We start from the raw sequence: 54,984 nt of genomic DNA on the forward strand, positions 1-54,984 counted from the left end.
GGCTGCCCGACGAACCGTACATCGGACTTCTCGTTCAGGTGGGGGAGAACGAACTCTTCAGCCGTGGCGCAACATCCTCTCGCGCAATGGAGTTCGGCGCGTCGGTGTTGCGACGATTCCCGATCGACTGGGCCGAGGTGGGAGTCGACGACGAGAAACTCGAGGGACTCGCCGAGTTCATGCTGCGCGTGCTGATGTCGTTTCTGCAGTACCCCTCGGACCCACCGCGTACGCCGGAGCAGTTGCGTGTCTATCTTCGACGCTGGCTCGGGCCTGCACTCGATGTCGCGGGCACAGCCGATGCGTGATGTCACACGGCGAATCGTCCGGCGAATGCCCTCAGTGGGAGATCGTTGCTCGTGATGATGCCGGGCCTCGCCTCGACGACCGAGCGGATCGAGTTGAGCGCCGGCAGGCCGGTCACGGTCATGCCGATGGAGGCGAAGTTCTCGGGCTTCGACAAATCCATTCCCGGCTTGGGGAAGATCATGTGTTTGCTGTAGATACTCGGATCGCCGGTGATCTGAGTGATGTAGCAGGCCTTGATATCCCACGCGGGATCGGTGTGCGGTGTCATCTGCCACTCGAGGTGGGTCTCGATCCGCGGGACGCCGTCGACCATGCCCTGGTACTTGATGTAGTTGGCGCCCAACGATCCCTTCGGTAGGAAGTACCAGCCGAGATCGACGTCTTTGGTGCACGCGCCGAGTTCGTAGGAGTACTTCACCTCGTCGAGCTCGAGCCCGAATGCGTCGGCCATGAGGTAGACGGAGTCGGCAAAGACTGCGGTGTACTTGTGCAATGACTCCGGAATCGTCGGATCATTAACCGGCAGACCGTATCCGACGGCCTTCCAGGTGTCGACGGAGTGATGGCACGAGACGTCGACCGATTCGGTGACGGTGACGTTCTCGATCGCGGCGACGTCGGCGCTGTGGACGATGCCGAGGATCTGACACAGTCCCGGGTTCATGCCCGTGCCATAGAACGTCGACCCTCCGCGTTGACAGGCAGCCTCGATGAGCTCGCTGACCTTGCGTCCGGAAGGGTGCTGCCAGTTGGTGTCCCGGTGATATCCGGTGATCCAGTCGGCGGTGGTCACGACGTTGATGCCTGCTTCGAGCACCTTCTCGTAGAGGTCTTCGTCCGGGAATACGCCGTGGAATGTCACGACGTCTGGCCGTGCTGCGATGATCTCCTCGACGGAACCGGTGGCCGTGATGCCGATCGCGTCGGTGCCCACGATCTCGCCGACGTCGCGTCCGATTTTGTCGGCGGTGTAGCAGTGCAGACCGACGAGTTCGAGGTCTGGGTGGGAGGTGATTCGTCCGATCATCTCGGTGCCAAGATTGCCTGTGGCAACCTGGAATACTCGAATCTTGCGGGAACTGTTCATGGGCTGGACCTTTCGTGTGGACATGTTCGCGACGCTGGTGCGCTCAGGCTGTTGCGGCGGTGGCCGACGGGTGTAGTGGCACGATCGCGCCGCTTTCGGGGCGAGTCGGGTCTCGTCCGTAGGTCGAGTCGCCCTCGGGATAGAACTGCACTGCCCAGTTGCGTAATGCGGTGAAGCCCTTGAACTCTCGCTGCGAGAGCGCAGGCGGATCCGAATAGCGCTGGTGCGACCAGATTTCGACGTCCCTGTCGAACTGGTCGATGACCAGGTCGCTCATCACCTTGCCGTACTTGGTCAACTCGGTGGCGTCTTCTTCTCCCGGCTTCTTGCCGATCCACACGGTGAACCGCACATCGCACGTCGATTCGTCGACCGGGGTGACCGCAGGCATCGTGCGGTTCTCGACCATCCCCCAGGACTTGGTGACGGAGCACCCGAGTCCCGCGTTCACGGAATAGACGCCGCTGGAGGCTGATTCGAGGGTGGCTCCCTGTTCGAACGCGATGGTGAAATCGACGTAGGAGACCGGTCCGTGGAAATCGTGCCGGGTGAACTCCGGCATAAACGGCGTCTCGTGGACGAACTTGAAATGGGCGAAGTCGACGCCGTTCTCCATGATGTACTGCGGATGGAGCTCGAGCCGCTCGTGGAACAGTGTCCCGCCGGGGATGGGTGCGTAGTAGTTGTCAGCGTCCGATGCGTCGTCGCCGAATGCGGTGAACACGTCCGGCACTTCGAAATACGGTGGGCGAGAGGCGGTGTCGAACCAGATCCACACGGCATGGTTGCGCTCGACGGCAGGGTAGCTGCGAATTCGCCTGCCTCTGTTCGGCCTCTTCTCGTACGGGATGCAGACGTTGCGACCCTGCTCGTTCCACTGCCACCCATGGAATGGGCAGACGAGGTTCTCGCCCTCGACGCGACCGCCGTACCCGAGATGTGCGCCGAGGTGCTCGCAATAGGCGTCGAACACCGAGATCTTTCCCGACGCCGAGCGCCACGCGACCATGTCGCGGGAGAAGTAGGTCATGCGGTGGACGTCGCCGACGGCGATCTCGTGCGACCAGGCGACCTGGTACCAGCCAGTCGGTTCCATCGACAGCGGGGTCTGTGCCATAGGAAGAACCGTAGAACCCTCTGTGAAAGAGTGCAAGAGGGTTCTGTGAAAGTCGGCGCGAATGGCTAGACTTTGTCGTCATGAGTGAGGCGACGACCACCCCCCGGCGCGCGAACAAGCGTGGTCAGGCCACGCGGGACAGCATGATCCGTGCAGCAATCACCGCGTTGGCGACGGGTGATCCGACGGCGGTCTCGGGTAATCGGATCGCGCGGGAGATCGGTGCGACGTGGGGTGTGGTCAAGTACCAGTTCGGCGATATCGACGGTCTGTGGGCAGCGGTTCTGCGTCACACCGCGGACCAGCGCGGCGATCTCCCGGCCAGCGTCAAACCCGACGGGACGCTGCGAGAGAGGGTGTCCGCTCTGATCGACGCGATGTTCTACGGACTCACGACGCCGGAGGCGCGGGCCATTGAGACGCTCCGCGCGGCGCTTCCGCGCGAACACGTCGAATTGGAACGCGAATTTCCCCTCACCGCAGCCGAATTGGCTTCGTGGAAGCCGAACTGGGACGCGGCGTTCGAGCGTGCATTTGCCGACCTCGACCTCGATCCAGGGAAGGTCCGGCAGATGGCCGCGCTGATCCCGGGTGCGATGCGCGGACTCATCTCGGAGCACACGTTGGGTACCTACGGCAACCTTGATGACGCTCGTGCGGGAATGTCGGGCGCTATCGTCGCCTATCTGTCAGAGTGACGCGGTGACATCGCCAGGTCCGCGTATGTGTGCTGCCCGCATCCGCATACTCGCCGCGTCGACCATCGTCGTCGCGATACTCGTGGGTGCGATCGTCGGAGGACCTGCGGTCGCGGCGCCACCGACACACGGTTCGACGGCTCCCGCACCGGGCCCGGCGACCGGACTCGGTCCGGTCGGAACGTCGCTGATGCACGGTGACCTGTGGTCGTCGGACTCGACGCCGTTCGCCGGACCGGGAAAGTCCGCGCGTCTCGCGGCGTCGTCGATTCCCGGCGGTGCCTGCGCCGCGACGTTCGTGGGACGCGATGGGATGCCGGTGTCGCTGTGTACCCAGTTCGTCGGCATAGCGCCGCTGCAGGTCGCGGTGGCGACGGTGACGCTCTTCGATCCGACGACCGCGGTGCCGATCGCACGCAAGCAGTTGACCAAGGGTGGGCTGCTCGGAGGTGTGTACGGGTATCTCGACGATCGCGATCGCGTGGTCGTCGCCGACGGGTCCGGCGCGATTCTGCGTGTGGCACATCGGCATTCGACGCAGGGGTGGCAGCTCTATATCGATGACCGCGTTGACCTGAAAGGTCATGTCCCCGCAGGCGACGCCGTCACCGCACTCGCTCCCGACTTCGCGGGCCGCGTGTGGTTCGTGACAACGCACGGCGTCGTCGGCAGGGTCGACGCCGCGCGGCGTGTGCGGTCGACGCATCTGCCCGCGGGTGAAGATCTCGGTAATGGACTCTCGGTGCGGGCGTCGGGTGTGTCGGTCATCTCGACGCACGCACTCTACGAGATGCGCGCAGGCGTCGACGGGACACCGGAGGTGGTGTGGCGTCGCGCCTATGACCGAGGCGCCGCACGTCGTCCCGGCCAGTTGACCTGGGGATCGGGCACCACGCCCACCTACTTCGGCCCCGGGGGCGACGGATGGGTTGCCATCGTCGACAACGCCTCCCGACCACAGTTGATCGTCTACGACAGCAACACCGGCTCGACGGTGTGCCGCATGCCCGCGTTCGGCAGCTCAGGACAGGGCACCGAGAACTCGCCGATGGCCTGGGGCAACTCGCTCATCATCCCCAGCACCTACGGCTACCAGTACCCGCCCATGGCCGTCAGCGGTCCGAGCGTGCCTGCCAACGCGCCCTTCGTCGGCGGATCGACACGCATCGACGTGTCCGCGGGGCAGTGCCACCGGGTGTGGGAGAACGGCGACCGCCTCGCATCGCTGCCCCGACTCTCGCGCGCCGACGGACTCATCCACGGCCTCGGTTACGGGCCCTATCGACCAGGATCGATCCAGCAGGTCGGGCCTATCGACTACATCGCCACCGATTTCGCGACGGGCGCCCGCGTACGCACGTTGCACGTCGGCGACGGACCGGTCGACGAGCCGCTCGAACTGACCGGCACCATCGCGCCCGACGGCTCGCTCTGGCAGGCGACGGTGAGTCGGATGCTGAAGATCGCGAGGCGTTGAGAAGTCGGCCGCCGGTCGTCGAGTCCCGGATGCTCAAGATCGGGCGCCGGTGACGGTGCGACAATCGTCACCATGACCGACCCTGATGAGTCCGATCGCATCCCGACGCAGGCCGAACTCGACGCCGAGGACCTGGCGGCGATCGAGCGTCGGTCGAAGGACAAGGACGAGGCGGTGCTCTATCCGTCGCGACCGACCGATCCGGGTCCGGCGCCGCGCGCGCTGACCGTCCACGCGCGCGTCGCGTTCTGGGGAGCAGCAGCCGCTGGACTGGTCGCGTTCGTCTACGGCTTCGTCAATGTCGGGACGATCAGAGGACTGCTGAGGGACCGTCTGCGCGAGGGACTCGCAACCGATCCGCGGAACGCGGCACCGGCCGACCGCATCGACCCGATGGCGAACTTCTTTCCGCCGTTCATGCTGATCATGATCGTCGTCTTCCTCGCGATCGAGTACGCGCTGCTGGTCGCCGCGGCCACGCATCACAGTCGCAACTGCCGCAACTTCTACCTCGCCGCGGTCGTCGTCAACCTGCTCTGTATCCCGATCGGGATAGATCTGCTGTTCCGCTACCCGGACGTGTGGTCGGCTCTGCCGGTCATCGGGTGGATTCAGTTCGCGCTTCTCGTGATCTCAGCGCTGTGCACGATGCAGAAGTCGGTGAACCGGTGGCTCCCGCAGTCGACGCGGATGCGCCCGACACGGATGGTGAAGGGTCGCTGATACTGCGCGGCTCCATGCGCCGACCTCGAGTGGTGTGCACCGCCTGCGGACGCGGGGGTCGGCGCAGGCGGCACACGGGCGCAGCACTGTGACGTGCTTCCACTCTCGAGTCGAGTGATGCGGAGTCGAAGTTTTGCGGAGTCGGGTGTGCGAAGAGGCGGGTTACGCGAAGAACAGCGAACCGAACGTGATGGTCGTGCTCGCCGCGAGAAGCGTGAGTATGACGATCCCCGACCTGGCGGACGCGATCAGCGGGATCGGTTCGTCGATTCCAGTCGCTGTGGCAGCGGCCGGGACATGGTCTGAATCAGCGGTCGTCGTGATCTGCGACATGAGTCTCTCCTCACTCGAATGTCGTCACGAACGAGGCGCCGCGATGAACTGACGTCGACGTTACGGACCGCCGTGACGCGTTGACCAGGGCCGCGGCAGTACTGACACCGCACGGCAACCCATGGTCACGAGAAGGTAACGGCGGCCGTGTCGAGTACGGCGGCGACGGTGACTTTCGCCTATTACGTAAATGGATGGTTAGCTAAGAAGATGACGCGCCTATCTCGACGATCCACCTACCACTCGTCGGTGTTGGCCGCCGACGATTTGTCGATGGAGGTGGTCATGCAGTTCGCGCCGGTTCGCCGTCTGTCGGACGGTGCGCTCGCTGCTGTCGAATTGCAGGTTCGAGGTCTGGCCGGAAGCGCGATGGGTACCGCAGAGGCACTGCGTCGAGCCGCACGCCTGATGGAACAGAAGGCGCCGCTCGACAAGCAGAAGATGGTGTTCGCCGACTCGCCGCAGGCGGTGGAAATCGCCGAGATCCTCCCGGTGCTCGTCGCAGTCGACATGGACTCCATCCCGCAGCACGAACTCGATGCGTTGCCGACACCGGCAGCCCTGCAGCGTCTGGTTTTCTCGGTATCGCCGGCGCAGTTGCTCAGCCGTCCGCACGAGGCGCTCGGCGCGGTGAAGGCAGCACGTAGCCGTGGCCGCGTGATCTGCGTCGACGGCATAGGTGTCGACCCGCACGCGATCTCGATGCTCCCACTCATCGAGCCCGACGTGATCATCACCGGACCCGAGTTGCTCTCGGTTGCCACGGAACCCGACATGGCCGAGGTCGCGCATGCGCTCGCCGCGCACGTCGAACGCAGCAACGCTGTTGTCGTCGCAGAAGGTGTCCACGACGAGCAGTCGCGATCGGCAGCGATGACCATCGGAGCGACATTCGGCACCGGACGGCTCTACCCGGCCGTCGCCAACCCGTCGGAGCTTCCGGCCGACGAGGTGGTGCCCTTTCCGGAGGCACCGGTGTGGTCGAGCCCAGCGCCGTCGGCCGACACCCCGTATGCACTCGCGTCGGTCATGCAGGAGCCGCGCCGCGGAACCAAACGACTTCTTGTCGAGATGAGCAAAGCGCTCGAAGCTCAGGCGGCATCTGCCGGCCAGGCGATGATCGTCGTCGGCACCTTCCAGCACGCGCAACACTTCACGGACACCACGTCACAGCGGTGGCGCGAGCTCGCAGACGTCACGGGCTTCGCCGGTGTCTACGGTGTCGGACTGTCGCACATGGTCGAGGGCAACGTCAGACACGCGCCGCTCGACGCCGCCGACGATCTCGTCAACGAGTGGACAGTCGCGATACTCGGACCTCACTTCGCCGCGCTGCTCTCGGCACGCGATCAGCACGACGATGGCCCCGACCTCGAGCGCACCTTCGACTTCGTGCAGTCGTTCGACAGGCTCACCGTGACGCAGGCGGTCCACAGCGTGCTGGCCCGTTTCAGCTGACCTTCGGCGAGTTGTGTGGGACCCAGAGGTGCACAATTGCACCCCCAGGTCCCACACAACCAGGTCCCACACAAGGCGAAACCTTTACGTCCTATGACAGGGACGCGACCTCTTTGGTGAACTCAGCCTCGTCGATGCGCGCGCTCCGACCGTCCGCGATCACCACGTCCCCGTCGACCATCACGACGTCGACTATCGAGCGTGACCCGGTGGTCAGCAGTGATGCGCCGGGGTCGCGGACCGGCAACGTCGCGTAGTCGCGGTCGAACCGGACAAGCGTGAGGTCGGCGGGCGTGCCGACGCTCACGCCGCCGATGACCTCGGGTAGACCGAGCGCCACATTCGCTCCGCCACAAGCGATGTCGAGCATCGTCTCGAAACCCATGAGGTCGGCGCGCTTGTGTGCCGCGCGTTGTAGATACGCTCCGATGCGGAACGTCTCGAGCATGTCCTGTGTGTCATTGCTCGCCGCTCCGTCGACACCGAGTCCGACGCCGACGCCGCGGTCGAGCATCGCGGGGATCGGCGCGATACCGCTACCGAGCCGCATATTCGACAACGGGTTGTGCGACACCGCAACTCCGCGTTCGGCGAGGATCGACTGTCCGACGTCGTCGAGTTCGACGCAGTGCACCGCGAGCAGCCTGTTCCACAAGAAGTCGTTGGAGTCGAGGTACTCGACCGCGCCGAGTCCCGCATGCTCGAGACACATCACATCGTCGGTCGGTGTTTCGAGCAGATGAATCATCACCGACATGTCGCGTTCCTGAGCGAACTCGCGCAGTGTGACCATCCCCGACTCGGTGACCGATCGCGGGTTCGGAATGGCAAGTGCCACAGTGATCGTCGACTCTGCAGTCTGCTCGCGCAGGTGCTCGACATGGTCGAGCACCTCGTCGAGCGGCTGCATCAGTCGTGGCTCGAATCCCCACTTGCGGGTGGCGTCTGGCCGATCGGCGACACCGCGGCCGAGAACCGCACGAATCCCGGTGTCGCGCAACGCCTGGATCACTGCGCCGTGGACCTCGGTGGACGGGTGCGGCCACATGTGCTCGACGACGGTCGTGGTGCCCGACCGAAGCATCTCCAGACTTGCCGCAACTGCCGCCGTGTACGCACGCTCGGGTGTGATGGCGACCGACTCCTCGCCGACCGCGAGTAGCCACTCCAGTAGCGGCGTGCACTCGGCGATACCGCGCATCAGCGACTGCTGCAGGTGGGTGTGCGTGTTGACGAAACCCGGAATCAGGTAGCCGCCGGTCGAAATCGATTCAGCGGCAGCAGTTGTCGACGACGCGTGAGGCGAGATCGATTCGACGACCCCGCCGACCACGCGAACATCCTGATGCTCGAGCCAGATGCCGCCCGTATACACGGCGACATCGGAGAACACCGAGCTGGAGAGCACCGAGCTCGACTGTTCTCCCGAGGTCACGTCGTCGCTCATTTGGCGAAGTTCGCCGCGATGCGCTGTGCGATGTAGTCGCCGCCGGTGATCGCCGGGTACTTGCCTGCGGCGCTCTCGATCAGGGCGTCGGTGTTGGCCTGCGCGAAGTAGGCGATGGTGTAGCGCGGGCCGGTGTACTCGCCACGACGCGGTGCGCGCACGCGATGGAAGTTCGACGGGAGCTTGTCGTCGGACCAGCGCATCAACATGTCGCCGATATTGCAGGTGATCGCCTCGTCGGACGGCTCGACGGGAGTCCACGCCTGCGTGGAGGCCTCGGCACCCGGAAGCACCTGCAGGCCGCCCTGGCCCGCACGCTGGAACAGCAGCGTCAAGGCGTCGAAATCGGTGTGAGCGCCTGCGCGCCAGACGTTCGGCTCGTCGAGCATGGCGTCGGGGAAGGCGTAGTAGTGCAGCAGGCGAAGTGTGCTCTGGTAGGTCTCGGTGCTGGGATCGTGTGCGCGAGTGAAGAACTCACGGTCGAAGCCGAGCTTCTCCGCGAAGCAGCCGAGGATGTCCATCGCGAGTTTCCAGCACTTGTGCTCGAAGTCGAGCAGCGTTGCCTGGAATCCGGCGAGTTCCTCTTCGGTCGGCCACAGTCCTTCCATGCGGGGGAGGGTGAGCTGGTAGGACTCCTTCTGATCAGGCGTGCCCACAGACGGGCGGACCTGGCTGGAGAACTCCCACCCGGCATTCTGGCCCTTCTTGAGGGGGAACTGCTCCTTGACCTCGCGGGGTAGCTCGAAGAACTTCGCCGACATCTCGAAGGCGTGGTTGACCTCGGCCATGTCGATGCCGTGGTCGACGACCTGGAAGAAGCCGATATCGGTTGCGGCGGACCAGAGTTCGTCGGCGATCTGTGCACGACGCTGCTCGAAGTCGGCAAGGCTGATGCGGCGGACCTCACGGTCGGTGGTCTCGGTGCCCACACCGCCCATCTGCGCTTCGCGATTGAGTTCTGTCATCGCGTACGAGTCGGCGGAGGCGGTAGCCGGAGTGGTGGTGTTGCTCATGGGTGTGTTCTCTCTTCACGAATGAGGTCACGTGCGCTTTTCGACGCGGTACCCGAGAGAAGGGCGGCTGCGGACGCGAACATCGGGACTCTTCCCCGTTGCTACACGTGACCTCGTGCCAGCAAGAATACGACAGCCGCGCAGAGGGCGCCACTCGAGAACGTGGCGGTCTCGCGATGTCGTGCCGCGTCAGGCGATCGGTAGTCGGAGGATCTGGTCGGGTCCGGCGTCGATCGACACCGGAATCGGGCGCATCCCGCCGCGGTAGTTGGTCGATCCGCCGGAGACGACAAGGCGTAGTCGGTGTCCCGGATCGAAACGGTGGACGAAGGCGGGGATGGTGATGGTCATCGGTACGCGGGGGTCCGATATCCGTACGGGCGCAACAAGATTACCCACGGTCGTCGACGAACCGTCGGCGCCGACGTCGACGATTCGAGCGAAAAGGACAAGTTGGTCGGCCAGTGGCGCGCCGACGTCGAGGGGCGCGGACACACGCAGGCGCAGCGTCGGCGTTCCGACGACGTCGAGCGCCGACCGCAGGGGCGCGGTGTCCCACTGGGCGTACGTGCCCGCGACGTCGCGTTCGGGAAGGCTGATGAGTCCGAGTGCGTCGGGCACGTCGTGCGTGGTGGGCAACCCCGCGGGTGGGGTGCGCAAGCGTGCGGTACCCGGGCGGGGTGGCGTGGCCAACGGCACCAATCCGGTGGCGCCGGAGAGGGCATACTGCACCCGGCTGCCGACGTCGACGCTGCCTGCCGTCGCATAGGCGGGTGTCGCAATGCCGCGGTAGTCGATCCAGTCGCGGTAGTAGGCGAACCTCGGGCCGGTTCCCGGGCCGCTGCCCTTCAGGTAGTGGTCGAGCCATCCCACTGCGCGCTGGGTGACGTATTGGGTGTCGGGGTTCGGTGTCGTGGAGGAGTAGTCGCCGGTGGCGGGCGTGCCCGAGTGTCCGCCGGAGAACCAGATCATCGCCGTCGGAACACCTTTGGCGGAAAGGCCGCGGTAGGTTGCCAACGCCTCCTGGATGTTGAACAGGGTGTCCTTCTGGCCCTGCACCAGCAGAGTCGGAATGGTGACGCGGTCGAGGAACGATGCGACCGATCCACGCCGAAATCCGTCGAGGACCGAGCGGTCGACTGTTCCGCTCGTCGCCGACCCGACGAGTGCGGAGCACACTGCGGCAGGGAAGTCGGGGCAGCCCGTCAGGCGCTGCGGTTCAACCGATGCGTGCTGCACACCGGACATCAGTCCCGCAGCAGCCAGAGACGCGCTCCAGTTGATCTTGACCGCACCCTGCGTCGGGGTGCTGACACCGACGGACTGTCCGGTGTTGTTGGGGGACAACGAGTATGAGAGATCGTTCCAGGTCACCATCGGGACGATCGCGTCGATTCGGGGATCGACCGATGCTGCCGCGAACTGGATGTGGCCGCCGTAGGAGCCGCCGATCATGCCGACACGCGGATCGTCGGATCTCCGGGTGCCGCTGTGGTCGACGCCGTCATGCACGACGGCGTCGAGTCGAGGTGCCGGCTTCGTATGTGCGGCGTCGCGGAAGGCGATGCCTGTCGCGCCACCCAGGTAGCTCACGAGGCGCGACGCTGCTGCGCCGTCGGGAATCGGACTGTCGAAAGTGATGCGACAACTCGATCCACCGAAGCCCAAGCCGGAATAGGCGAGCACGACGTAACCGCGCGAGGCGTACATCCGTGCCAGCGGTGCCTGACTGTCTTTGCTGCCACCGAAGCCGTTGGTCGTCAGCGCAGCCGGTGCGAGGTTACTCGGCGAAACACCCTGCGGAACATAGAGATCGCCGACGACGTCGCAGCGCGGGCCCGAGTCGTGAGCGGCGTCGAAGTGCAGTGTGGTGACAGTGAAGGCGTCGGACGCATGTGCCTGCGGCGCCACGGCGATCCCGACTGCCGCAAGCAGCAGTGCGAGTGTGCTGACGACGAGCGTGCGCATGAATCCCCCGATGCTTCGGACAACCCTGCGAGCATGACAGTCGGGAGCCCGCGTGCGGACCGGTTTGGCCGATCCCGAATCCATGTGCGGGGCCACGGGTGCTCCGGCACCCGATCTGATTCTGGATCTTCTCCAAATAATGGACTAATTCCAGAAACGTGGCTATGGTGGAGTCATGCAGGATCGACAGGCGCTCGTGCAGCAACTCCGTGAGGCAGGCATGCGGGTCACCGCTCCGCGCCTCGCGGTGCTCGAGGTCCTGGCGGCGCGCCCACATTCGACGGCGGACGTCGTCGCGCGTGGTGTGCGCGAGCAACTCGGCGCGGTGTCTACGCAGACCATCTACGACGTCTTGCGCTCGTGCACCGATAACGGACTGCTTCGAAGCATCGAACCTGCTGGATCTGCGGTGCGCTACGAGACGCGCACAGCAGACAATCACCACCATCTCGTCTGCCGCACGTGTGGCGAGATCGTCGACATCGACTGCGTCGTCGGACAGGCCCCCTGTCTGATTCCCGACGATGACCACGGCTACTCGATCGACGAAGCCGAGGTGACGTTCTGGGGTCAGTGCCCGAGTTGTCGAGCGGCGGCGTCGAACGTGAAACCCGCGTAATACCAACATTTTTCACACCAGCGTGTTCTCGACCGCTGCGGCCGGCCCGCCGCAGCGGAAGCAGCGAGCGAGACGACTACGTCGTCGCTCGTGAACCGACCTCAGAAGCGAACAGCCCCGTCAATGAAGGAGATTCGCACATGACACCACGTACCACCACGAACACCGGAATTCCGGTCGTAAGCGACGACGAGTCGTTGACGGCGGGAACGCAGGGACCGATCCTGCTCCACGACCACTACCTGATCGAGAAGCTCGCCCAGTTCAACCGAGAGCGCGTGCCAGAGCGAATCGTGCACGCCAAGGGTGGCGGGGCGTTCGGCGAACTGGTGATCACTGGCGACGTATCGCGCTACACCAAGGCAAAGCTGTTCCAGCCTGGCGCGAAAACCGAATCGCTCGTGCGCTTTTCGACGGTCGCGGGCGAGCAGGGCAGCCCCGATACCTGGCGCGACCCGCGCGGATTCGCGATCAAGTTCTACACCGAGGACGGCAACTACGACCTGGTGGGCAACAACACGCCGGTCTTCTTCATCAAGGATCCGATCAAGTTCCCCGACTTCATCCGTTCGCAGAAGCGACTGCCCGGTTCGGGGCTGCGCGATCACAACATGCAGTGGGACTTCTGGACGTTGCGGCCCGAAACCGCGCACCAGGTCACCTGGTTGATGGGCGATCGCGGCATTCCGAAGTCGTGGCGGCATATGGACGGATTCGGCTCGCACACCTATCAGTGGGTCAATGCCGACGGCGAACGCTTCTGGGTCAAGTACCACTTCAAGACCGACCAGGGCATCGAGTTCCTCACGCAGGCGGAGGCCGACACGTTGGCAGGCAGTGATCCCGACTATCACCGCCAGGATCTGTACGAGGCGATCGAGAACGGCGAGTTCCCGAGCTGGACGCTCAAGGTCCAGATCATGCCGGTCGACGAGGCGGAGGAGTACCGCTTCAATCCGTTCGATCTGACGAAGGTGTGGTCGCAGCAGGACTATCCGCTCATCGAAGTGGGCACCTGGACACTGAACCGCAATCCGCAGAACTTCTTCTCCGAGATCGAGCTGGCATCGTTCGAGCCGTCGAATGTCGTTCCCGGAGTGGGCTTCTCACCCGACAAGATGTTGCTCGGCCGGGTCTTTGCCTATGCGGACGCACATCGTTACCGCATCGGAACGAATTACGCTCAGTTGCCGGTCAATTCGGCGAAACGCGCAGAGGTCAACACCTACTCCAAGGAGGGTGCGATGGCATACAACTTCTCCGCTCCCGACGTTCCGGTGTACGCGCCCAACTCATTTGGTGGACCACACGCCGATCCGAGTGCTGCGGGCGACGAGGGGCTCTGGTCCTTCGACGGCGCCGCGGTGCGTGCTGGCTACATCGAGCACGCCGAGGACAGCGATTGGGCACAGGCCGGCACGATGGTGCGCGACGTACTCGACGATGCAGCACGCGAACGCCTCGTCGACAACATCGTCGGACACGTACTCGGTGGTGTCAGTGAGCCGGTTCTCTCGCGAGTCTTCGAGTACTGGCGCAACGTCGACGAGGATCTGGGCAAGAAGGTCGAATCGGGCGTCCGCGCAGGCCTGCAGAACTGAAATCTTGCTGAACATCCGCGATCTCGGAACACCACGGTCGCGAGAGCTGTTGTAAGACAAAGAAGTAGCACATCATAGGCAGTACCCAGTCACGCAGTAACTGAGTCTCAGAGGAGTACACATGGCTATCGAACCCGCTTACACCATTTCGTCCACGGCGACCGGCGGCGGCCGCGACGGCGAGGTCGTTTCCGCAAGCGGACAGATCGATCTGGACCTGCGCCCACCGAAGGAACTCGGCGGCAGCGGAGAAGGCAGCAACCCCGAGGAGCTCTTCTCGGCGGGCTACGCAGCCTGCTTCCTCGGTGCTCTGCGCGCGACCTCCAAGAACGCCGGATCGCCTGTTCCCGACGAGTCGACGGTTACCGTCACCATCGGCATCGGCAAGGACCCGGCCGACGGTGGGTTCGGACTCGTCGCCGACATCGAGACCTATATCCCGGGCGTCGACGAGGCCAAGGCGAAGGAACTCGCCGAGGGCGCACACGCCTTCTGCCCCTACTCGAAGGCCACGAAGGGCAACATCGCCCACAACCTGACGGTTCGCGTCTGAGTAACTGACGCGACCGTTGCGAGCCCGGCGCCACAGCCCGGCGTCGGGCACAACCGCAAGCCCGCCTACCGGCGGCAGCATTCAAGTCCGCCTATCGGCGGCAGCGAGAGAGTAAGGAGTCACACAATGACGAACACTCCGATCACGAGCACCCTGACCGATGAGCAGAAGACCATCACCGGCAACGCTCTGCAGCAGACCCTGGTCGATCTGATCGATCTGTCCCTGGTCGCCAAGCAGGCTCACTGGAACGTCGTCGGACGGAACTTCCGTTCGGTCCACCTCGAGCTCGACGAGCTGGTCACGGTGAGCCGCGAGTTCACCGATCAGGCCGCTGAGCGTGCGACCGCGATCGGCGTCTCGCCCGACGGTCGGGCCGAGACCGTCGCGAAGACTGCAGGCACGACCGGATTCGGCGACGGATGGACGTCCGACACCGAGGTCATCACGTCGATCGTCGAGAACCTCAAGGCTGTGATCGCCGGTCTGCGTACGCGGATCGACGAGACGGAAGAGGCCGATCCGGTCACACAGGATCTGCTGATCTCGTTCGCCGCCAAACTGGAACAACTCCACTGGATGTGGCAAGCACAGATTGCGTGAGACGCCCGCGCTGTAGCGTCTAGTGCGTGAATGATCTGGGGGTCATGGTCGGCCTTGGGCTCGTTGCAGCCACGGTCGCGACCATCGCATATGTCCGAACCCGCGAGCGCGAAGCCGATCGACTGGCTCGCGCCGCGGGTTTGGCGCGTGAATTGCGTGAGCTCGCCGACGGCGATCCGGTCCGTCTTGCGGCCGTCGAAGAGTACGAGGTCACGCTCTATCAGCGGCTGTTCTACTCATCGATCGTGACGCCGCGCTTGCGCGGCGCGGCATGGGCCCTTCTCGCGGCGGTGCTCAGTGCGGTCGGAGCCGTCGCATCGCGCGGAGACGGAGTGGTGCTCGGCGCGGTACACATCGGCGCAGTGGTGCTCGCGGTGCTCTTCGGAATCGCCGCGATCGTCTACGGCGTACTCGCACTGGTCCACGTCGCCACCACCCCGCGCGTCTCCTTCAGCGAGTCATACGACGACGCGCCGACCGGTGACGACGAGCGCACCGAGACTGCGTCGAGCGTCAGCGCACCAGAGGCAGTGTCGGAGAGTTCCGCGGCGTCGAAAAATACCGAGGCGTCGAAGAACCACGGTTAGCCCGCCTGTTGGGCGGCGAAGCGTCGGCGATAGGTGGCAGGCGAGACGCCGACCGCTGACGCGAAGTGGTGGCGCAGGAGCGTCGCCGATCCGAACCCGGCCTGCGTGGCTATCTGTTCCATCGGCAGCGACGTGGTCTCGAGTAGCCGACGCGCGTGTGCGACGCGCTGTTCGGTGAGCCATTTGTGCGGGGAGACGCCCACCTCGTCGCCGAAGCGCCTGGCGAAGGTCCGTGGCGACATGTGCATGCGGGCGGCCATCTCGTCGACCCGGACCTCGCGGTCGAGGTTCTCGACAAGCCAGTCGAGCATCTCGGCAAAGCCCTTCGAGCCGCATTCGGGGATCGGGGTGTCGACGAATTGTCGTTGACCGCCGTCCCGATGCGGCGGAACGACCATGCGACGCGCGATCAGATTGGCTGCCTCGTGCCCGATTTCCTCGCGGACGAGATGCAGCGCGGCGTCGATGCCCGCTGCGGTGCCCGCGCTTGTGGTGACCGGGCCGTCGTCGACGAACAGGACGTCGGTGTCGACTCGGGCCGCTGGAAACATGTGCGCGAGTTTCTCGCCGTAGGCCCAGTGGGTAGTACAGCGTCGGCCGTCGAGTAGTCCGGCGGCCCCCGCGACGAACGCGCCCGAGCACACCGTCAGCACCCGTCCGCCGTTGTCGACGACCGCGCGCAAGGTGTCGAGGATCTCCTCGGGGTAGTCACCACTCGTGCTGCCGCCGGGGATGGCGACGAGGTCGACGTCGCGCGCGGCGTCGAGCCCATGCGTTGCGACGATGCTCGCGCCGTTGCCGATACTCAGCGGCTCGGACGGGTCGGGTGCGCAGACGCGGAAGTCGAATGGCGGGCCACCGAGATCCGTGCGATCGAGGCCGAACACCTCGTTGAGCACGCCGAATTCAAAGAGCGCGACGTTACCGTGCAGGATCGCTGCCACCTTGCTGAGCACGCAACCAGTATGGCAGAAAATTGTCGAACGTTGGCTTTAGTGCCACTGGTGGCGGAATTTGTGCGGGCGGATCATTTCTGACATGACATTCTCAGACGTTCTCCTCCTGGTCTTTCTCGTTCTGGTCTTCGTGGTCCCCGTCGTCTACGCGGTCATCCGCGTGCACTGGGACCGAGATCTGCCCGCCATACCGTTCGGCTTCGATCACTCCGGCGGACACGGCGACTGGGCGCGCGGTTCGGTGACACCGTCAGCCGACGCCGACGCGCAACGCATCGCCGACGAGCTATCGGTGCTGCGGCTGCACCGCCGCGACTGCGCGTGACGAGCCGTATGCGATCCGGCGATCCGGGCGGGAACCTGGTTGTTACGTTGGTTGAGCACGTCGGCGCGAGTACTCTGCATCGGGGTCCCAGAGCACACGAGTCGTAGGCAATCGGGAGGGGAGTGACGCGTCGGTGGTCTCACGCGGACGAGCAGTCGCCCTCGTGGCGGCACTCATCGTGATCGCACTCCTCACCGCCGCGTCGACGGTCCCCCGTATGTCCGACGTCGCGGTCTTCGCCACCCCGGCGATCGAGCCGCAGGTCGTCGATGCGCCGAGCAGCCCCGCAGTTTCTCTGAGCAGCAAGCTATTTCGCAGTTCGAGTGACGCCGTGGTCGTCACCGACTCCGCGACGCGCGAGGACTGGAAAACTGTCGCCGAGACCGCAGCGACCCGGCATGTTCCGGTCTTCGCGGTGCGCCCCGCGACCAGTGCGGACGTCGAAGCAGAACTCCACCGACTCGGCACGCGGTCGGTCTGGGTCGTCGGTGCAGGCGAGACGGGCTTTCACTCGACGTCGCAGTTCTCGACGACGCAGGTGTCGACGCCCTCGGCCGACCTCGCCGGACTCCGTGGCAACCCGGCCCCCGACGGTCCGAGGCCCGTCGTCTTCGCGGCGGGGCCGCTCGACCCGGACCTCGCAGCCACCGCGGCGGCAGGTGGAACACGACTCGTCGGCGTCGCGGTACCGGACCCGCGCGCGAGCGGCGAATCGGTGCGGGCGCTGCGCGAGGCGCGCGGCACAGTTCCCGTGATCGCTCTGGGACGGGCGTTCGGCGACACCCCCACGTTTGCCAGGAACGTCGAGCAGGCGGTCACGCTGCCGGAGATCCCGGGCGGTGGGCAGCTCGTGGCATCCGGCAGGCGCATGGTGGCGCTGTACGGATCTCCGGGCTCGCCGTCGCTCGGGCCACTCGGCCGCCAAGGCCTCGATGCGACGATCGCACGGGTCAAGGGCATCGCGGCGCAATACCAACGGGTGAGCCGCGAACTGGTGGTGCCGGCCTTCGAGATCATCGTGACCGTCGCATCGGCGTCGCCGGGTGACGGCGGCGCCTATACCTCGATGATCGATCCCGCGCAGATTCGGCCGTGGGTCGAGGCTGCCGGCAGGGCGGGCGTCTATGTCACGCTGGATCTTCAGCCCGGACGGATGAACTTCTTGACGCAGGCCAAGCGTTACGCAGATCTACTTGCGATGCCGCATGTCGGACTCGCGCTCGACCCCGAGTGGCGGCTCAAACCCGAACAGGTGCACCTCACGCAGATCGGTTCGGTCGGGGCTGCAGAAGTGAACGCGACGTCGGACTGGCTCGCGGGCCTGACACGTGAGCATCGGCTGCCGCAGAAGTTGTTCGTGCTGCACGAGTTCGACACCGACATGCTCGCGAACCGCCAACAGATCGTGACGACGCGACCGGAGCTGCAAACCGTTATCCACGCCGACGGACACGGGATTCCCTCGGTCAAGATGGACACCTGGCGTCGAATTCTGGTCGACCTACCGCCGAACGTGGTGATGGGGTGGAAGAATTTCTACACCGAGGACACCCCGATGTTGACGCCTTCTCAGACGATGAATGTGGAGCCGCGACCATTCTTTGTGTCGTTCCAATAATCTCTTTTGCGACTGAGCTTTTCGGTTCTCTTTGTGCAGCTATGGCCGCGGCCACGCCGCGATGTCGGTACGGTCATGAGGAACCTTCAGGAGGAACACTAAGGAGTAGCCCGATGCCTTCGGACGACCGCAAGAGTGTATTCAGGACCAATCTGAGCGACTCCCTGTCGCTCCCCGTCTTCTCCCGCAGCGGCGAGGCAACCGAATTGCCGAAGTTCTCCCTGGCGAGAGATTCGATGCTGCCAGAAACGGCCTACCAGATCGTCCACGACGAAGCGATGCTCGACGGCAATGCCCGACTCAACCTGGCGACCTTCGTCACCACTTGGATGGACGATCACGCCAACCGCCTGTATGCGGAGTCGTTCGACAAGAACGAGATCGACAAGGACGAGTATCCAGCGACCGCCGCCGTCGAGGAACGCTGTTGGCGCATCATCGCAGACCTGTGGCATGCGCCTGATCCCGGGCACACCATCGGTACAGCTACCGTCGGCTCGTCCGACGCGTCTATGCTCGGCGGCTTGGCACTCAAGCGGCGATGGCAAGATGCGCGCAAAGCCGCGGGCAAGCCATTCGACAAGCCGAATCTCGTGCTCTCGAGCGCCGTGCAAGTCTGCTGGGAGAAGTTCTGCAACTATAGGGACGTCGAACCGCGATTTGTGCCCTGCACGCCCGAACACTTTGTATTCGACGGCACCGAGCTCGAGAACTACGTCGACGAGAACACCATCGGCGTGGTCGCGATAATGGGCGTCACGTTCAATGGGCTCTACGAACCGGTGAAGCAGATCTCGGCGAAACTCGACGAGATCGAGCAGAAGACCGGGCTCGATATAAAGATCCACGTCGACGCTGCGTCGGGCGGCTTCGTCGCACCCTTCTGCCAACCAGACCTCGAGTGGGATTTTCGGGTGTCGAGGGTCGCATCGATCAATGCGTCAGGTCACAAATACGGCTTGGTATATCCAGGCATTGGTTGGGCGGTGTGGCGGGACAAGGCCGCTATGCCAGAGAGCCTGATCTTCCACGTCAGCTATCTCGGTGGTGACCTGCCGACCCTTGCGCTGCCGTTCTCACGACCCGGCGCCCAGGTGCTCTTGCAGTATTACAACTTCTTGCGCCTGGGGTTCGAGGGCTATCGTGCCACGCAGCAGGAATCCCTCGATGTGGCCCAGTACATTTCGGGCGAGATCGCTGCGATGGAACCCTTTGAGCTGGTGAGCAAGGGCGACACCATCCCTGTGTTCGCCTGGCGCATCAAGGAGGGTTACACCTCGACGTGGACCCTGTACGACCTCGCTGACAGACTTCGACTTCGCGGATGGCTGGTGCCCGCGTATCCGATGGCCGACGACATGTCGAATCTGGTCCTGCAGCGCGTCGTCGTCAAGAACGGGATGAGTCACGACCTCGCGGTCGCGCTAGTGGCCGACATCAAGAGCCAGGTCAGCTACCTCGAAACCCTTGAGGCGCCGCTGCCACGCGACGGAAGCGGCCCGAACTTTCATCACTGACGGGATACTTGAGGGGTGACTGAGTCAAACGATGTCGAGACCCTCCGTACCCGCGTCCACGAGCTGATGCCACAGGCCCGCAGCGACCTCGCCGAGATGGTTGCCTTCAAATCCGTCTACGACCCCGCCGGAGAGCCCCCGCCCGACTGTGACGAGATGGTCGAGTGGCTGATTACGGCGTTCACCGAGGTCGGGGTGCACGACGTCGAAGCGCATGTGACCGCCGACGGAAGCAAGGCCGTGACCGGACACATCCCCGGACCGCCCGGTGCGCCGACCGTGCTGCTCTACTTTCACCACGACGTGCAGCCGCCGATGGACCTCAACGCGTGGAAGTCGCCCGCATGGGAGCTCACCGAACGCGACGGCCGCTGGTACGGGCGGGGTGCGGCAGATTGCAAGGGCAACATCGCCGTCCACCTCACCGCGCTGCGCGCACTCGCGGGCGAGGCCGGAGTGGACATCAAGATCATCGGCGAGGGCTCGGAGGAACAGGGCTCGGGAGGCATCGAGGACTTCGTGCCGAAGCATCCCGAATTGCTCGACGCCGACGCCATTCTCATCTGCGACTCCGGCAATTGCACTGTCGGACAACCGACTTTGACGACGAGTCTGCGTGGTGTCGCCAACGTGGTCGTGAGTGTCGAAACACTGGAATCGGCAATGCATTCGGGCATGTTCGGGGGTGCGGCTCCCGACGCCCTGGCGGCATTGATCTCGATGCTCGCGAGCTTGCGCGACGAGCACGGCAACACCACGGTCCGCGGGCTGGACGCCACACAGGAATTCGACGGCATCGACTATCCCGCAGAGAACTTCCGACGCGACGCCACTGTGCTCGACGGCGTGGATGTCGTTGGCTCCGGCCGTATTTCGGACATGGTGTGGGCGCGCCCGGCCGCAACGGTGCTCGGCATCGACTGTTCGCCGGTCGTCGGGTCGTCGGCTGCAGTGACGCCGCGTGCACGTGCACGCATCAACCTGCGGGTGCCGCCCGGCATGGACGCGAAGGTCGCACAAGACGCGCTAATCGCGCACCTCGAAGAGGTCGCGCCCTGGCACGTCAAGATCTCGGTCGAGCGCGAGGCCATCGGGGCGCCATTCTCCGGATCGACCGAGGGGCCGGCCTTCGACGCGTTGGTCGACGCGATGAGTTCCGCATACGGGCGCGACGTGGTCATGCAGGGGCAGGGCGGATCGATTCCACTGTGCACCGTGCTGCAGCAGACCTTCCCCGACGCCGAGATCATGCTGCTCGGCGTCGAAGAGCCGTCGTGTCTGATCCACGCTCCCAACGAGAGTGTCGACCCGTCGGAGATCGAGAACCTCGCCATCGCGGAGGCCTTGTTCCTGCGCGACTACGTGCGGCCGGAGTAGTCGACGACTAATCCTTCTCCCCGCTGAAGCGTTGCAGGAGTAGCCCTTTCAGTTCGGGGCGACTTGCGGCGACAAGGGTGAACGTCGCTTCGCGGGAGAGTCGGTCGGCGTCGCTTCCGACAATCAGTGCGCGGCCGCCGTCTGCTGCCACGAGCGCGGCGGCGGCGTCGACGGCCAGTTGCGCTCCGTCGGCGCGTGCGGCGAGCAACGCGTCGGCGTCGGCGAGGGACGTGTCGAGTCGGGTGCGGATCTCGCTGCCGCGCTCGCGGAGTCGTCGGGCCTGCGCGGTTGCGCCACCGCGGTCGAGCAGCGCTGTGCATCGGCGGAGGATTCCGAACGGCAGTGCGCCGTTGAGTCGGATGCCGATGTTCTGGTTGGCGAAGAAGGCGTCGAGCGCGACTCTGCTGACCACGAGTGCGTCGGGAACCGGCAGCGAATCGACGCGCAGGCTGACGGTGTGCGACGCGTTGGCCGCGGTGAGTCGCATCGGCGAGACCGTGATGGCTGCCGACATCGGGTGCGTGGGAACGATAGCGGCGATGACGTCGTCGGTGTCGACGTCGCGCGCGGAGATCTGCAGCAGGTCGATGTGGCCCCAACCGCTGACGAACGGCGCGTAGCCCGAGAAGACCCAGCCGCCGTCGGTACGCGACGCACTCATCCGTGGCGGTGTCGGCACGGCACCCGCGTAGGCGACGCCCGCGCGGGTGCGGCCGGTCACGGCGTCGTCGAGGAGTTCGGTGCGTAGGGCGTCGTTGGTGGTGCTTGCCAGCGAGATGACGACGCCGTGGTGCTGCAGCCAGGTGAACGCCGTGGAGAGGCAGCCGCTGGTGAGGACTTCGATGATCTCGATGACCTGAGTGAGTTCGAGGCCGGGTCCGCCAACCACATGCGGTGCTGCGACGCCGTACAGCCCGGCGTCGGCGAGGGCCTTCCAGTGGGAGGCCGGCACCTCTCCCGTGCGGTCGACCTCTGCTGCGTCGGGAAAGAGGAGGTCGTCGGCGATGCGGTAAGCGGCGTCGATGAGCGCGGTGGGGCTTGGCGCGGTGTCCACGCGTTCAGGGTAATCGGCCGGGCGGCGAACTCGAGCCGAGCTCGCCGTCCGGAGTGATCAGACGGCCCGGGTGATCAGACCGTGCAGAGCGGCGAGTAGTCCGAGCGGCCACCCGTGATGGGGGAGATCAGGAAGGTGCACGAGTTGAAGCCCAACGACTCCGTCTTGAGCCGCAGCATGTGCAGTTTCTCGTTGCTCACGACCTTTTCTCGGCTCAGTACGAAACCCGACAGCCGGTACGGGTCACCGACGATCGCGTACTCATAGGGGCCCTTCGGATCCTTGCCATCCGCGACCCACGCGATCACGTAATTGGGGAACGAACCGGTGTTGATCGTGTTCGGGATTCCCGGAAAAGAGACTGCCAGTGCGGCATTGCTCTTCTTGGGATCGACGACGGTCGCTTTTCCCTTGATCCCGTCGGGTTGTCCGGTGAAGCTGGTGCATTTGTTGTCGACGCCGACCGTCGTCGAGTTGATCAGCGTGTAGGTGGCGTTGGTGTCCTTGGCGCAGCGGATTCCGTAGAACGCCGGAATGGTGGCCTGCTGCCACCAGGTTCCGAGGTAGCGCTCGACGTCGAGGTTCTTCACCGGCTGGAGCGTGGTGTCGGCGCGTGCGGGCGCGAGTATCGACAGCAGCGCTGTCATGGCGGCGAGCAGTGCTGTGGCGAGTACGACGAGAATCCGGACGGGACGCTGCGTGTGCATCGGACGACTCCTGGGGTCGGGTGGGGTCATGGAACGTTGCAGGATTCGACGCCGATGACACGGCGGATTGGTTGGCGGGCCACGTCAGTCGCGCAAAGAGTGCGGTCCCGATCAGCGGCTTGCCCGTTTTCAGTCATTTTCTCGTCGACTGTCGATGCCGACCTGGGCTTTTGCCGATCGACACCGCCCCAAATGACTGGAAACGGGAATGACTGAAAACGGGCGAGCCCTTGTCCAGGGCTCGCCCGCTTTGTCGTGAGTTGGCAGGTCAGGGAGTCAGCGTGTCAGACGACGTCGGGTTGCCAGGTGGACACGGCCCAGATGACAACGATGTCGAGGACGATGATCAGGATCGCCCACCACGGGTTGTAGGGCAGCCAGAGGAACTGCGCGATGATCGAGAGGGACGCGATGATGATCGCCGAGACTCGGGCCCATCCGGAGCCGACCGCCAGGCCGCCCGCGACGATGATCGCGATGATGCCGATGATCAGATGAATCCAGCCCCACGTGGTGAGGTTGAACTTGTAGATGTAGTCGGGAGTGGCGACATAGAGGTTGTCGCCCGCGATCGCGGAGATTCCGGCGAAGACGCCGACGATGCCCGCCACGAACAGAAGTGCAGCGGCCACGACGGTGATTCCGAATGCGGTGCCTTGTTTCGCCTCGTACTTCTCGAACTCACTACTCATGTGCCCGTACCTTTCGCATTGTCGATTCTGATGAATTGGTCGCGCTGGTCGAGAGGTGATTGTTCTGGTTCGGACACTAGTGACCACAGGGGCAGATGTGTCCTTTTTGTGTGGTAGTGATGCCAAACCTTGTCTCAGAATGCGTTGTTCTGAGTCCTTCGGCGATCGCGGTGGTCGGATTGTGTTCCCGTGATTCCCGTTGCTCGCGTCGGAGTTCGCGCTGTGCGGTCGCCTGTTCGCGTTGGCTGCAATCGACACTCTGACCAGGCGATTTAGTAGCTGGGCGGTCGCGGGGGTAAGCTATCGCAGGTTGCACACGGGGTGTGGCGCAGCTTGGTAGCGCGCTTCGTTCGGGACGAAGAGGTCGTGGGTTCGAATCCCGCCACCCCGACAACGGATCTGGTTGAACCCGATCCGACAAAGCTTCTTGTGGTTGAGAAGTAGTAGCAGGCCCTGACCCGGAGTGATCCAGGTCAGGGCCTCCTCGTTTCTATGGGGCTATCGCGTTTTTCTGCGGGGCTGTCCGCCTCGAGCCGTCAGCTCGTCTCGGAGGCCAGCTGCGGCAGCGAGTGGTCTTCGTCGAATTCGGCGTCGCCGTGTGAGACCGGAGTGAGGGTCAGCAGGCTGGCCTCGGGGCGGCAGCAGAACCGCGCGGGCGCCCACGGTGAGGTGCCGAGTCCGGCGCTGACGTGCAACTTCATCGACGTGCCCCAATTCGACGGTCCCTTGACGCGGGAACGGTCGAGGTGGCAGTTGGTGACAATGGCCCCGATGCCGGGCAGGCAGAGCTGTCCGCCGTGCGTGTGGCCGGCCATCACGAGGTCGTAGCCGTCGTCGGCGAAGCGGTCGAGGACGCGCGGCTCGGGCGAGTGCGTCAATCCCAGGCGCAGGTGCGCGAGTGGGTTGGGGCGCCCTGCGATGGTGTCGTAGCGGTCGCGCTCGATGTGCGGGTCGTCGACGCCCGAAGCGACGACGCGGACCCCGGACACCTCGAGCTCGCGTACGGAGTGCGTCGCGTCGAGCCAGCCGCGCTCGATGAACGCCGCGCGCAGATCCTGCCAGGGCAGCGGGGTGCCGTGGGTGCGCTCGTGATCGGTCTTGAAGTACTTCAGCGGGTTCTTGGGGCTCGGACCGAAGTAGTCGTTGGAACCGAACACGAAAAGCCCTGGGCGCGAAAGCAATCCACCAAGCGACTGGATCACGGCAGGCACCGCGCCGGGGTGGGCGAGGTTGTCGCCCGTGTTGACGACGAGGTCAGGTTCGAGCGACTCGAGCTCAGACACCCACGCCTGCTTGAGGCGCTGGTTGGGCGTCATGTGGAGATCGCTGATGTGCAGGACGCGCAGCGGTGCGGCGCCCGGTTCGAGGACCGACATGGTGGCGTGGCGCAACGTGAAGGCGTTGCGCTCGATCACCGTCGAATAGAAGAGTCCGCCCGCGGCGAGGCCCGCCGCTGCGCCGACCGCACGCGCGGTGCGGTGCGACGCCAGTTGCTCACGGAACAGCCCCGAAGGAGTGGACGACGCGATAGACGAGATTGCGGCCCGCACCCGTAATGCGGCATCCGAGTGGACATCAGACATTCACCCAGGATACGCGCCACGGTGGTCGGCCAACCACCTCAACAGCACGCCTCGGCGAGCGCTCCGGCGAACTCACCCCTCCGGCGTCAAAGCCGGGTAGCCCACCCTCCGGCGTCAGCGGGGCAGCCCACCCTCCGGCGTCAGCCGGGAAGCTGGATCACCACGGGACCGACGCCCGGTACCTGCACCGTGGTCTGCGTCGGGCCGGGGCTGTCGCCGCTGTCGTTCTTTCTGCCGTTGCTCACGTAGATCGTGACGGTGCTGCCGGGCATCGCCGAGTCGGACGGCGCTGTGAACACCACCGTGCCCTGCTGCCTGCCGCTGTCGACCTCGAGCTGGTTCACCTTGAAGCCCGCTTCTTGCAGCCGCGACGTCGCGTCGCTGGCGGGCAGTCCCGTGACCTGCGGTATCCGACCGCTGTTGTTGCCGTTCATGTAGCGCGGGTCGGCGGGTGGGAGGCTGACCGGACCGAACTTCGTCGCGATCGGGGTGAGTGCCGAGTACCACGTCCGAGCGGGTTCCATGCCGCCGTAGATGTCGCCCTCGCCGCACAGCCGTGCCGGTCCGGAGCAGACACCCGACGGGTTGGGGCCGTCGGAGTAGACGTAGGTGGCCGCAGCCATCTGGTTGGTGAACCCGACGAACGCTGCCGAGCGGTGTGCTTCCGTCGTACCGGTCTTGCCCGACATCGGAAGGTTCCAGCCCGATGCGCCTGCCGCGCCCGCGGACGTGCCGCCGCCCCTGTCGTCCTGGCTCATCAGATTGGCCATCGTGTTGGCCATACCGGGTTCGACGACCCGTTCACAGCCGGGCGGATTGAACGCGACCGGAGTGGTCGCGGGCTTGCCGTCGGGGTCCAGGACCGGGTTGCCGTACTGGTCGCGCTTGATCTTGCTGATCGACTTGATCGGGTTCGGTGGGCACCACATGCCGCCCGAGCCGAGGGTCGCGGCGACGTTCGAGAGCTCCATGGCGTTGACCGGCCAGGGGCCGAGGGTGAACGAACCGAGATTGCCGTCCTTGACGTACTGCGCGATGCTCTTGTCGCCGAAGCCCGATGAGCCGGGCACCGTGTACGAACGCATGCCGAGGCGGACGGCCATATCGACCGCGGGCTTCACGCCGACCTGCTGCAGCAACTTGACGAAGGCCGTGTTGGGCGACAGTGCAAGTGCCTGCGTGATCGACATCGACGCCGGGTACTTACCGTCGTTCTTGACGCAGTAGAAGTTGACGGGGCAACCGAAGGCTCCGCCGCTGTCGCCCATGCCCTCGACCGCGATGCTGCCGGGAACCGGGATGTTGGAGTTGCCCGGCAGACCCTTCTCGAGGCCCGCGGCGACGGTGAAGATCTTGAAGACCGAGCCCGCGCCGTCGCCGACCAGCGAGAAGGGTTGCGGCTGCACTGTCTGCGACGCGTTGGCGTTGAGTCCGTAATTGCGGCTCGATGCCATCGACAGGACGTCGTGCGAGCGGGTGCCCGGCCGGATCACGCTCATGACAGCGGCGACACCGTCGGCGTCGGGGCTGACGTTGGCTTGCGCCGACCGCACGCTGTTGCGTTGCACCTCGGGGTTGAGAGTGGTCTGGATGATGTAGCCACCGCGGGTGACCGACGATCGCGACATGCCGTTCTCGGCCAGGAACTGCAGTGCGTAGTCGCAGAAGAAGCCGTTGTTGTCGGCGCCGATGCAGCCCTGGACGGGCGTTCGCGGCTGGGGAAGAACACCGAGCGGAGCTTTCTTGGCTGCCTCGAGCTCTGCGCGCCGCTCGGGGAAGTTGACGATCATCGTGTCGAGGACGGTGTTGCGTCTCTCGGTCGCCGCCTCGGGATTGCTGTACGGATTGAGTGCAGAACTCGACTGCACCATGCCTGCGAGCAGCGCCGATTCGCCGACGTCCAGATCCTTGGCGCTCTTGCCGAAGTACGTTTGTGCCGCAGCCTCGATGCCGTAAGCGTTGTTGCCGAACGGCACCACGTTGAGGTAGCGGGTGACGATCTGCTTCTTCGCCTCCTGCTTGGCGGCGGCGTCGTCTAGTCCCTTTCGTTTCGCCTCGTCGCGAAGCGACTGTTCCATCGTGAGTGCCATGCGCACCTCACGCAGCTTGCGCGCGGGCGTCGTCTCGATGGCTGCCTGGCGGTCGGCTTCGGTGCGGGCGAGCACGAGGAGTTGGTAATTCTTGATGTACTGCTGATCCAGCGTCGATGCACCCTGCTGCACTTCGCCCGACGACGAGTTCTTGAGGAATGCGCGGATCGTGCCCTTCCAGTCGACGCCGTCGTGCTCGAGGAAGCGTCTGTCCTCGATCGAGATGATCGCGCGGATCATGTCGGGGGAGATGTCGTTGTATCCGACCTGGTACCTGTACTGGTCGAAGAGTCGCGCGATGGGTGTCCCCGCCGCGTCGGTCATCGTCGTGACCTCTGGCAGCGTTCCGCTGAGTAACTCCGACGAGACGTTCTCTACTGCCGACGCCGCGCGGTTCGACGCGATACCCACGCCGCTGGCCGCGGGATAGAGGAATCCGGCAACGAGCACGCCGGCCAGCACGCATGCCCCTGCGAGCGACCACAGCTTCTTCGACTTCGGCACATCGGACAGGATACGTGTGATTTCTGAGACAACCGCGTGGCCCGCCGATGAGGTGCCCGACGGTCTGCTCCGGCGCGCAACGTCGGCCTGAATCCGCACCCGGCGCGTCGAGTCGATGGGGTCTTTGTCGGCGGTTTTGTCTGTTTCCCTGCGAGTTTGCACGGTTGTGCCAGTTTTCTCCGGTTCAGGGGTTGCGGACGCATGCACAGATCCTTAGATTGAGTGCAGAATGTGACTCACATAACAACGGAGACCAGAAGTGGTACGGGCATCTACGAATGGTCGACCGCCGCGGAATCGGTGACGTGGTGTGGGAGGCGAGCATTCGCCGGCAACGACGCAGGGTCGTTGTGCCGGGCACGGGTCGCGCACAGCGCGCAACGACAAGGGGCGCGCACAGCGCGCAACGACAAAAAGACAGGGGTCGGCTCATGGCGACAGCGGCGGTATCGACCAACGAAACTCGACTGACGTGGGTGGCACGGGCGCGTTGCCGTGGCGAGGATCCCGATGAACTCTTCGTTCGTGGAGCGGCTCAGCGGAAAGCCGCAGTCATCTGCCGCCACTGCCCGGTGCAACTCGAATGCGGAGCCGACGCTCTCGACAACCGCGTCGAGTTCGGAGTGTGGGGTGGCATGACCGAACGTCAGCGTCGTGCGTTGTTGCGTCAGCACCCCGAGGTGACCTCGTGGGCAGAGTTCTTCGCTGCCCAGCGCCGACGCCGCGAGGTATCCGTCGGCTGATCTCGCCCCGGGTTCAACCCCAGGGTGAACGGGGAAACCCGTTGCGCAGGAATGAGATCAGCAGTGCATTGAGTGCGTCGGGTTGCTCAGCGGGCACCATGTGACTGCCCGGCAGTACTGCCAGACGTGCATGCGGGAGTGCGGCTACGACAGCCGAACTGTGATCGAGTGTCACCTCGTCGCGGTCTCCCTGCAGAACCATCGTCGGAGTCATGATCGACGTCAACGAGTTCAGATCTATCCGCGGTTCCGTGGCGAACAGGTGCTTCATCTTCGCGTCGAACGTCGTGAAATGGTCGGCGCCGTCGGGCGAAAGCGCAGCGTACTGCGACCGCAGGCCCGCCATCGCGCTCCCGGAATCGAGAAGCTCGGTCAGCGGGCTGTCGGCAACCTTGCCGTCGTCGTTGTAGTACTAGCCGATCAACACCATGCGCGTGATCTTCTCGGCGCGATCGCGCGCCGCCAATAAAGCGACAGCGGCGCCGTCACTCCAGCCGACGAGATGTGCGGGACCCTCGACGTGACGCTCGAGGTAGGCGACCGTGTCGTCGGCCATCGCCTGATACGTGATCGGGCCATCGACGTCGGGCGTGCGCGCGTGCCCCCGACGTTCGGGGACGTGCACGCGGAATCCGGCCTCGACCAACACCGGCGCGGTGAGCGCCCACGACGACGCCCCGCCGTACCCTCCGTGCAGCAGGGCGACGGCCGGTCCACTCCCCGCGACCTCGTGCCATTCGCGGTGACCTGCGACGTCGACGTAGGAGCCGTCGAATCCGCGGAGCGTGGCGGTCGGCCGCGTGCGTGCTCGCCGACGTTGCGCCATCAGATGTTCAGCCCCTGCCGGTGATCTCTTCCGCGACGGCGTGCAGCGCGTCGAGGTCGGCGACCTCGAACGGCAGCGACGGAACGCCGACGATCGGGACCGTCGGGTGCGACGCGGTAAATCGTTGCAGGAGGTGCAGTTCGCGCTTGCCGGTGGCCGCGCGCGCGGCGTGCAGTCTCAGCACGCCCTCGGTGAGGTCGTCGGAGACTCGTTCCAGAGCGACGTGGGCAGCTTCTTCGGAGATGCTCGTCAGGTTGGGGTGTGTGCGGTTGAGGATCAAGCCCGCCAGGGGCATCGACTCCTCGCTGAGACGGTCGACGAAGAACGCGGCCTCGCGCAGGGCGTCGGGTTCGGCCGCCGCGACCACCGCGAACCGGGTGCCGGGTTGTTTGAGCAGCTCGTAGGTGCGCAGTGCGCGCTCCTGGAAGCCGCCGAACATCGAATCCAGCGATTGCACGAATGTCGCGACGTCGCGCAGCATGTCGCCGCCGATGATCGTCGACACACCTCGCATCGCGAGGCTCATCGCGCCGGTGACCATGCGCCCGACGCCGCGTCCGCCGCCGACGAGCACCTTCATCAGGCGTCCCGACAGGAACGACCCGAGGCGTTGCGGGGCGTCGAGGAAGTCGAGTGCATTGCGCGACGGTGGCGTGTCGACGACGATGAGGTCCCAGCGATCCTGCTCGAGCAGCTTGCCGAGCTTCTCCATCGCCATGTACTCCTGCGTGCCGGAGAACGACGACGCGACGGTCTGATAGAAGGAGTTCTCCATGATCGCCGCCGCGCGCTCGGGCGTCGAATGTTCGAGCACCATGTCGTCGAAGGTGCGTCGCATGTCGAGCATCATCGCGTCGAGCGAACCGGAGCCGTCTGCGGTGACCGGTGAGACGGTGACCGGCTGAGGGTCGTTGGTCAGCTCGGTCATGCCGAGCGACTGCGCGAGGCGTCGAGCGGGGTCGATGGTGAGAACCGCGACGTTGCGGCCGTGCTTGGCGGCGTACACAGCCATCGCGGCGGCGGTGGTCGTCTTGCCGACACCGCCTGCGCCACAACAGATCACGACGCGGGTCTCCGGATCGGTGAGAACGGAGCCCATCTTGAGGTCGAGCGGCATCACGCACCGGCTTTCTGCAGCAGGTTGGCCAATTCGTAGAGCGAGCCGAGGTCGATGCCCTCGTCGAGCAGCGGTAACTCGAGTGTCGGCACCTCGACCTCGTCGAGCTGAGCCTTGGCGACCTGCTGGGCCTGCAGGCGCGTCGCGTGCTCGATGCTCTCGGTGAGCAGACCCGCGAGGTCGGCCTCGGAGACCGGCATCTGCGCGTCGGCGAGACTCGACGCGATCCTCGGGGCGTCGATGACTCCCTCGGCGATCGCGTCGATCTCATCGGCAGGGAGATAGACGGGACTGACCTTGTTGATGATGAGCGTGCCGACGTTGACGTCCTTGGACCGCAGGTCGTCGACGGCCTCGACGGTTTCCTGGATGGGCATCGCCTCGAGAAGTGTCACCAGGTGGACGACGGTCTCTTCGGAGTGCAGCAGCCGGGCGACGCCGTCGCTCTGATTGCGGATCGGTCCGGTCTTCGCCAGATCGGCCATCGCGGTGGTGACGTCGAGGAAGTTGCCGATCCGGCCGGTCGGCGGGGCGTCGACGACGACGGCGTCGTACACGCGGTTGCCCGCCTTGTCGGTGTGGATGATCCGCTCTTTGATCTTGCCGGTGAGCAGCACGTCACGGAGGCCGGGCGCGACCGTCGTGACGAAGTCGATTGCGCCGATGCGCTTCATCGCGCGCCCGGCGAATCCCAGGTTGTAGAACATGTCGAGGTATTCGAGCAGCGCGTGTTCGATGTCGATGGCGAGCGCCCACACCTCGCCGCCCCCCTCTGCGGTGGCGATGCGGGTGTCGTTCGGCGGGAGGGGCGGGATGTCGAAGAGCTGCGCGATTCCCTGACGTCCCTCGCACTCGACGAGAAGCACCCGTTTGCCGTCGGCTGCCAGCGCCAACGCCAGGGCTGCTGCGACGGTTGTCTTGCCGGTTCCGCCCTTGCCGGAGACAAAGTGCAGGCGCGCACGTGAAGCGCTGTCCGGCCAGGTGTTCTCGGCTTCGTCGGCGGTGCCTGGCAGTGTCTCCCCGTCGGCTGTTTTGTCGGCCACAGGTTCACCTTAGATGCTGGGTGTCTCGGGATAGGGTGGGTCCATGACTGAAGTGACCGCCTGGGAGTACGCGACGGTGCCGCTGCTGACGCACGCCACGAAACAGATCCTCGACACCTGGGGTGCCGACGGATGGGAACTGGTCAGCGTGCTGCCCGGTCCGACCGGCGAACAACACGTGGCATATCTCAAGCGACCCAAGGGCTGAGGAGCGTTCCATGAGCTGGAGTGAACGACTTCCGCAGATCGGCATCGTCCTGCCTCCCGCAGCCAAGCCGGTGGCCAATTACGTTCCGGCCGTGCGCATCGGGAACCTGGTCTACACGTCGGGGCAGTTGCCGTTCGTGTCGGGCAAACTCGAGTTCCGGGGGAAGGTCCATGAGGGTGCCGACGGCACCGTCACCCCGGAACAGGCGGTCAGTGCTGCCAGGCAGTGCACGCTCAACGCGTTGTCGGCGATCGACGCGCTCGTCGGCCTCGACGCGATCACGCGCATCGTGAAGGTGACCGGATACGTCGCCTCCGGTCCGGGTTTCTCCGGCCAGCCGCAGGTGCTCAACGGGGCGTCGGATCTGCTCGCCGACATCTTCGGCGAAGCCGGTGTCCACGCGCGTTCTGCCGTCGGCGTTGCCGAACTGCCGTTGGCGTCGCCCGTCGAGGTCGAGCTGATCGTCGAGGTCACGCCCGAGTCGTGATACCCACCGACTGGTGAGTCTCGACGTTGTAGTCCTCTTCGTCGCGGCCGTCGCCGCGGGTTGGGTCGACGCCGTCGTCGGCGGTGGCGGGCTGATCATGATCCCGGCGTTGCTGATCACCAACCCCGGACTGGCGCCGGCGACGGCGCTCGGGACCAACAAGCTGATGGCGATTTTCGGGACGTCGTCGGCCGCGTGGCGCTACTCGCGTCGGGTACCGATGGACCTTCGACGCCTCGCCCCGGTCTTCGCCTGTGCGGTCGTCTTCTCCGCTCTGGGTGCGCTCGTCGCGGGTCTGCTGCCCGCCGACGTCTTCACCCCGATCGTGCTGGTCTTGCTGGTCGCCGTTGGTCTGTTCGTCGCTCTCAACCCGCGCTTCGGCTCCCACGAGATGACGGGAAAGTCGCGCCGGTCGATCATTCTCGGGCTGGCGATCTGCGGTGTCGTCATCGCGTTTTACGACGGCGTGCTCGGACCTGGCACCGGCACGTTCCTGATCATCACGCTGACGGCGCTCGTCGGCACGAGCTTTCTGGAGAGTTCCGCGATGGCCAAGGTCATCAACACCGGAACCAACCTCGGCGCGCTCGCGGTGTTCGCGGCGCAGGGGAACGTGATGTGGCTGCTCGGCCTGGCACTGGCCATCGGAAACATCGCGGGCGCGCAATTGGGTTCGCACATGGCGCTCGGGCGGGGGAGCTCGTTCGTGCGGTGGGTGCTGCTCGCGGTCGTCGTCGTGATGGTCGCGAAGCTCGGCTTCGACATGTGGAGCAAGTAGGGAGCAGCGGTCGGTCGTCGTGGGTGGGCGGCCACATGCGGCCGATGTGAGCCGCATTACGCTGTGTGCATGACGAGTCCAGGCGATCGTGACGACCTCGCCACCACCGCATCCGACGCCACCACCGCATCCGACGCCTCCGGCACGCCCGACGCCGAAACCGATTCGGGCGTATCGCATCCCGCGTACGGGGTGCTGCGTGAGGTGACGCCGTTCGCGTCGGTTCTGTTGTGCGAGAACCCCGGAATGATGGAGCTCGACGGCACCAACACGTGGGTGCTGCGTGCCCCGGGAAGTGACGAGTGCGTCGTCGTCGATCCCGGGCCACGCAAGCACAAGAAGCATGTCAAGCGCATCGCAGAGCAACCGGGGATCGCGCTGACGCTGATCACGCATCGGCACGGCGACCACACCGGAGCAATCACGGCGTTGCACAAGCACACCGGCGTGGCGACGCGGGCGCGGCTTGCCGAACACTCGCGTGGCGCAGCACCTCTCGCCGACCGCGAGGTCATCGAGATCGCCGGGCTGAAGATCACCGTGCTGCACACGCCGGGCCACACCGGCGATTCGGTGAGCTTTCTCGTCGAGTGGGAGGACCAGCGCGCGGTTCTCACCGGCGACACCATCCTCGGAAGTGGCACCACCGTGCTGGATCCCAGCGACGGCACGCTGCGCGATTACCTCAACTCGTTGAACCGGTTGATCGTCGAAGGTGAGGGCGCGGCACTTCTACCTGCGCACGGCCCCGACCATCCCGATCTCGGTCCCGTTGCGCGGTACTACAAGAAGCACCGTGAGGATCGGCTCGACCAGATCGTCGCCGCACTCGACGACATGGGTGTCTCGGCGAAGAAGGCGAAGCCCATGAAGGTGGTCCGCAAGGTCTACGCCGACGTCGACAAGAAGCTCTGGCCTGCCGCACGTATGTCGGTCAAGGCGCAGTTGGAGTACTTGAAGGCGACGTAGGAAGAACTAGCGCGCGCGGCGTGCGAGGCGCTCGGAGTCGGCGATCAGGACGCTCTTGCCCTCGAGGCGCAGCCAGCCGCGCTGTGCGAAGTCGGCGAGAGCCTTGTTCACGGTCTCGCGGGATGCGCCGACGAGCTGGGCGATCTCTTCCTGGGTCAGGTCGTGGGTGACGCGCAGTGCGCCGCCCTCCTGGGTGCCGAAACGCTGTGCGAGCTGCAGGAGCTGCTTGGCAACGCGTCCGGGAACGTCGGTGAAGATCAGGTCGGCGAGGTTGTTGTTGGTGCGACGCAGGCGTCGGGCCAACACGCGGAGCAACTGCTCTGCGATCTCGGGGCGATCCTTGATCCAGGCGCGCAGCGCGTCGCGGTCCATCGACACTGCGCGGACCTCGGTGACCGTGGTGGCCGACGACGTGCGCGGGCCCGGGTCGAAGATGGAGAGCTCGCCGAACATGTCCGACGGTCCCATGATGGTCAGCAGGTTCTCGCGTCCGTCGGGTGAGCGTCGTCCGACCTTCACCTTGCCCGACAGGATGATGTAGAGGCGGTCTCCTGGCTCTCCCTCATGGAAGATCACGTGTCCACGCGGAAAATCCACGGGCTGTAGTTGCTTGGTCAGCGCCGCGACAGCGGAGGGCTCCACACCCTGGAAAATTCCCGCCCGCGCCAGTACTTCCTCCACCTAAGGAACCTTTCTCATCGGCCGCGTGAACGACACACGCACTCAGCAACGCTACTCTCGCCCTGAAGCATATGTGTTGGATGGGTCACTAGCGCCACTTTGGGGCCGTGTTGCGCGTGCTGAATTGATGTTCCGGCGGGGCCGTGTGAATCGTGGAGATCGCCCTACGAGGGCGTGATCATCGGATGGTCGACGACGTCGACGTGGTTCGCCACATGTGTCGGACGAGGGTTGCGCTCAGCTCGCGCGACGCTCGCGCAGCTCGTCGAGCGCTGCCGGAAAACCGTCCCTGGCCAGCGTGTCCACATGTTGTGACTCGGCTGATTGCAGAAACTCCTCGACGTTGTCGCGGGAGACGCTGAGCCGGTCCGTGTGGTGCTGAACCTTCTCCATCGCGAGTGCGAAGAGCATCAACACAGCAGGGAAGAGCAGTGCGGCGAGTCCTTGCATACCGATCAGTAAACACCGACCGCCGACGAGGCTCATAACTGGAATCGTCGCCTTCACTGACTTGTTATCAAGCCGTCGCCACCGACCTGGTCGGAGTCGATGGCTAACCTGAATCGTGTGAGTGCACGTAAGACGGCTGCGGGAGCCAGGACAGAAACCCATCTCGGACTGGTTCGCCGTGCACGCCGCATGAACCGTGAACTCAAGGTCGAGTTCCCGCATGTGTACTGCGAATTGGACTTCACCAACCCGCTCGAATTGTCGGTCGCGACCATCCTGTCGGCGCAGTGCACCGACGTCCGCGTGAACCAGGTGACGCCCGCGCTGTTCGCCAAATACCGCACCGCCGACGACTACGCGGGTGCTGATCGCACCGAACTCGAGGAGATGATCCGCTCGACCGGCTTCTACCGGAACAAGGCCAACTCGATCATCGGGCTCGGGCAGGCACTCGTCGAACGTTTCGACTCCACGGTGCCCCACACCCTGAAAGAGCTGGTCAGCCTTCCCGGATTCGGCCGCAAGACCGCCAACGTCGTGCTCGGCAACGCCTTCGACATCCCTGGCATCACCGTCGACACCCACTTCTCGCGTCTCGTGCAGAGATGGGGGTGGACCACCGAAACCGATCCGGTCAAGATCGAGCACGCCGTCGGCGAGCTCTTCGAGCGCAAGGAATGGACCAACCTCTCGCATCGCGTGATCTTCCACGGAAGGCGCGTGTGCCATGCGCGCAAGCCCGCGTGCGGCGTCTGTGTGCTCGCCAAGGACTGTCCGTCCGTCGGACTCGGTCCGATGGACAAAGCAGAGGCCGCGAAGCTTGTGAAGGGGCCGGAAACCGACCACATCCTCGAACTCGCAGGGATCTCCGCGTAGTGGGCACATCCGCGACGACATCGGGACCCGACGCCCCGACCCCGCACGACGACCCACCGCCGCAGCGTCGAGGCAACCGTTTTCCGTCCTCACTGCGCTGGACCCTGGTGTTCTTCGTCGTCATGGTCGCGTTGATCGTCGCCATCTGGCCGCGCGATTCGGGATCGTCGAACAACCTCGGCAGCCCGACCGACAACTCAGGCGTCGCGGCGGTCCCCGACGCGAAGGTCGACGACGCCACGCTCGCCAAGGCCCGTGCCGACGCCGCCGTCGAACCCTGCCCGAACAACGGCTTGCCCGAATCGAGTGGCGCAGTGCTCGCGGGGGTCGTCGCGCCGTGTCTGGCGACCGGGAGTGCTTACAACCTCGGCGCAGGAACCGCCGGAAAGCCCGTGCTCATCAATATGTGGGCGGTGTGGTGCCTGCCGTGTCGGCGCGAACTACCGGTACTCGCCGAGTACGCGCGGCGCGCGGGCGATCGGGTTACGGTGCTCACCGTGCATGCCGAACAGGGCGCGGGGAATCCGTTCGCGGTCTTGACGTTCCTGCGCGAGGTCGGCGTCCATCTCCCGACGGTCCTCGATGTCGACGGCAAGGTCGCGGCGGCACTTCGGGCACCGCGAGTCTTCCCATCGACCATCCTGCTCCGACCCGACGGGACCATCGCCACAACACTTCCCAAGGAGTTCGGCAGCGTCGACGAGGTTGCCGACGCCGTGCGCGACGCCACCGGTGTCGCCACGTGACGCGCACCGATCAGCCGTCGCAGGAGCCGCACGTCGGGCAACTTGTCGACACAGCGAAGGTTCCTCCGTGGTTGCGGCAGCTCACCGGCAATGTCTCGGCCGTGACCGACAGCGTGCTCGATCGTGGTGGCGACCGCTCTCGCTGGGCGTCGATGCTGCGTCGCGACCGACGCGCGGCGTCGGTGCTGATCCTGTTCTCCGGCTCGTGGGATGCCGACCCCGACTATCCGGGCGGGCTGCCCGCCGACGCGGAGGTGCTGCTCACCGAGCGCGCCCCGACGTTGCGGCAGCACAGCGGGCAGGTGGCTTTCCCCGGCGGCTCGTTCGATCCGGGCGACGACTATCCGGTCGGTACCGCACTGCGCGAAGCGACCGAGGAGACCGGACTCGAGGCGAGCAGTGTCGACGTCCTCGCGAATCTGCCGAGCTTTCCCGTGCCGGTGTCGAATTTCGAGGTGACCCCGGTTGTCGCGCACTGGCGTGAACCGGGGCCGGTCGACGTCGTCGACTCCGCGGAGACGTCGCGGGTTGTGCGGGTGAACCTGCGGGAGATGTTGGCAGCGCAGAACCGTTTTCAGGTGCAGCGGTCGGTGCTCGGTGCGCGCGCCTATCGCGGTCCAGCGTTCTTCGTCGACGGACTTCTGGTGTGGGGCTTCACCGGCGGGCTCATCGCGGCGATCAGCGACGCGTCGGGGTGGGACGTCCCGTGGAACCACGACGACGTCCGGCCGCTCGAAGAGGCGATAGCTCGGGCGGGATCGCCTCAGCTGAGCGGATTTCCGTCGCTGAGCCGCGCTGTCGACCACGGTGACGGTGATGCCGAGACGTCCGAGGATGCAGCTCGGTGAGCGGGTCGACGTGGGTTGACGTGATCGTCATCGCGCTCGCATTGCTGGCTGCGCTGAGTGGATGGCGACAGGGCGCGGTGGCGTCGGGGCTGGCGGTCGTCGGCGTGATACTCGGCGCGATTGCCGGCATTTTGATTGCGCCACATGTGCTTTCGCGGATCGATGATCGGAGTATGCGACTCGTAGTAGGGGTCGCGCTGCTGGTGGTGTTGGTCATCATCGGCGAGACGTCGGGCATGGTGCTCGGGCGCGCGGCCCGCGGCGGGATCAGGTCGACGGCGCTGCGGCACGTCGACAGCGTGATCGGGTTGATGCTGCAGGTGGTCGCGGTATTGGTCGCGGCCTGGTTGCTGGCGATTCCGCTCGGACGCGCGTCGTCGCCCGAGATCGCAAGCGCGGTACGCGGATCCACGATCCTGGGTGGCGTCGATTCATTCGCCCCGACGTGGCTGCGGGATTTCCCGACCCGCGAGCTCGGACCGATGCTCGACGATTCGGGTCTACCCCAGGTGATCGGCCCGTTCGTGCAGACTCCGGTCGCGAACGTCGGCCCGCCCGACACATCGCTCGAGGATTCCGCCGTGGTTTCGCGGGTGCGGCCGAGCGTCGTGAAGATCGAGGGTGTCGCCCCGAGCTGCCAGCAGGCGCTGGAGGGCAGCGGATTCGTCGTGTCGGCCGAGCGGGTCATGACCAACGCGCACGTCGTCGCGGGCACCCGCAGACTGACGGTGCAGACCGTTGGCGGCGACTCGCTTGCCGCGAAAGTGGTGCTCTTCGACAGCCGCAACGACATCGCGGTCCTCGACGTCCCCGGATTGCGCGTCAGCGCACTGCAATTCGACGACTCGTCGGCGAAGCCGGGAGCCGACGCCATCGTGCTCGGCTACCCCGAGGCCGGGCCGTTCACGTCGACCGCGGTGCGCGTGCGCGAGACGATCAACCTGTCGGGGCCGGACATCTATCGGACCGACCAGGTGCTGCGCGAGGTGTACACGGTGCGCGGCACCATCCGGCAGGGCAATTCCGGCGGACCGATGATCTCTCCGGACGGCGATGTGCTCGGCGTCGTCTTCGGTGCCGCCGAGGACACCGCCGACGACACCGGCTTCGTACTCACCGCCAAGCAGGTGAAGTCCGACCTCGACGCCTCCGAGCGCCGCACCGCCCGCGTGAGCACGGGCCAGTGCGTGCATTCCTGACACACACTCGACCGTAGGAAGCGCACAGTCGACGGGTTTTGCGGTCGAGCGTGCGCTCGAGAGCGTCGACTGTGCGCTAGTCGTCGCGGTCGGTGTGGGCGAGAAGGTCGCCCAGCAGCTTGCTGACCTCGGCGGGCCGCTCCTGGTGGGCGAAGTGGCCGCTGCCGGGGATGGGGCGGTAGTCGAAGTCCGAGGCCCATTCGGCGCTGGCACCGACTGATTCGTCGGTGATGTAGGGATCGTCGACGCCGCGCACCGCGAGGACCGGGATGGACAACTGCTTCTCCATGAGGTCCATGAAGCGGACGCCGTCGGGTCGGAATTGCGACCGGAACACCCAGCGCTGGTACTCGAGGCTGCAGTGTGCGGCTCCGGGTATCTGGATCGCGGATCGGTTCTTGTCGACGGTGTCGGTGTAGTCGTCGGTGTCCTGCCATCCGAGGCCCGACCGCTCGGCGAAGTACTCGCCGATGAACGCGCCGTTGTGTCTGGTCAGTCGTCGTTCGGCCATGCGCGGCACCTGATTGCTCAAGAAGTTGCCGAGGAACGACGACCGCTGCTCGGCGTCGCGCAACACGTCGCGCCGCAGAACCCGCGGATGGGGTGAGGAGATGACCGCGATCGCGCGCACGGCGCGGGGGTGCAGCGTTGCGGTTGCCCAGCATGCCAACCCGCCGTCGGCATGGCCGATGAGCGTCGCGGACGTATGTCCGAGTGCACGGACGAGTCCGTTGGTGTCGCCAGCCAGCGTCCACCCGTCGTATCCGCGTGGGGGCTTGTCGCTGTCGCCGTAGCCGCGCAGATCCACCGCGACAGCGCGGTACCCAGCCTCGGTCAGGTCGGCCAGTTGGTGCCGCCAGCTCCACCAGAACTCACCGAAGCCGTGAAGCAGTAGCGCGAGCGGGCGGTCGGGACTCGGCGACGACGTGGTTGGACCGTCGGCTTCGACAGCGTGGAACCGCACCCCGTTGGCGCGAACGTCGAGATGACGCCAGGGCCCGGCGAACCGGACACTGGACGGGTCGGGGGCTGCGGCCAAATCTCAGGCCTCGCGTGCGGGCGGTATCGCGGGATGACTACCGCCGTGCCCGATCGCCGCGTCGTCGTGGCGGCCCGGCAGCACGTTCTGCACTTCCTTGACGCTGCTGATCGTCTTCTTCGGACCGCGGACCCTCTTGAACACGAGGTAACCGACGAACGCTGCGATCAGCGTGATGAAAACGAGGATCGCGAACACGATCAGGAACGCGAGCCAGCGCGACACCCAGTTGTCGAGCAGTTCGGCGAGGAAGAAGAAGAAAAAGAAGCTCGCGTACAGAGCCATCACGCCCGCCACGATCAGCAGAGCGGTACCGGCACCCGCCTTCTTCGCGTCGTCGACCAACTCCGCCTTGGCCAGCGCGACCTCGGACCGGAACAGCGTCGAGACGCTCGCGGTGGCGTTCTTGACCAGGCTTCCGACGCTTGCCTCGCCGGACGAGTCGCGGTCGGCGTCACTCAGCGGGATCGACGGTGTCTTCCCCCCTGCGTTGCGGTAGTCGGACCGGCCGGACTCGTTTCCACTCACAGCATCCTCCGTCTTTGGCGTTCTCCTGCCATATGTTGCCATGCGCCGGTCTCCGCGGTCGTGCCCGCCGCCACGTCGACGTGGCGTGTGGTGCGTGCCGCCCGATCATGAGCGGTGTTGTCGCAGCGTGGCGAGTGCGGCCACTGCGGGATCGTGGTCGGCGATGTGCGCGTCGAGGATGTGCGCGGCTACCTCGCCCGGCAGGTCGACGAGTGCCTGGGCGAGTCTGCTGCGCGCTCGCGAATCGAGATTGTCGCTGTCGAGGAGTCGGCCGAGTTCTGTCGCGATGTCGTCGGCGGTATCGACGGCGTGCGCGAGATCGCGGAGCGTATCGGCCGCGTCGACGTCGTGACTGCCGTCGACGATCATGTCGATCAGCCGCGGAATCATGTCGGCGTGACCTCGTGATCCGAGGACGAGTGTCACGGCATCGGCGACGGCGCGGTCGGAGTCGTCGAGTGCTCGCCGCAGGAGTTCGTCGGCCGTGTCGGTGCCCAGCTTCGAGATCGCCGACACCGCGCGGCGTCGAATCTCAGGGTCTGCGGAGTCGAGGCCAGAGCCGAGAGCAGCCTCGGCGGCGGGATCTGCGGCACTGGCGAGCGCCCAGACGAGGGTGCCGGCGACATTCGTATCGGGCTCGGCCAGAACGGCTTTCGCGAGTGCTTCCGGTGAGAGTCGTCCGTCGCGCGCGGTCAGCGCGGCCCGCTGGCGTAGGGCCGCGGAGTCGGAGTCGAGATCGTGGAGCAGTTTCACCGAGTTCAGCACGTCCTCCCAGTCGGTGGGCGCGGCGTCGGCGATGCGGGTCAGGAGCGTGAGCAACTCGGTCTCGCGCGAGATTCGTTGGCGCGTCTGCGCGATGAGCTCGTCGACCATGTCTGCGGGCTCTGCGGTCCCCGGGGTGTCCAGCAGCGTTTTGATGCCCGCCAGCGGCACACCGAGCGCGCGGAGCCCGACGACGCGGAACAGCCGCGCGATGTCGTCGGGGGAGTAGTCGCGGTATCCGCCCGTCGTGCGGGTCGCGGGTCGCACCAGGCCGAGCCGGTCGTAGTGCCGCAGCATCCGGACGCTGACGCCCGAATGCCGCGACACCTCACCGATCAGCATCGTCGACGCGGACGGGTGCACCACGCAGTGTCAGTGCGCGCCGTGCCTGCTCGACCGCGTCGGCGAAGTCGCCGTCCGGGTCGTTCATCAGGTGCCGGGTGGCGTCGGCGTGAATGCGCACCGCTTCGGAGTCGCTCGCGCTCGCCGTGTCGACAACGGAAGTTGCCGACTCGCCGAGTGCGCTTAGCGCACGGCTGAGACTGCGCTGCACCTCCCGGTCGCCGCGGCCGAGCTCTGCGGCCAGGGCGGCTGCGAGATCGGCGACCTCTTCATCGGGAACGAGCGCGACCGCCGTCCGCCACGCGGTTCGGGCCACGTCGTCGTCCGGATCGTGCAGTAGGTCCGTGACGTGCCGATAGACACTGCGATCGCCGATCTTCGACAGCGTGTGCAACGCCTGACTGCGCGCCTGCGCCGACGTCGAATCCAACTGCGCCAGTACTCGGGGCACCGTCGCTGACGGCGGTGTCCGGGTGAGCGCCCAGGTCAGCATGTCGCGGACGAAGAAGTCGGGTTCAACGCCGCTGCGGTGTACCAGAGTGTCGACCAGCGCCGGATCGGGTTCGGTCCCCGCCGCCAGTGCCGCCCGCAGCCGTATCGACGAATCCGGCGCCGACAGCGCGTCGATAAGTGTCTGAGTCATCGTGATCACCTCCGCGACCCAGTCAAAACCCTGTCACCGTGTCAGGGTCAAGAGCAAGACCGCCTTGAGATGGGATCGCCAGACGCAGCTCGCCCGTTTTCAGTCATTTTTTCGTCGGCTGTCGACCCCGACCTGGGCTTTTGCCGGTCGGCGCCGCGCCGAATGACTGAAAACGGGCGAACAGTACGTGCGGATCAGCCTTTTCGGCTGCGAATCGCCTCGAACACCGATGGGTCGACCAGCGTCGAGGTGTCGCCGAGCTCGCGGCCCTCGGCGACGTCCTTGAGGAGACGTCGCATGATCTTGCCCGAACGGGTCTTGGGCAGTTCGGGCACCACGTTGATCTCACGCGGCTTGGCGATCGGGGAGATCTCCACCGACACCTGCTCGCGGAGCTCCTTGACCAGCTGATCTCCGGTGTTCTCGACACCTTCGCGCAGGATCACGAACGCGACGATGCCCTGCCCGGTGGTCTCGTCGGCGGCTCCGATCACGGCGGCCTCCGCGACACCGGAGTGTCCGACCAGCGCCGACTCGACCTCCGCGGTGGAGATGCGGTGGCCGGAGATGTTCATGACGTCGTCGACTCGGCCGAGGACCCAGAGCGCGCCGTCGTCGTCGTAGCGGGCGCCGTCGCCCGCGAAGTACCAACCCTGCTCGGCAAATCGCGACCAGTAGGTGTCGCGGTAACGCTCGTCGTCGCCCCAGATGCCGCGAAGCATCGACGGCCACGGCTGGTCGAGGACCAGGTAGCCCTGCTCGCCCGCTCCGACGGGTTGGCCGTTGTCGTCGACGATCTTGGCCGAGATGCCGGGCAGCGGTCCCATCGCCGAACCGGGCTTGGTCGCGGTGACACCCGGTAGCGGCGAGATCATGATGGCGCCGGTCTCGGTCTGCCACCAGGTGTCGACGATGGGTGCCGAGTCGGCCCCGATGACCTCACGGAACCACTTCCACGCCTCGGGATTGATGGGTTCGCCGACGCTGCCGAGAAGTCGGATGGAGCTCAGGTCGTGGGCGTCGGGGATCTGGCGTCCCCACTTCATGAACGTACGGATCAGCGTCGGGGCGATGTAATAGGTTGTGACACCGTACTTTTCGATGATCTCGAAGTGGCGGTGCTCGTTGGGGGAGTTGGGGGTTCCCTCGTAGACCACCTCGGTCGCGCCGTTGGAGAGCGGCCCGTAGACGAGATACGAGTGGCCGGTGACCCAGCCGATGTCGGCGCCGCACCAGAAGACGTCGCGGCCTTCCTTGTGGTCGAAGACGTAGTGGAAGGTGTAGCTGGCCTGGGTCAGGTAGCCGCCCGAGGTGTGCACGATGCCCTTGGGCTTACCGGTGGTGCCCGACGTGTAGAGCAGGAACAGCGGGTGCTCGGCGTCGAAGGCTTCTGGTTCGTGATGAGTCGACGACTCGTCGACGGTGTCCTCCCACCACACGTCGCGACCTTCGACCCAGTTCAGATCGGGATCGTGGTTGGTACGACGCACGACGAGGACCTTCTCGACGGACTTCGCGGCGTCGTCGCCGGTGCCGAGTGCCTCGTCGACGGCGGTCTTGAGAGGTGCGGGCTTGCCGCGGCGGAACTGGCCGTCGGTGGTGATGACGAGTTTGGCCTCGGCGTCGTCGACGCGGGACCGCAGCGCGCCCGCGGAGAATCCGGCGAACACCACCGAGTGGGTCAGGCCGAGGCGTGCGCACGCGAGCATCGAGACGAGCGCCTCGGGAACCATCGGCATATAGATGGCGACGCGGTCGCCGGGGACCAGGCCGATCGAGGCGAAGTAGTTGGCCGCCTTGGACACCTCGTCCTTGAGCTGGCTGTAGGTGAGGTCACGCGAGTCGCCGGGTTCGCCGACCCAATGGATCGCGACGCGGTCGCCCTTGCCCGCGGCGACGTGGCGGTCGACGCAGTTGACCGCCACGTTGAGTTTGCCTCCGACGAACCACTTCGCGAATGGCGCGTCCGACCAGTCGAGGACCTGGTCGAAATCGGTGTCCCAATCCAGGCGCCTGCCCTGCTCCGCCCAGAACTCGAGGCGGTCGGCGTCGGCGTGGTCGTAGAGCGCGGCGGTGCCGTTCGCCTGCGCGACGAATTCGGGCGTCGGCGGATACACCTGTGCGGTGGGGTGTGCAGCTGTGGACATCTCTGAGCAGGGCCTTTCACTCTCGGTGTGCATTCACGCGACTCCACCCGCAGTGAGGTGGGGCGTGCCGGGGTCTCATTGTGAGGGTAGTCACGTTGGGGTGGCGTTGCAGTCGCCGGGGGACTGGCGGCACAGCTCGCGCGCCGAGCTGTCGATCGGGTGCGACGAACGGTTCACACGGCGTCTGACACCGGAACAACGATCTGGGTGATCATGTCCTCCGGATCGGCGTCGGGAGTCGGCTGAGTCAGATAGATCTCCCACACGACGTCCCCGCGGATCAGCGAGTGATCGGCAATCCATGCGAACAACTCCGCGTAGACGTCGGACAGGTAGTCGTAGTTTCCGCGATGGTCGTAGGTGACCGCGCGACCTCCCGGCGTCTGGAACGGCGCCACGTCATCGGTCACTTCGATGACTCCGTCGACGGGGAACCCGACACCGACATCAATGGTGTCGGTAGGGAGGCCGAAGGTCAGCCCACGTGGCGGGCCGGTGATCGCCAGCCCCGACGACGCGATCGCCGCGGGCAGTTTGCCGAACGCGTCGTCGTAGAAGCTACGCAGCGCGTCAAAGGTCACGGTCGCGCGTATCAGCGCTAGTTGCTCGGCGTCGACGGAGGTGATCTGTGGTTCCTGGGTGAGAAGAGGCATGCTTCGACGGTGTCACAGTTGCGTGGCCGCGACCGGGTATTGGCCGGGCGGGCTCCAGCTGGGTGGGGGTATTTGCGGGGTGGGTGCGCGCCGGGGCACGATTCGTGGCTGCGCCGGCATCGATTACCGTGGCGAACTGTGACTACCGACCCTCTCGCGCCGCTTGTGGAGTTGCCCGGCGTGCGCGAGGCCGCCGACCGTGCGCGCGATGCGCTCGGCGCCGTGCACCGGCATCCGGCCAATTTGCGTGGCTGGAACAACACCGCGACAGAGGCGTCGTGGCGAGCCGGCCGATCGTCTGCGGCGATCGACGGGGGGAGCGTCGAACTGAGGCGCGACGGAGACTTCGACGACCCGATCCTTGCCGGTGCGATGCGGGTGGCCCAGGCGCTCGATGGTGATTCGCTCGATGCGTTGACGTCGGTGTACCGACGCGCGCCCGCGCAGGCGTTCGCGCGACTGCACATGCTGGCCGCCGCCGACCTCGTCGACGACCCCGACCTGCTCGGCCGTCCGCGACCCGGCTCCGACGTCGCGACGCGCCTCGAACTCCTCGGACAGTTGATCACCGGCGCGACGTCGGCACCTGCACCGGTGCTGGCCGCAGTGGTGCACGGCGAACTGTTGACGCTCGACGCATTCGGTAGCGCCAGCGGTGTCGTCGCCCGCGCGGCGTCGCGCCTGACGTCGACGTCGAGTGGCCTCGATCCACACAGCCTCGGTGTGCCGGAAGTGACCTGGTTCAAGAAGGTCGACGAATATCGTTCGCTGGCAACAGGATTCGGTACCGGTGAGCCGGCAGCACTGGGCGCGTGGATCGTGTTCTGCTGCGAGGCGATGGTGGCGGGAGCGACAGAGGCGAAGTCGATCGCCGACGCCGCCCGCGCGGGATGATTGCCGCCTGATTGGTGCCGGGGAGCCGGACGCTGCCAGCGAGCGAAGACTTGCCCAGACAGCACTGCGGGCGGCCCACCTGTCTCTCGACAGGTTGCCGCCCGCGTAGCACGGACCCAAGTTACCAAGCGTGCTGCGGTGGGTTGTGGTCACCGCCTCGGCGAGGGATCACGTTCTGCGAGAACAGGTCTCCTCCGTCGCGCTGCCCTTGCTCTCTGGCCCGCTCACGGCATCCGTCGATGTCGGTGCCGGACGAACTCTCGGGCCAGGCGTGGCGCTGCAGTTGTCGGAGTTGTTGCTCGAAGCCGCGATGTCGCAGGCGCACAACACTTGTGCCTAATGCGGCGTGCTCCGCGTGGGTGCTTGCCGCCCGTGCTGGGAGTGCTCGCCGGGGGGTTCGGTCCTTCTCTTCCGGATCGGACTTTGCTCGACGAGGTTTCCGTGATTTACGTTCTACACCGTGATCGGCGTCACATCAACCCCCTCGGGCACTGCTCCACAGAACTCATTCGAGGAAGCTCGGCGGACGGGAATGTGGACCCGAACCGGGGCTCGGGATCAGGCCCGAAAGGCGCCCAGCGGTCGTTTGACCCACACGGAACCCCCGCGGATTCGGTTCGACATCTTTAACTTCGATCGACGCGCAAGAGGACTAGTCGGCATATTCGCAGGTCCAGGCCTTACGCGACTCAAACGCCGTTCAGGACGAGCGACCGCTCGGCGAACTATCACAAATGCTGCAATCACTATTCTCACCTGCGGTTCACATGTGTATAGTCAGTGCTACCCGGTTCTTTATTGAACCGGCGCCTTTCAGCCCGACCCCCCGGGGCTGAAACGCGACAACCCCGGCCCCCTCCCCCCCTGGCCGGGGTTGTCCTCTGTCTGGGGTCGTTCATTTTTCGGCGCGGCGGGTGGCCGCGTTTAATCGCCGGGCTGGGCGGATCTGGACGCGTCAATCTGCGGTCAATCAATGTGATGAGCGTACACCATTGTTGAGCAGATTCAGTATAGTGAATCTGCTTACATCGAACCGCCCACCGAGTCGCGCGTGCGTCTCATCCACAAGCACGCCTCAGTCCACAGATGTGCCCACTCCTTGCGGTGCCGGGCGTACCGGCGACCGATGCGACGCATGCTCGGTTCATGTCCGACGACCTCCTCGCCCTCGTGGCCGAACACCTGCACGACGACGTTGCCCGGTGCGCCGCAGCAGCGGGATATCGGTTGATCCCAGGTGACGCACGTGAGTGCCGACGGGACTGGCTGAGAACGCGGGCGGTGGTGCTCGATCCGCCCGCAGTCGCGACACTCGCACCGAGCTCACTGCCACGGCGTGGCGGCGTCGTGCTGATCTCCGATACTGAACCCGCTTCCGCGACGTGGCGCGGTGCGCTCGATCTCGGCGCCGTCGACTCCGCGGTTCTTCCAGAAGACGAGTCCCACCTGGTGCGGATTCTCACCGAGTTGCGGCTGCCGGCGTCACGCCAGGCAGGAGCGTTGGCGTTCATTCCGGCGCACGGCGGGGCCGGAGCGTCGACACTCGCCGTCGCGAGCGCGCTGGCCGCCGTCGAGAGCGGAGAGCGGGTGTTGCTGCTCGACATCGACGAACTCGGGGCTGGGTTGGATCTCACGCTCGGTGTGGAGGCGCGCGAAGGGCTCCGGTGGCAAGACCTCTCCTTCGACGAGGGGGCCGTCAGCGGTGCTTCGCTCCGAAATGCGTTGCCGCGCTACAACGACAGGCTCGCGCTGGTCACCGGTAGGCGTGATGACATCCGACCGCTCGCCCGTGGGCCCGTGCTCGCAGCGGTAGACGCCGGTCGCGCTCATGGCGACCTCGTGATCGCAGACCTCCCGCGTGCCGATACCCCGGTGGTCCGCGCGGTGGCCGAGTCGGCCGAGTTGGTGGTGGTCGTGACGACTCCGACCGTCGCGGGAACTGCCGCCGCACGTCTGCTGATCGCTCGATTGTTGACGGCGTGCCCGCGTGTCGAGCTCGTGATCCGCGGGCCGTCTCCTGGCGGGTTGCGAGCGGCTCAGGTTGCCGACGCCGTCGGTGTGCCGTTGATTGCCGCGTGCCGACCCGACCCGCGCCTGGCCATGCGCCTCGAGGCCGGACGCCTGCGGGTCGCGCCGCGCAGTCCGCTGGGCCGAGCAGCGTCGGCCGTGTACTCGCGATTCACCGATGCTCGAGTGGCGGCGTCATGAGTAGCGTGGCGCCACAGAGGGTGTCACGGCTGCAGTCGACCAATGCGACCTCCGACGACGCTCTGATCGATCGGGTGCGCGAACGCCTCGCCAAGGAGTCGGCCGAACCGACGGCTGCGGTGATCGCGGAGGCGATTCGCGCCGAGTCGGGTGGTGTCCTCGGCGATACCGATCTGCTTGCGGCACTGCGACATCTGCAGACCGAACTGACGGGCGCGGGCCGACTCGAAGTGCTTCTCGCCGAGCCCGGCGTCGCCGACGTGCTCGTCGTCGGACCGCAGCGGGTCTGGGTCGATCGGGGCGGTGGTCTCGAACCGACAGGTATCACCTTCGACGACGACGCGGCAGTTCGACGACTCGCGAGTCGGCTGGCGCTCGGCGCTGGGAGACGTCTCGACGACGCGCAACCGTGGGTCGACGCCCAGCTCACCTCACTCGGCAGGCGCGGACTCACCGTACGACTCCACGCGGTCATCCCTCCGCTGGCCGCGGACGGCACGTGTATCTCGCTGCGGGTATTGCGAACGGCCGGAATGGATATGGCGGGACTGATCGCGTCGGGGGCGGTCCCGCCCGAGTTGGTCGCGGTGCTAGAAGCGATGGTCGCCGCACGTCTGGCCTTTCTCATTGTCGGCGGGACCGGCTCGGGTAAGACGACTCTGCTGAACGCGCTGATCGGTGCGATGGCCCCGACCGATCGGGTGCTGTGCGTCGAGGACGCCTTGGAACTCGCCCCTGCGCATCCGCATGTGGTGCGTCTCGTCGCGCGAACGTCGAATGTCGAAGGGATGGGGGAGGTTCCGGTGCGTGTTCTCGTCCGTCAGGCGCTGCGAATGCGTCCCGACCGCATTATCGTCGGCGAGGTTCGCGGCGCCGAGGTCATCGACCTCCTCACCGCGCTCAACACTGGTCACGAGGGTAGTGGCGGGACGTTGCACGCGAACTCGACGTCGGAGGTTCCCGCTCGTATGGAAGCGCTTGCGGCACTTGGGGGAATGAACCGGGAAGCCTTGCACTCACAGCTTGCCGCCGCTGTACGAATCGTCGTCGGGGTGAGTCGTACGGCCGGTGGCGCGCGGGGGATCGTCGAAATCGGACTGGTATCACGGAACGCCGACGGGTGGGTCACGATACTGCCGATCTGGCTGCGCAACAGTGGATTCACCGACCATCGTGCTGAGTTCGACGCGATGGTCGAGGAACGCACATGAGCGTCGTGTTGGCGGCGCTTGCGGTCGCGGTGACGTGGTGGCCGAGGAGTCGGGTCGAGCACCGTTTGTCCACGCTGACGGGGATGGCGGCGACGCGGTGGGCCCGCTTGCAGCCGAGTGCCTTTGGCTTGATCTGCGCCCCGTTGATGGCATTGCTCGTCGGAGGCATCGCCGGTGCGGTGGCGGCATCGATTGCGGTGGGGCTGGTCGTCTGGCTTCGCCGGCGCAGGGCTCGGGCGGCTGAACACGAGACTCAGCGCGACGAGATGCTGACGGCTCTGGCACTGATGATCGCCGAACTGTCGGTGGGAGCACCGCCGGCTCACGCATGTGCTGTTGCAGCGCAGGAGATCTCGCGGGGAAGAGAGACGCCATCGGAGGTGGCCCAGGGGCTGACCGTCCTGGCCGCGCGCGCAGAACTCGGCGGGAGCGTCGTCGTCGACGACATGTCGGATGGTCGGGGGCAGGTGTCTGGTTCGGATTCCGGGGGTTCGGTTTCAGAGGGCTCGTGGCGGCGGATCGCCGTCGCGTGGCGGACCGCAGAGCATTCGGGCGTTCCGATGGGGGAGTTGCTCGAGGCGCTGCGCGCCGACCTCGCCGCGCGACGCGCATTCACCGAGCGCACGCGTGCCGGTCTCGCGGGTCCACGCGCGACCGCCGTTGTGCTGGCCGGACTTCCGCTTCTCGGGATCGCACTGGGCCAGGCGACGGGCGCACGCCCGATCCAGGTTCTACTCGGCGGAGGCCTCGGCGGCATGCTGTTGGTGATCGGCACGGCGCTCGTCGCGGCGGGCATGGTGTGGACCGAACGCATCACCGACAAGGTGGTGCGCGGATGACGGTGTCGATGTTGCTGCTCGCAGCGGCGTTGCTGACCCTGCCGCCGCGGCGGTGGCTGCTGTATCGGGTTGTCGAGCCACCGGACCGTCCATCGGGCGAAGCGCGGTGGCTCGGCAGGAACCGTGAGGTCGACGATCCGTTCGCCGTTGCCGCAGGCCTCGACCTGTTCGCGGTGTGTCTGCGTGCGGGTCTCACAGTCCCGGCCGCCGCGCTCGCCGTCGCGCAGACGGCGCCTGCGGTGTTGGCGGAACCGCTGACCGCTACGGCAGAGCTACTCGAGCTCGGCGCTGAGCCCGAGCGCGCGTGGTCGACGCCGCTGGGAGATCTGTCCGCGCGCCGAAAGTCCTCCGACACAGACTATTTCGAACAGTTGTCGATGCTCGCTCGGCGGTCGGCTCGTGCTGGGTCTGCGCTGTCGGCTCAGGTAGGTGAGCTCGCTGCCGAGACCCGACGTCGCGCACACGACGACGCGCATGCTCGTGCGGAGCGGGCCGGGGTGTTGGTCAGCGGGCCGCTCGGCTTGTGCTTTCTCCCGGCGTTCGTGTGTCTCGGCATCGTTCCGGTTGTGATCGGCCTCGCAGGCTCGACACTCTCCGGTCTGTAGAAACTCGATGGATCTCTGCGCGGGTTCTCAACGTCAAAGCAGTGCAATACCGACTAGTTTCACCTCAACCGAAAGGCACATCATGAAGATCCTTGACTCGACCCGAAGCGGAATCGAGCGAATCGCGGGTCGTACCAACGCGAACCTGGCCAGATTGATCACCGACGACGAAGGCATGAGTACGGCAGAGTATGCGATCGGGACGATTGCGGCAGCCGCGTTCGGGGCGATCTTGTACACAGTGGTCAGTGGCGACAATATCGTCAGCGCGCTGACCGGGATCATCACCAAGGCGCTCAACACGTCGGTGGGTTGAGATGCGGCCGCGACGGATTGTCGACGACGAGTCGGGAATGGTCACGATCGAGGGAGCGTATGCGATCTCGGCTGTCGTGATCGTCGTGATTCTCGCGGTGGGTGTGGTCACGGCTGTGACAACCCAGATCCGCTGTACCGATGCCGCCCGAGAGGTGGCTCGGCTGACGGCTGCGGGTGATGATCACGCCCGCGCCGCCGGCGAGCAGATCGTGCCGGGGGCGCAGATCTCCATTGCGGCGCAGGAGGATCGGATCGTCGTCGAAGTCCGTCGTGGTGCGCCGATGGTGCCGGGTCTGACACTGTCGGCGCGGGCCGTCGCCGTTCCCGAGCCCGACGGTTCCGACCAGGTCGAAGTCGCGCCGGGCGTGGTGCGGTGAACCGCCGCTTGGCGGGTGCGGCGCGGGCGCAGCGGGATTCACGCCTCACCCGACTTCTCCGCGACGAGGGCGGCTACGCCACCGTGGCTGCGGCAGGCGCGATCGCGGGTATCGCAGCGTTGATCGTGTTGGTCATCTACGTGGGTGCGGCGACGCTGGCTCGCCATCGTGCGCAGTCGGCAGCCGACCTCGCGGCGTTGGCGGCCGCGGCAGATCATGTTGCGGCGCTGAATGATCCGTGTGCCACGGCCAGGTCCCTCACGTTCGAGCAGCGGCCGCGGGCGGAGGTCTTCGAGTGCACGGTCGTAGGTGAGGACGTCGTGGTCGGTGTGCGTGTGTCGGTGTCGTTGGGGGCGTTGGGAATCCGAGCGGCGTCAGCACGGGCGCGTGCCGGTCCGGCAGATGACCCGTGACGCCTTCCGCCGTGCTGCCCACTGGCGACAAGCAGTGTGGTCCGTTCGTACGCAAACGTCGACTTTCCCCTGATCGAGTGACATCGGCGGTGCGCCGGGCTGGGTACCGTCCAGTGGCGCAGTATTGTTCCGTTTGTCCGAATCTCGGAGGTCGTCCATGAAGTTCTCCCGTTCAGCTGGCGCTGCTGCACTGTGTGCTGCCGCGGTGGTCCTGTCGATGCCTGCTGCCGCTCACGCGGGGGGCACCAAGGACCCGCGATACGCGGCGCCGCCCGCTTCGTCGGCGCCGACGTCAGCGTGCTCGGATCGTGCGCCGTACACGGGGCAGTGGATTGGGCACGGGCGATCGATCGATCTGCGCGACAACGGTTCCGGAACCATCACACTCGGCAGCGGTGCGTCGAACAGTGAGACGTGGACGCTGGGCTGGAAAGCGCAGAGGACCACCGTGTTCCCCGACTGCGGCATCCTGACCGAGGTCAAGGCACAGACCAACAAGATCGGTGAGGGCAGCTACGGACTGCTGGCCGCCGGGAAGCGGTTCGAGGGTGCGTTGGGTAAGCGGGAAGGACACACGGTTCTGCTGATGTCACTGCATCCCGGACAGGACTCGATTGCGTTCTGCCGCAAGGACGACTACGCCCGCGACTGTGGCGCGTAGTTCCCTATCCTCGCAAGGGTCTCTGTCGTGGCGGGGGAGATCAGGCTCCGCACTCCCGTGAGTAGCCATACTGGTCCTGGTTGCACCAGGGCAGTGAGTGCCCGGCGGCGGTGAAGCCGGCCATCTGCATGTAGGTGACTGCTTGTGAATCCTTCACCAGCACACCGTGATAGACGGCACCGGCGTGCATCGAGTTGTCTCCCAGACCTTCGCCGTGCTTCGAGATCTGTTCTCCGAGCGTCATGGTGGCGCCGCTGGAGTCAGCGCTCCAGGTGAGTGTCCACTTCTCGCCGTCGGCGGCACCGATCGATACCGACATGTCGCCGGTGCCGTCGGCGTTGAGATTCATGTCTCGCGTGTGACCCACCCATGCCCCGGTGAAAGCGTCGGCACCAGAGGGAGCTTTCGGGGTTGCTGATGCCGTCACGGTATTCACGGGCGTGCCAGGGTTCACGGGTGCGGCAGAGTCGACCTCGGTCGGGCCCGTGGTGCCGGGGGCGGTTTCGGATTCGGTGACGGTCGACGTCACGACGACAGGTGCCGACGGACTGGGCGTCGCGGATGAGTTCTCGTCGGGACCGCAGCCGGTCGCCGTCAGCGCCAACGCGATTGCGGCAGAACCGAGTACACACGCCCTCGCGAGCCGTGTTCGGTGTCGTCTGATGTCGGGCTGATCGATGCGCATGACCGTTCCTCTCGATGACTGGACCCGATAGGTGCTCGATCCGACGACGACTCGAACAGGCAATCGTGACTCGACGAAGCGCGGGCCTCTCACCGACTATCGCAACGAATCGCCGCGGCGTATCACCACGTCATTCAGCTGAACGGCAGCCGGTACGGCGAGGTCGGCGCCATGTGAGGGGCAGAACTCAGAGAGCGTCGTCGCCGATGTGGATACGCTTGGGGTACACCCGTGTCGAATCCATCGGGGCGAACCAGACCTGCGAGAAGGAGACCTCGGCGTCGCCGCGGTAGGCGAGTCGGAGTCGGCCCGGCCCGGCCTTGGAAGTCGAGCCGGGAATCGAGCCGTCGGCAAGGTCGGCACTTGCAACGCGGCTGTTCGGAATGCGCGGTGCCACTGCGTCGACGAATGGGGCCCAGTGCACCACCTCGCTCTCGGTGAGGAACGCGCCTGCGGCGGCGTTGACCTCGCCGGTCTCGGTGTCGGTGGCGAGATAGACCTCGCCGAGTGCGGTGGCGATGCGCGGCCCGACCATTGCGCTCTGCAGGTACCACTGCGCGGTGTCGACGACGTCGGCGTCGAAACGGGCGGCACACCAGGCGAAGTGGATGTCGAGTGCATCGAGTGCCTGCGCCTCGGAGTAGAACACGTCCGGCTCGCCGATCGACGCCGGCAGAGTATCGGCGGATCCCGTCGGACGAGCCATTAGGAAGAACGCTGGGCGCGCGCGAGTAATGAGCGGCGACGGTGTCACGCGATCGGGGGTCCCCTCATACATCGTTCAAGTATCCCTGAGAACAGTCTGTGACAGGCGGTAGTGACCGGATTCGTCAGATTCGACGCGTTGGGGAACGGTCCAATTCGCGGCTGACCTCGGCTGAGCGGTCAGCGGGACGGCACTGGTCAGACGCCCAAGCGGAGGAATACGGCCGCGTGTGGCACGATTCGCCAGGTCCAACCTGAGAGTTCGCTGAGACTGTGCGCTGGGAGCCTTCAGTGCGACACCGCCACACCGATTCACACCCACACACCATGTCTGCAGACGGCACGCCCACAGTCACCACGCCCGCTACCACGCCCGCGGGCTCTGGCTCAGCGACCCCGCGATAAACTGCTGACCAGCGGTCGGGCGCTCTGCGGGGAGTGCCTGTCCGGTCCGCTCTCGCCTATTGAATTTGCTGCGGGCAGTGCTGCCTACGGGGCGTATGTCCGCGGCGTGTTGCCTACGGGAGATGATCGGGTGTCGGCCGAATGCGTCGCGGAGCGGTCCGGCGATGACGCACAACCTGACGACGCGCAATCTGACGAGGCACAACCTGACGAGGCACAACCTTCAGGGCACGTGCGTCGCGGGGCGTTGCTCGGTCGCGAACGTGAACAACGTGAAATCGGCGGTGTCATCGACTCCGTAATCGCAGGCCACTCGGGAGTCGTGCTGGTGCGCGGCGAACCGGGCGTCGGCAAGACGGCACTGGTGACTGCCGCGGCGGACGGTGCAGGCAGGGCCGGGGCCGCGGTGTTGCTCGGGCGCGCGGTCGCCTTTGAACAGTCCCTCCGCAACGCGCTTCTGCAGGTGCTTCTGCTGCATCTCGTCGATGGGTCGACAACTGTTGCATCGCAGCATGTCTCGACGCTGCGCCTCGCGCTCGGACTGGAGGCCGGGGAAATGCCG

At 65.7% G+C, this 54,984-nt stretch carries 59 protein-coding genes and 1 tRNA gene (2 of these 60 running past the window's edge); 34 read left to right on the forward strand and 26 right to left on the reverse strand.

Annotated elements, in window-relative coordinates; all coding sequences use genetic code 11:
- A protein-coding gene (locus ABW18_RS18880; protein WP_049700539.1) for a TetR/AcrR family transcriptional regulator crosses the window boundary here: on the forward strand, positions 1-308 show its 3' portion. 307 nt of this gene lie to the left of the window's left edge; 308 of the gene's 615 nt are visible here — the last part of the coding sequence; its start codon lies off the left edge, out of view; the stop codon is at positions 306-308.
- Between the two features lie 2 nt (positions 309-310).
- On the opposite strand, the gene ABW18_RS18885 is transcribed toward ABW18_RS18880, so the two are convergent.
- Positions 311-1,396: an NAD(P)H-dependent amine dehydrogenase family protein gene (locus tag ABW18_RS18885; RefSeq protein ID WP_049700540.1), complete on the reverse strand. Its 1,086-nt coding sequence runs from the start codon at positions 1,394-1,396 to the stop codon at positions 311-313.
- A 43-nt stretch (positions 1,397-1,439) separates the two neighbouring features.
- The gene (locus ABW18_RS18890; RefSeq protein WP_049700541.1) at positions 1,440-2,513 is read right to left on the reverse strand and encodes a Rieske 2Fe-2S domain-containing protein; all 1,074 of its coding nucleotides are present in this window, start codon (positions 2,511-2,513) and stop codon (positions 1,440-1,442) included.
- 80 nt (positions 2,514-2,593) lie between these two features.
- Between ABW18_RS18890 and ABW18_RS18895 the strand changes: the two genes are divergently transcribed.
- The 3 genes from ABW18_RS18895 (at position 2,594) to ABW18_RS18905 (ending at position 5,411) form a co-directional block, all read left to right on the forward strand.
- A complete protein-coding gene (locus ABW18_RS18895) occupies positions 2,594-3,211 on the forward strand; it encodes a TetR/AcrR family transcriptional regulator (RefSeq protein WP_049700542.1) in 618 nt (205 codons plus the stop codon).
- A 25-nt stretch (positions 3,212-3,236) separates the two neighbouring features.
- The gene (locus ABW18_RS18900) at positions 3,237-4,688 is read left to right on the forward strand and encodes a hypothetical protein (protein ID WP_049700543.1); all 1,452 of its coding nucleotides are present in this window, start codon (positions 3,237-3,239) and stop codon (positions 4,686-4,688) included.
- Positions 4,689-4,760: 72 nt separating this feature from the next.
- Positions 4,761-5,411 (forward strand): hypothetical protein, encoded by a 651-nt coding sequence (locus ABW18_RS18905; RefSeq protein ID WP_049700544.1) that lies wholly within the window; start codon positions 4,761-4,763, stop codon positions 5,409-5,411.
- Between the two features lie 162 nt (positions 5,412-5,573).
- On the opposite strand, the gene ABW18_RS23035 is transcribed toward ABW18_RS18905, so the two are convergent.
- Positions 5,574-5,744, reverse strand: a complete 171-nt coding sequence (locus ABW18_RS23035) for a hypothetical protein (RefSeq protein WP_197494471.1) — start codon at positions 5,742-5,744, stop codon at positions 5,574-5,576.
- A 285-nt stretch (positions 5,745-6,029) separates the two neighbouring features.
- On the opposite strand from ABW18_RS23035, the gene ABW18_RS18910 reads away from it, so the two are divergent.
- Complete coding sequence (locus tag ABW18_RS18910; RefSeq protein ID WP_082937870.1) at positions 6,030-7,202, forward strand: EAL domain-containing protein; 1,173 nt, start codon at positions 6,030-6,032, stop codon at positions 7,200-7,202.
- Positions 7,203-7,293: 91 nt separating this feature from the next.
- Here ABW18_RS18910 and ABW18_RS18915 read toward each other — a convergent pair whose 3' ends face one another.
- From ABW18_RS18915 to ABW18_RS18925, 3 genes are all read right to left on the reverse strand, one after another.
- Entirely contained in the window at positions 7,294-8,649 is a 1,356-nt protein-coding gene (locus ABW18_RS18915) for an amidohydrolase family protein (RefSeq protein ID WP_049700546.1), read from the reverse strand.
- Complete coding sequence (locus ABW18_RS18920) at positions 8,646-9,662, reverse strand: isopenicillin N synthase family dioxygenase (protein ID WP_049700547.1); 1,017 nt, start codon at positions 9,660-9,662, stop codon at positions 8,646-8,648. The genes ABW18_RS18915 and ABW18_RS18920 overlap by 4 nt, the downstream gene beginning before the upstream one ends.
- A gap of 189 nt (positions 9,663-9,851) precedes the next feature.
- The gene (locus tag ABW18_RS18925) at positions 9,852-11,630 is read right to left on the reverse strand and encodes a CocE/NonD family hydrolase (RefSeq protein ID WP_049700548.1); all 1,779 of its coding nucleotides are present in this window, start codon (positions 11,628-11,630) and stop codon (positions 9,852-9,854) included.
- 175 nt (positions 11,631-11,805) lie between these two features.
- Here ABW18_RS18925 and ABW18_RS18930 point away from each other — a divergent pair, with 175 nt between their 5' ends.
- From ABW18_RS18930 to ABW18_RS18950, 5 genes are all read left to right on the forward strand, one after another.
- The gene (locus ABW18_RS18930) at positions 11,806-12,249 is read left to right on the forward strand and encodes a Fur family transcriptional regulator (RefSeq protein WP_049700549.1); all 444 of its coding nucleotides are present in this window, start codon (positions 11,806-11,808) and stop codon (positions 12,247-12,249) included.
- Between the two features lie 140 nt (positions 12,250-12,389).
- Positions 12,390-13,850, forward strand: coding sequence for a catalase (locus ABW18_RS18935; protein WP_049700550.1), 1,461 nt, complete (start codon positions 12,390-12,392; stop codon positions 13,848-13,850).
- A gap of 121 nt (positions 13,851-13,971) precedes the next feature.
- Entirely contained in the window at positions 13,972-14,403 is a 432-nt protein-coding gene (locus ABW18_RS18940; protein ID WP_049700551.1) for an organic hydroperoxide resistance protein, read from the forward strand.
- Positions 14,404-14,529: 126 nt separating this feature from the next.
- Positions 14,530-15,006: a Dps family protein gene (locus ABW18_RS18945; protein WP_049700552.1), complete on the forward strand. Its 477-nt coding sequence runs from the start codon at positions 14,530-14,532 to the stop codon at positions 15,004-15,006.
- A 44-nt stretch (positions 15,007-15,050) separates the two neighbouring features.
- A complete protein-coding gene (locus tag ABW18_RS18950) occupies positions 15,051-15,593 on the forward strand; it encodes a hypothetical protein (RefSeq protein ID WP_049700553.1) in 543 nt (180 codons plus the stop codon).
- Here ABW18_RS18950 and ABW18_RS18955 read toward each other — a convergent pair.
- A complete protein-coding gene (locus ABW18_RS18955) occupies positions 15,590-16,549 on the reverse strand; it encodes a GlxA family transcriptional regulator (RefSeq protein ID WP_049700554.1) in 960 nt (319 codons plus the stop codon). The genes ABW18_RS18950 and ABW18_RS18955 overlap by 4 nt on opposite strands.
- A gap of 82 nt (positions 16,550-16,631) precedes the next feature.
- Here ABW18_RS18955 and ABW18_RS18960 point away from each other — a divergent pair, with 82 nt between their 5' ends.
- The 4 genes from ABW18_RS18960 (at position 16,632) to ABW18_RS18975 (ending at position 21,386) form a co-directional block, all read left to right on the forward strand.
- Positions 16,632-16,874: a hypothetical protein gene (locus tag ABW18_RS18960; protein WP_049700555.1), complete on the forward strand. Its 243-nt coding sequence runs from the start codon at positions 16,632-16,634 to the stop codon at positions 16,872-16,874.
- Positions 16,875-17,007: 133 nt separating this feature from the next.
- Entirely contained in the window at positions 17,008-18,492 is a 1,485-nt protein-coding gene (locus tag ABW18_RS18965; protein WP_049700556.1) for a hypothetical protein, read from the forward strand.
- A gap of 113 nt (positions 18,493-18,605) precedes the next feature.
- Positions 18,606-20,009 carry a glutamate decarboxylase gene (gad, locus tag ABW18_RS18970; RefSeq protein ID WP_049700557.1) on the forward strand — a complete coding sequence of 468 codons (1,404 nt, stop codon included), beginning with the start codon at positions 18,606-18,608 and terminating at the stop codon, positions 20,007-20,009.
- 15 nt (positions 20,010-20,024) lie between these two features.
- Positions 20,025-21,386, forward strand: a complete 1,362-nt coding sequence (locus tag ABW18_RS18975) for a dipeptidase (protein WP_083444461.1) — start codon at positions 20,025-20,027, stop codon at positions 21,384-21,386.
- 7 nt (positions 21,387-21,393) lie between these two features.
- Here the strand turns inward: ABW18_RS18975 and ABW18_RS18980 are convergent, their stop codons facing one another.
- The 3 genes from ABW18_RS18980 to ABW18_RS18990 form a co-directional block, all read right to left on the reverse strand.
- Entirely contained in the window at positions 21,394-22,440 is a 1,047-nt protein-coding gene (locus ABW18_RS18980; RefSeq protein ID WP_049700558.1) for an acyl-CoA dehydrogenase family protein, read from the reverse strand.
- Positions 22,441-22,514: 74 nt separating this feature from the next.
- Positions 22,515-23,147: a lipocalin family protein gene (locus ABW18_RS18985; RefSeq protein ID WP_049700559.1), complete on the reverse strand. Its 633-nt coding sequence runs from the start codon at positions 23,145-23,147 to the stop codon at positions 22,515-22,517.
- Positions 23,148-23,431: 284 nt separating this feature from the next.
- Positions 23,432-23,839, reverse strand: a complete 408-nt coding sequence (locus tag ABW18_RS18990) for a DUF7144 family membrane protein (RefSeq protein ID WP_049700560.1) — start codon at positions 23,837-23,839, stop codon at positions 23,432-23,434.
- A gap of 317 nt (positions 23,840-24,156) precedes the next feature.
- Between ABW18_RS18990 and ABW18_RS18995 the strand changes: the two genes are divergently transcribed.
- Positions 24,157-24,230: transfer RNA gene (locus ABW18_RS18995), tRNA-Pro, on the forward strand.
- Positions 24,231-24,375: 145 nt separating this feature from the next.
- Here the strand turns inward: ABW18_RS18995 and ABW18_RS19000 are convergent.
- Positions 24,376-25,422, reverse strand: coding sequence for a metallophosphoesterase (locus tag ABW18_RS19000; protein WP_200903287.1), 1,047 nt, complete (start codon positions 25,420-25,422; stop codon positions 24,376-24,378).
- 140 nt (positions 25,423-25,562) lie between these two features.
- Positions 25,563-28,016 (reverse strand): penicillin-binding protein, encoded by a 2,454-nt coding sequence (locus ABW18_RS19005; RefSeq protein ID WP_049700639.1) that lies wholly within the window; start codon positions 28,014-28,016, stop codon positions 25,563-25,565.
- A gap of 431 nt (positions 28,017-28,447) precedes the next feature.
- On the opposite strand from ABW18_RS19005, the gene ABW18_RS19010 reads away from it, so the two are divergent.
- A complete protein-coding gene (locus tag ABW18_RS19010) occupies positions 28,448-28,759 on the forward strand; it encodes a WhiB family transcriptional regulator (RefSeq protein WP_049700561.1) in 312 nt (103 codons plus the stop codon).
- A 13-nt stretch (positions 28,760-28,772) separates the two neighbouring features.
- Here ABW18_RS19010 and ABW18_RS19015 read toward each other — a convergent pair whose 3' ends face one another.
- From ABW18_RS19015 to bagA, 4 genes are all read right to left on the reverse strand, one after another.
- A complete protein-coding gene (locus ABW18_RS19015) occupies positions 28,773-29,105 on the reverse strand; it encodes an alpha/beta fold hydrolase (protein WP_049700562.1) in 333 nt (110 codons plus the stop codon).
- Between the two features lie 66 nt (positions 29,106-29,171).
- Positions 29,172-29,585 (reverse strand): alpha/beta fold hydrolase, encoded by a 414-nt coding sequence (locus tag ABW18_RS19020; RefSeq protein WP_049700563.1) that lies wholly within the window; start codon positions 29,583-29,585, stop codon positions 29,172-29,174.
- Between the two features lie 7 nt (positions 29,586-29,592).
- Entirely contained in the window at positions 29,593-30,702 is a 1,110-nt protein-coding gene (gene bagB / locus ABW18_RS19025; RefSeq protein WP_049700564.1) for an ArsA family ATPase, read from the reverse strand.
- On the reverse strand, positions 30,702-31,745 hold the full coding sequence (gene bagA, locus ABW18_RS19030) for an ATPase BagA (protein ID WP_049700565.1): 1,044 nt from the start codon (positions 31,743-31,745) through the stop codon (positions 30,702-30,704). The genes bagB and bagA overlap by 1 nt, the downstream gene beginning before the upstream one ends.
- 43 nt (positions 31,746-31,788) lie before the next feature.
- On the opposite strand from bagA, the gene ABW18_RS22795 reads away from it, so the two are divergent.
- From ABW18_RS22795 to ABW18_RS19045, 4 genes are all read left to right on the forward strand, one after another.
- Entirely contained in the window at positions 31,789-31,953 is a 165-nt protein-coding gene (locus ABW18_RS22795; RefSeq protein WP_005208255.1) for a Sp36 family protein, read from the forward strand.
- 10 nt (positions 31,954-31,963) lie between these two features.
- Positions 31,964-32,440, forward strand: a complete 477-nt coding sequence (locus ABW18_RS19035; protein ID WP_049700566.1) for a RidA family protein — start codon at positions 31,964-31,966, stop codon at positions 32,438-32,440.
- A gap of 13 nt (positions 32,441-32,453) precedes the next feature.
- Positions 32,454-33,218: a sulfite exporter TauE/SafE family protein gene (locus tag ABW18_RS19040; protein ID WP_049700567.1), complete on the forward strand. Its 765-nt coding sequence runs from the start codon at positions 32,454-32,456 to the stop codon at positions 33,216-33,218.
- A gap of 69 nt (positions 33,219-33,287) precedes the next feature.
- Positions 33,288-34,187, forward strand: a complete 900-nt coding sequence (locus tag ABW18_RS19045) for an MBL fold metallo-hydrolase (RefSeq protein WP_235434451.1) — start codon at positions 33,288-33,290, stop codon at positions 34,185-34,187.
- A gap of 6 nt (positions 34,188-34,193) precedes the next feature.
- Here the strand turns inward: ABW18_RS19045 and ABW18_RS19050 are convergent, their stop codons facing one another.
- Both ABW18_RS19050 and ABW18_RS19055 read right to left on the reverse strand, forming a co-directional pair.
- Positions 34,194-34,868, reverse strand: a complete 675-nt coding sequence (locus ABW18_RS19050; protein WP_005171581.1) for a Crp/Fnr family transcriptional regulator — start codon at positions 34,866-34,868, stop codon at positions 34,194-34,196.
- Between the two features lie 237 nt (positions 34,869-35,105).
- On the reverse strand, positions 35,106-35,318 hold the full coding sequence (locus tag ABW18_RS19055; RefSeq protein ID WP_005171585.1) for a hypothetical protein: 213 nt from the start codon (positions 35,316-35,318) through the stop codon (positions 35,106-35,108).
- A gap of 99 nt (positions 35,319-35,417) precedes the next feature.
- On the opposite strand from ABW18_RS19055, the gene nth reads away from it, so the two are divergent.
- Genes nth through ABW18_RS19075 form a run of 4 tightly spaced genes read left to right on the forward strand, consistent with a single transcriptional unit; the run spans position 35,418 to position 38,987 of the window.
- The gene (nth, locus tag ABW18_RS19060) at positions 35,418-36,194 is read left to right on the forward strand and encodes an endonuclease III (RefSeq protein ID WP_197494473.1); all 777 of its coding nucleotides are present in this window, start codon (positions 35,418-35,420) and stop codon (positions 36,192-36,194) included.
- A complete protein-coding gene (locus ABW18_RS19065; protein ID WP_049700568.1) occupies positions 36,194-36,940 on the forward strand; it encodes a TlpA family protein disulfide reductase in 747 nt (248 codons plus the stop codon). The genes nth and ABW18_RS19065 overlap by 1 nt, the downstream gene beginning before the upstream one ends.
- A complete protein-coding gene (locus tag ABW18_RS19070; protein WP_049700569.1) occupies positions 36,937-37,788 on the forward strand; it encodes an NUDIX hydrolase in 852 nt (283 codons plus the stop codon). The genes ABW18_RS19065 and ABW18_RS19070 overlap by 4 nt, the downstream gene beginning before the upstream one ends.
- Entirely contained in the window at positions 37,785-38,987 is a 1,203-nt protein-coding gene (locus tag ABW18_RS19075) for a MarP family serine protease (protein ID WP_049700570.1), read from the forward strand. The genes ABW18_RS19070 and ABW18_RS19075 overlap by 4 nt, the downstream gene beginning before the upstream one ends.
- Before the next feature lie 76 nt (positions 38,988-39,063).
- Here the strand turns inward: ABW18_RS19075 and ABW18_RS19080 are convergent, their stop codons facing one another.
- The 6 genes from ABW18_RS19080 to ABW18_RS19105 all read right to left on the reverse strand — a co-directional run bounded on the left by ABW18_RS19080 (position 39,064) and on the right by ABW18_RS19105 (position 45,101).
- Positions 39,064-40,026: an alpha/beta fold hydrolase gene (locus ABW18_RS19080; protein WP_049700571.1), complete on the reverse strand. Its 963-nt coding sequence runs from the start codon at positions 40,024-40,026 to the stop codon at positions 39,064-39,066.
- 3 nt (positions 40,027-40,029) lie between these two features.
- On the reverse strand, positions 40,030-40,554 hold the full coding sequence (locus ABW18_RS19085; protein WP_049700572.1) for a phage holin family protein: 525 nt from the start codon (positions 40,552-40,554) through the stop codon (positions 40,030-40,032).
- Between the two features lie 105 nt (positions 40,555-40,659).
- Entirely contained in the window at positions 40,660-41,682 is a 1,023-nt protein-coding gene (locus ABW18_RS19090) for a MerR family transcriptional regulator (RefSeq protein ID WP_235434452.1), read from the reverse strand.
- The gene (locus ABW18_RS19095) at positions 41,645-42,301 is read right to left on the reverse strand and encodes a HEAT repeat domain-containing protein (protein ID WP_049700643.1); all 657 of its coding nucleotides are present in this window, start codon (positions 42,299-42,301) and stop codon (positions 41,645-41,647) included. The genes ABW18_RS19090 and ABW18_RS19095 overlap by 38 nt, the downstream gene beginning before the upstream one ends.
- Before the next feature lie 194 nt (positions 42,302-42,495).
- On the reverse strand, positions 42,496-44,448 hold the full coding sequence (gene acs, locus ABW18_RS19100) for an acetate--CoA ligase (RefSeq protein ID WP_049700573.1): 1,953 nt from the start codon (positions 44,446-44,448) through the stop codon (positions 42,496-42,498).
- A 173-nt stretch (positions 44,449-44,621) separates the two neighbouring features.
- Positions 44,622-45,101: a GyrI-like domain-containing protein gene (locus ABW18_RS19105; protein ID WP_049700574.1), complete on the reverse strand. Its 480-nt coding sequence runs from the start codon at positions 45,099-45,101 to the stop codon at positions 44,622-44,624.
- Between the two features lie 138 nt (positions 45,102-45,239).
- Here ABW18_RS19105 and ABW18_RS19110 point away from each other — a divergent pair, with 138 nt between their 5' ends.
- From ABW18_RS19110 to ABW18_RS19155, 9 genes are all read left to right on the forward strand, one after another.
- Positions 45,240-45,995 carry a Fic family protein gene (locus ABW18_RS19110; protein ID WP_049700575.1) on the forward strand — a complete coding sequence of 252 codons (756 nt, stop codon included), beginning with the start codon at positions 45,240-45,242 and terminating at the stop codon, positions 45,993-45,995.
- Positions 45,996-47,141: 1,146 nt separating this feature from the next.
- Entirely contained in the window at positions 47,142-48,203 is a 1,062-nt protein-coding gene (gene ssd, locus ABW18_RS19120) for a septum site-determining protein Ssd (RefSeq protein WP_049700577.1), read from the forward strand.
- On the forward strand, positions 48,200-49,414 hold the full coding sequence (locus tag ABW18_RS19125; protein WP_049700578.1) for a TadA family conjugal transfer-associated ATPase: 1,215 nt from the start codon (positions 48,200-48,202) through the stop codon (positions 49,412-49,414). The genes ssd and ABW18_RS19125 overlap by 4 nt, the downstream gene beginning before the upstream one ends.
- Entirely contained in the window at positions 49,411-50,253 is an 843-nt protein-coding gene (locus ABW18_RS19130) for a type II secretion system F family protein (RefSeq protein ID WP_049700579.1), read from the forward strand. The genes ABW18_RS19125 and ABW18_RS19130 overlap by 4 nt, the downstream gene beginning before the upstream one ends.
- On the forward strand, positions 50,250-50,858 hold the full coding sequence (locus ABW18_RS19135; RefSeq protein WP_049700580.1) for a type II secretion system F family protein: 609 nt from the start codon (positions 50,250-50,252) through the stop codon (positions 50,856-50,858). The genes ABW18_RS19130 and ABW18_RS19135 overlap by 4 nt, the downstream gene beginning before the upstream one ends.
- Positions 50,859-50,940: 82 nt before the next feature.
- Positions 50,941-51,174, forward strand: coding sequence for a DUF4244 domain-containing protein (locus ABW18_RS19140; protein WP_049700581.1), 234 nt, complete (start codon positions 50,941-50,943; stop codon positions 51,172-51,174).
- 1 nt (position 51,175) lies between these two features.
- Positions 51,176-51,553, forward strand: coding sequence for a TadE family type IV pilus minor pilin (locus tag ABW18_RS19145; protein ID WP_049700582.1), 378 nt, complete (start codon positions 51,176-51,178; stop codon positions 51,551-51,553).
- Positions 51,550-51,966, forward strand: a complete 417-nt coding sequence (locus tag ABW18_RS19150) for an Rv3654c family TadE-like protein (RefSeq protein WP_152930148.1) — start codon at positions 51,550-51,552, stop codon at positions 51,964-51,966. The genes ABW18_RS19145 and ABW18_RS19150 overlap by 4 nt, the downstream gene beginning before the upstream one ends.
- Positions 51,967-52,123: 157 nt before the next feature.
- Complete coding sequence (locus ABW18_RS19155) at positions 52,124-52,627, forward strand: hypothetical protein (protein ID WP_049700583.1); 504 nt, start codon at positions 52,124-52,126, stop codon at positions 52,625-52,627.
- Positions 52,628-52,667: 40 nt separating this feature from the next.
- On the opposite strand, the gene ABW18_RS19160 is transcribed toward ABW18_RS19155, so the two are convergent.
- Positions 52,668-53,312 (reverse strand): RodZ family helix-turn-helix domain-containing protein, encoded by a 645-nt coding sequence (locus ABW18_RS19160; RefSeq protein ID WP_049700584.1) that lies wholly within the window; start codon positions 53,310-53,312, stop codon positions 52,668-52,670.
- A gap of 187 nt (positions 53,313-53,499) precedes the next feature.
- Positions 53,500-54,090, reverse strand: a complete 591-nt coding sequence (locus tag ABW18_RS19165; RefSeq protein ID WP_049700585.1) for a hypothetical protein — start codon at positions 54,088-54,090, stop codon at positions 53,500-53,502.
- Positions 54,091-54,552: 462 nt separating this feature from the next.
- Here ABW18_RS19165 and ABW18_RS19170 point away from each other — a divergent pair, with 462 nt between their 5' ends.
- A protein-coding gene (locus ABW18_RS19170) for a helix-turn-helix transcriptional regulator (protein WP_235434453.1) crosses the window boundary here: on the forward strand, positions 54,553-54,984 show its 5' portion. It continues 2,487 nt past the right edge of the window; 432 of the gene's 2,919 nt are visible here — the first part of the coding sequence; it begins with the start codon at positions 54,553-54,555; its stop codon lies off the right edge, out of view.

Origin of the sequence: Gordonia jacobaea (assembly GCF_001186365.1) — a bacterium.
Taxonomy (GTDB): Bacteria; Actinomycetota; Actinomycetes; order Mycobacteriales; family Mycobacteriaceae; genus Gordonia; species Gordonia jacobaea.

What these genes read in the sequence shown, in the direction of transcription:
- ABW18_RS18885 (WP_049700540.1), bottom strand. Translation starts at nt 1,396, where the DNA reads ATGAACAGTTCCCGCAAGATTCGAGTATTCCAGGTTGCCACAGGCAAT.
- ABW18_RS18890 (WP_049700541.1), bottom strand. Translation starts at nt 2,513, where the DNA reads ATGGCACAGACCCCGCTGTCGATGGAACCGACTGGCTGGTACCAGGTC.
- ABW18_RS18895 (WP_049700542.1), top strand. Translation starts at nt 2,594, where the DNA reads ATGAGTGAGGCGACGACCACCCCCCGGCGCGCGAACAAGCGTGGTCAG.
- ABW18_RS18900 (WP_049700543.1), top strand. Translation starts at nt 3,237, where the DNA reads ATGTGTGCTGCCCGCATCCGCATACTCGCCGCGTCGACCATCGTCGTC.
- ABW18_RS18905 (WP_049700544.1), top strand. Translation starts at nt 4,761, where the DNA reads ATGACCGACCCTGATGAGTCCGATCGCATCCCGACGCAGGCCGAACTC.
- ABW18_RS23035 (WP_197494471.1), bottom strand. Translation starts at nt 5,744, where the DNA reads ATGTCGCAGATCACGACGACCGCTGATTCAGACCATGTCCCGGCCGCT.
- ABW18_RS18910 (WP_082937870.1), top strand. Translation starts at nt 6,030, where the DNA reads ATGCAGTTCGCGCCGGTTCGCCGTCTGTCGGACGGTGCGCTCGCTGCT.
- ABW18_RS18915 (WP_049700546.1), bottom strand. Translation starts at nt 8,649, where the DNA reads ATGAGCGACGACGTGACCTCGGGAGAACAGTCGAGCTCGGTGCTCTCC.
- ABW18_RS18920 (WP_049700547.1), bottom strand. Translation starts at nt 9,662, where the DNA reads ATGAGCAACACCACCACTCCGGCTACCGCCTCCGCCGACTCGTACGCG.
- ABW18_RS18925 (WP_049700548.1), bottom strand. Translation starts at nt 11,630, where the DNA reads ATGCGCACGCTCGTCGTCAGCACACTCGCACTGCTGCTTGCGGCAGTC.
- ABW18_RS18930 (WP_049700549.1), top strand. Translation starts at nt 11,806, where the DNA reads ATGCAGGATCGACAGGCGCTCGTGCAGCAACTCCGTGAGGCAGGCATG.
- ABW18_RS18935 (WP_049700550.1), top strand. Translation starts at nt 12,390, where the DNA reads ATGACACCACGTACCACCACGAACACCGGAATTCCGGTCGTAAGCGAC.
- ABW18_RS18940 (WP_049700551.1), top strand. Translation starts at nt 13,972, where the DNA reads ATGGCTATCGAACCCGCTTACACCATTTCGTCCACGGCGACCGGCGGC.
- ABW18_RS18945 (WP_049700552.1), top strand. Translation starts at nt 14,530, where the DNA reads ATGACGAACACTCCGATCACGAGCACCCTGACCGATGAGCAGAAGACC.
- ABW18_RS18950 (WP_049700553.1), top strand. Translation starts at nt 15,051, where the DNA reads ATGGTCGGCCTTGGGCTCGTTGCAGCCACGGTCGCGACCATCGCATAT.
- ABW18_RS18960 (WP_049700555.1), top strand. Translation starts at nt 16,632, where the DNA reads ATGACATTCTCAGACGTTCTCCTCCTGGTCTTTCTCGTTCTGGTCTTC.
- gad (WP_049700557.1), top strand. Translation starts at nt 18,606, where the DNA reads ATGCCTTCGGACGACCGCAAGAGTGTATTCAGGACCAATCTGAGCGAC.
- ABW18_RS18985 (WP_049700559.1), bottom strand. Translation starts at nt 23,147, where the DNA reads ATGCACACGCAGCGTCCCGTCCGGATTCTCGTCGTACTCGCCACAGCA.
- ABW18_RS18990 (WP_049700560.1), bottom strand. Translation starts at nt 23,839, where the DNA reads ATGAGTAGTGAGTTCGAGAAGTACGAGGCGAAACAAGGCACCGCATTC.
- ABW18_RS19000 (WP_200903287.1), bottom strand. Translation starts at nt 25,422, where the DNA reads ATGTCTGATGTCCACTCGGATGCCGCATTACGGGTGCGGGCCGCAATC.
- ABW18_RS19010 (WP_049700561.1), top strand. Translation starts at nt 28,448, where the DNA reads ATGGCGACAGCGGCGGTATCGACCAACGAAACTCGACTGACGTGGGTG.
- ABW18_RS19015 (WP_049700562.1), bottom strand. Translation starts at nt 29,105, where the DNA reads ATGGCGGGCCTGCGGTCGCAGTACGCTGCGCTTTCGCCCGACGGCGCC.
- ABW18_RS19020 (WP_049700563.1), bottom strand. Translation starts at nt 29,585, where the DNA reads ATGGCGCAACGTCGGCGAGCACGCACGCGGCCGACCGCCACGCTCCGC.
- bagB (WP_049700564.1), bottom strand. Translation starts at nt 30,702, where the DNA reads ATGCCGCTCGACCTCAAGATGGGCTCCGTTCTCACCGATCCGGAGACC.
- ABW18_RS22795 (WP_005208255.1), top strand. Translation starts at nt 31,789, where the DNA reads ATGACTGAAGTGACCGCCTGGGAGTACGCGACGGTGCCGCTGCTGACG.
- ABW18_RS19035 (WP_049700566.1), top strand. Translation starts at nt 31,964, where the DNA reads ATGAGCTGGAGTGAACGACTTCCGCAGATCGGCATCGTCCTGCCTCCC.
- ABW18_RS19045 (WP_235434451.1), top strand. Translation starts at nt 33,288, where the DNA reads ATGACGAGTCCAGGCGATCGTGACGACCTCGCCACCACCGCATCCGAC.
- ABW18_RS19055 (WP_005171585.1), bottom strand. Translation starts at nt 35,318, where the DNA reads ATGCAAGGACTCGCCGCACTGCTCTTCCCTGCTGTGTTGATGCTCTTC.
- nth (WP_197494473.1), top strand. Translation starts at nt 35,418, where the DNA reads ATGGCTAACCTGAATCGTGTGAGTGCACGTAAGACGGCTGCGGGAGCC.
- ABW18_RS19095 (WP_049700643.1), bottom strand. Translation starts at nt 42,301, where the DNA reads ATGACTCAGACACTTATCGACGCGCTGTCGGCGCCGGATTCGTCGATA.
- acs (WP_049700573.1), bottom strand. Translation starts at nt 44,448, where the DNA reads ATGTCCACAGCTGCACACCCCACCGCACAGGTGTATCCGCCGACGCCC.
- ABW18_RS19105 (WP_049700574.1), bottom strand. Translation starts at nt 45,101, where the DNA reads ATGCCTCTTCTCACCCAGGAACCACAGATCACCTCCGTCGACGCCGAG.
- ssd (WP_049700577.1), top strand. Translation starts at nt 47,142, where the DNA reads ATGTCCGACGACCTCCTCGCCCTCGTGGCCGAACACCTGCACGACGAC.
- ABW18_RS19125 (WP_049700578.1), top strand. Translation starts at nt 48,200, where the DNA reads ATGAGTAGCGTGGCGCCACAGAGGGTGTCACGGCTGCAGTCGACCAAT.
- ABW18_RS19130 (WP_049700579.1), top strand. Translation starts at nt 49,411, where the DNA reads ATGAGCGTCGTGTTGGCGGCGCTTGCGGTCGCGGTGACGTGGTGGCCG.
- ABW18_RS19135 (WP_049700580.1), top strand. Translation starts at nt 50,250, where the DNA reads ATGACGGTGTCGATGTTGCTGCTCGCAGCGGCGTTGCTGACCCTGCCG.
- ABW18_RS19140 (WP_049700581.1), top strand. Translation starts at nt 50,941, where the DNA reads ATGAAGATCCTTGACTCGACCCGAAGCGGAATCGAGCGAATCGCGGGT.
- ABW18_RS19145 (WP_049700582.1), top strand. Translation starts at nt 51,176, where the DNA reads ATGCGGCCGCGACGGATTGTCGACGACGAGTCGGGAATGGTCACGATC.
- ABW18_RS19155 (WP_049700583.1), top strand. Translation starts at nt 52,124, where the DNA reads ATGAAGTTCTCCCGTTCAGCTGGCGCTGCTGCACTGTGTGCTGCCGCG.
- ABW18_RS19160 (WP_049700584.1), bottom strand. Translation starts at nt 53,312, where the DNA reads ATGCGCATCGATCAGCCCGACATCAGACGACACCGAACACGGCTCGCG.
- ABW18_RS19165 (WP_049700585.1), bottom strand. Translation starts at nt 54,090, where the DNA reads ATGTATGAGGGGACCCCCGATCGCGTGACACCGTCGCCGCTCATTACT.